Here is a 57,671-nt window from a genome sequence, read left to right on the forward strand (position 1 = left end):
CGGCGGGGGCCGCGGCCGGGTGCTGGGCCCGGGGGAGCTGCCCGCCTCGGGGGTGCGGGTCCTCGACCTCACCCGGGTGATCGCCGGGCCGGTGGCCACCCGGACCCTGGGGCTGCTCGGCGCGGACGTGCTGCGGGTGGATCCGCCCGGGCTCCCCGAGGCCGACGACGCGCACGCGGACACCGGCTTCGGGAAGCGCTCGACCCGGCTGGACCTGGGGCGGCCGGGGGACCGGGAGGTGTTCGAAGGCCTGCTGGCGGCGGCCGACGTGGTGGTCTGCGGCTACCGGCCCGGCACCCTCGACCGCTACGGCCTGGGGGCGCAGCAGCTGCTCGCCCGCCGTCCCGGGCTGGTCGTGGCCCAGCTGTGCGCCTGGGGCTGGAAGGGGCCGTGGGCGGGCCGGCGCGGCTTCGACTCGCTGGTGCAGGCCGGCTACGGGATCGCCGCCCTGGAGGCCGGTCCCGGCGGGGAGCCGGGCGTGCTGCCCGCGCAGGCCCTGGACCACGGCACCGGCTACCTGATCGCGGCCGGGGTGCTGCGCGCCCTCGCGGCGGGCGGCGGCCGGGCCCTGCGCTACTCCCTGGCGGGCACGGCCTCCTGGCTGACCCGGGACATCGTGCCGGAGGCCCCGGCGGGGGAGGAGTACGCGGCCGAGGAGTGGCTCGCCGAGCGGGACGCCCCGTACGGGCGGCTGCGGTACGCCCGGCCGCCGCTGGCCGGGGCCCCGGCGGACTGGGCCCGCGGTCCGTCCCGCTGGGGCGCGGACGAGCCGGTCTGGCTCTGACGGCCGCCCGGCTCTGACGGCCGGTACGGCGGGAGGGAGCGCTCAGACCAGCGGCTTGGCCATGCAGCGGCTGGACTCGTACTCCCGGTAGAGGCCGAACTTGGGGCAGAAGTCGTAGCCGGAGGACAGGTAGAGGGCTATCGCCTCCGGCTGCTGGTCGCCGGTCTCCAGGGCCATGCGGGTGCGGCCCGCCGCGCGGGCGTCGGCCTCCAGCTCGGCGAGGATGCGGCGGGCCAGGCCCATCCCGCGGGCCTCGGGGACCACGTACATGCGCTTGATCTCGGCGTCGCCGTCCGAGTAGCCCTCGTCGTTCGCCTCCTGGGAGCGCCAGGCCCCGCTGGCCAGCGGGGTGCCGTCGGCGTCGTACGCGAGCAGGTAGGTGCCGTGCGGCGGCAGGAACATCGAGGGGTCGAGCGGGGTCTCGTCCCCCTCGCCGTCGTAGCGCTCCCGGTATTCGAGCTGCACCTGGTCGTTGAGCTTCACCGCGTCAGGGTGGTCGTACGTGGTGACGCGGAGCTGGATCCCGTTCGGCATGTGAACATCGTACGAGCATGCGAATTGGCGGGGGGTATGGTGCCGGGATGCTCAGTGTGACCTCCGTGAACGTGAACGGTATCCGCGCCGCCGCCAAGAAGGGCTTCGTGCCCTGGCTGGCCGGCACCCAGTCGGACGTGGTGTGCCTCCAGGAGGTCCGCGCCGAGGAGGGCCAGATCCCGGACGAGGTGCGGGCGCCGGAGGGCTGGCACACGGTCTTCGCCCCGGCCGCCGCCAAGGGCCGGGCCGGTGTGGCGTTGTTCACGCGCCGCGCCCCCGAACGGGTGCAGGTGGGATTCGGCAGCGAGGAGTTCGACGCCTCCGGCCGCTACCTGGAGATCGACCTGCCGGGCGTGACCGTGGCCAGCCTGTACCTGCCGTCCGGCGAGGCGGGCACCGAGAAGCAGGACGAGAAGTACCGCTTCATGGCGGAGTTCCTGGAGTACCTCGGCGCCCTCAGGGTGCGGGCCGCCGCGGACGGCCGCGAGGTCCTGGTCTGCGGTGACTGGAACATCTGCCACCGCGAGGCCGACCTCAAGAACTGGAAGACCAACCGGAAGAACGCCGGCTTCCTGCCCGAGGAGCGCGAGTGGCTCGGGAAGGTCTACGACGAGGCCGGTGCGGGCTACGTGGACGTGGTGCGCTCCCTCACCCCGGACGCCGAGGGCCCGTACACCTGGTGGTCGTACCGCGGCCGGGCCTTCGACAACGACGCCGGCTGGCGCATCGACCTGCACGTGGCCACGCCGGGGCTGGCCGCGCGGGCCGTCAAGGCCGTGGTGGAGCGGGCCGAGACGCACCCCGAGCGGTGGTCCGACCACGCGCCGGTGACGGTGGTCTACGGCGCCGCCGCCGTCTGATCCGGGGCCCGCGGGCCCCGGCGCCGGGGTCAGCTGCGCAGTCTGCGGTCCATCGCCATGGACAGCTCGGCCTCGACCACGCTCTTGGCCAGCGGCCGGAGCCGGTCCATGGCCCCGGGGAGGTCCTCGGCGCCGCCGGGCAGGTGGGCCGCGATCAGCTCCGCGAACAGGTCCGCCATGGCGTCCGCGTGCGCGCGGACCCGGCGGCCGGCCTCCAGCACGGCGGCCAGCGGCACTCCTTCGCGGACCAGCGCCGAGGAGACGTCGAGCAGGCGGCGGCTGACGTGCACGATCTCGTCCCCGTCCACCGCGAGGTAGCCGAGGTCCAGGGAGGCGGCGAGGTTCTCGGGGGTGACCTCCCCTTCGAAGTGGTCGGCGAGGGCCTCCGGGGTCAGCCGGACCGGGGTCTCCTCGGACCAGACCAGCCCGCTGCCCTCGCCGAGGCCGAGCAGCTCGCCGAGCTGGCCGACGTCCCGGCCGTTCTCGAAAGCGGCCGTGAGCTCGGCGATGCCGCCCAGCGTGTGCCCGCGTTCCAGGAGGGCGGAGATCGTGCGCAGCCGGGCGAGGTGGTGCTCGTCGTACCAGGCGATCCGGCCCTCGCGGCGCGGGGGCGGCAGCAGCTTGCGCTCGCGGTAGAACCGCACCGTGCGCACCGGCAGGCCGGCCGCCTCGGCCAGCTCCTCCATCCGGTACTCGCGTACGGTGCCCTCTGCGGGCGCTTCCGGCTGCCTGTCTTCCTCCACGGGCGCAGCCTATGGGGTGACGGGCACTTTCGGGTGAGCCGCATACCGCCGGTAACTTTCCGCGCGCGACCCCTACCCATGGGTACGGCGCTGCTCTACGCTCCCCATCGTGCCAGTGATTGCTGGCAAGGTCGTGGTACTGGGACAGGGACTGCGGGAGGGCGGCGGCATGGCCGAGCATGACGGCGGGCACGTACGCGAACACGTGCGCGTGGCGGTGATCGGATCCGGGTTCGGCGGGCTGGGGGCCGCGGTGCGGCTCCGGCGCGAGGGCATCACGGACTTCGTGGTCCTGGAGCGGGCCGACTCGGTCGGCGGCACCTGGCGGGACAACAGCTACCCGGGGTGCGCCTGCGACGTCCCCTCGCACCTCTACTCCTTCTCCTTCGCCCCCAACCCCGACTGGCCGCGCACCTTCTCCGGCCAGCGGCACATCCGGGCCTACCTGGAGCAGGTCGCCGACACCTTCGGACTGCGCCGGCACATCCGGCTGAACTCCGAGGTCCGGATGATGCGCTGGAACGCCGAGGAGCTCCACTGGGAGATCGAGACCTCCGCCGGCGGCATCCTCGCCGACGTGGTCGTCTCCGCCACCGGACCGCTGTCCGACCCGAAGACGCCCGAGATCCCCGGGCTCGCCGACTTCCCCGGCAAGGTCTTCCACTCGGCCCGCTGGGACCACGACTACGACCTGCGCGGCAAGCGGGTCGCGATGATCGGCACCGGCGCCTCGGCCATCCAGATCGTGCCCGCCATCGCCGGGGAGACCGCCCGGCTCACCCTCTTCCAGCGGACCCCGCCCTGGGTGCTGCCGCGCACCGACCGGGCCATCTCCGGCATCGAGCGCTGGCTGCACCGCCAGCTGCCCGCCACCCGCGCCGCCCGCCGCGGACTGCTCTGGGGGCTGCGGGAGCTCCAGGTCAGCGCCTTCACCAAGCACCCCGAACGGCTCGGGCTCATCGAGTCCCTGGCCAAGGCCAACATGGCCCGCTCCATCAAGGACCCCGCGCTCCGGGCCAAGCTGACCCCCGACTACCGGATCGGCTGCAAGCGGATCCTGCTGTCCAGCGAGTACTACCCGGCGCTGGCCCGGCCCGACGTCGACCTCGTCGCCTCCGGGCTCGCCGAGGTGCGGGGCAGCACCCTGATCGCGGCCGACGGGACCGAGACCGAGGTCGACGCGATCATCTTCGGCACCGGCTTCCACGTCACCGACCTGCCGATCGCCGACCGGGTCGTCGGTGCCGAGGGCAAGACCCTCGCCGACACCTGGAAGGACGGCATGCAGGCGCTGCGCGGCGCCACCGCGGCCGGCTTCCCCAACTGGATGACGATCATCGGCCCCAACACCGGGCTCGGGAACAGTTCGATGATCCTCATGATCGAGTCCCAGCTGAACTACATGGCCGACTACCTGCGCCAGCTGGGCGTCCTCGGCGGGCGCGCGGCCCTCGCGGCGCGGCCCTCGGCGGTGCACGCATGGAACCGGCGGGTGCAGGACCGCATGGCCCGCACGGTGTGGAGCAGCGGCGGCTGCGCCAGCTGGTACCTGGACGCGAACGGGCGCAACACCACGCTCTGGCCGGGCACCACCGGGGAGTTCCGGCGCGAGACGCGGACCGTGGACCTCACCGAGTACGAGGTCATCCGGCACCGGGACCGGGCGCGGGGCCGGGCGCGCGCCGCCGTGGCCGGCGTACCGGCCCCGGCCGCGGCTGCCGACGGGGCCCGCGCCGCGGCCCCGGCCGCCGCCCCCGGCACCGCCGTTCCGGCCGCCGGCGGGGCCGCCGCGGAGGGGGCCGCATGAGCCCCCGCGCCGCCGCCGGGCACGTGACCGCGGGCCCCTACGCCCCGCCCGCGCCGCGCCGCGAGCTCGTGGCCGTCTCCGCCGACGGCTCCCGACTGCACGTGGAGGAGCACGGTCCGCAGGACGCCCCCGCCGTCGTGCTCTCCCACGGCTGGACCTGCTCCACCGCCTTCTGGGCGGCGCAGATCCGGGCCCTCGTGGCCGACGGGCACCGGGTCGTCGCGTACGACCAGCGCGGGCACGGCCGCAGTCCCGCCGCGACCGCCCACGACACCACCGTCCTCGCCGACGACCTGGTGGCCGTGCTGGGCGCCACCCTGGCCCCCGGTGAACGCGCCGTGCTCGCCGGGCACTCCATGGGCGGCATGACCCTCATGGCCGCCGCCGGGCGCCCCGAGTTCGCCGAGCACGCCGCCGCCGTCCTGCTGTGCAGCACCGGCAGCGCCCGGCTGACCGAGGAGGCGCTCGTGCTGCCGCTGCCCGCGGGCGGCCTGCGCACCCGGCTCACCCGCGCCGTCCTGGGCTCCCGGGCCCCGCTCGGCCCCGTCACGCCGGTGGCCCGCGCGGTGCTCAAGTACGCCACCATGGGCCCCGGTTCGGCACCCGAGCGGGTCGAGGCCTGCGCCCGGATCGTGCACGCCTGCCCCACCCGGGTCCGGCACGCCTGGTCCCGGGTGCTGGCCGGGCTGGACCTGGACGCGGGGGTGCGCGCCCTCGCGGTGCCCACCGCCGTGATCGGCGGCACCGCGGACCGGCTGACCCCGGTGGTGCACGCCCGCGGGCTGGCCGCCGCGCTGCCGCACTGCGTGGGGCTCACGGAGCTGGCCGGGATGGGGCACATGACCCCGGTCGAGGCCCCCGAGGCCGTCACCGCGCAGATCGCCGAGCTCGTACGCACCTATCTGACCGACCCGTCCGCCCGGCCCGGTCCGGCCGGCCCGTCCGCCCGGTCCGCGAAGGTTCCCGCCCAGGAGGAGACGCCGTGAGTGCACGCAACAGTCTGGAAGGCCAGGTCGCCGTCGTCACCGGCGCCGCCCGCGGGGTCGGCGAGCTGCTCGCCCGCAAGCTCTCGGCGCGCGGGGCGAAGATCGCCCTCGTGGGCCTGGAGCCCGCGGCCCTCAAGGAGGTCTCCGAGCGGCTGCACACCGACAGCGACCACTGGCACGCCGACGTCACCGACCACGAGGCCATGGCCCGCGTGGCCCAGGAGGTCAAGCAGCGCTTCGGCAAGGTGGACATCGTCGTCGCCAACGCGGGCGTGGCCGGCGGCGGCCCCTTCGCGGACTCCGACCCCGACACCTGGCGCCGGGTCATCGAGGTCAACCTGATCGGCGGGGCGGTCACCGCCCGCGCCTTCCTGCCCGTCCTCACCGAGAGCCGCGGCTACTTCCTCCAGATCGCCTCGCTCGCCGCGATCACCCCCGCCCCGATGATGTCCGCGTACTGCGCCTCCAAGTCCGGGGTCGAGGCCTTCGCGCACTGCCTGCGCGCCGAGGTCGCGCACAAGGGGGTCCGGATCGGGGTGGGCTACCTGTCCTGGACCGACACCGACATGGTCCGCGGGGCCGACCAGCACGAGGTCATGCGGGAGCTGCGGCAGCGGCTGCCCTGGCCCGCGAACCGCACCTACCCCCTCGGCCCCGCCGTGGACCGGATCGTGGCCGGCATCGAGAGGCGCTCGGCGCACGTGTACGCACAGTGGTGGCTGCGCGGCATGCAGGGCGTGCGCGGGTACCTGCCGGCGGTGATCGCCGTCGGCGGCCGGCGCGAGATGCAGCGCTTCGAGCCGCGGCTCGCCGGGGCCCCGACCGGGCTGGTCGGAGCGGGCGGGGCCGCCGACGAGCGCGAGCGCACGGCGAGCTCGGACACAGCGCGTAACTGACCGAAATGCGGCTTCTGTCCCCCCGTGCCAGGCTGGTCGCAGCCCAGTCCCCTACACCCCACCGGGAGTGACCAGCATGGGCATGAAGGACCAGTTCCAGGACAAGGCGGACCAGCTCAAGCAGCGGGCGCAGCAGTCCATGGGCGAGGCCAGGGAAAAGGCGTCGCAGGCCAAGGGCAAGGCCCAGGAGGCCCGGCAGAAGCCGGAAGAGCGGACGGACGACCTCCGCGACGAGCTCGACGACAGGTGGGACGACTGAACCGTCCCCCAGGTCTGACCGGGGTCTGACTGCTACCAGGCCCCCAGCACACAGCGCCGAGGGGCGCGCCCGTTCCGGAACGGGCGCGCCCCTCTCCTGCGCGTCGGGGTCGGGTCCTGCGGATCCTGCGTATCGGGTCCTGCGCGATCAGGGCCGCGGCGGCAGCTTCGGGCGCCGGCGGTCCGGTACGTCGGTGTAGCCGGGCGGCACGGCCGCCTGGTTGCGCTCCAGCAGTTCCAGGGCCAGGACCACGGCGTCGTCCAGCTGCGCGTGCCGTCCCTCGGCCCAGTCGAGCGGCGTGCGCAGGATGGCGAGGTCCGGTTCCACGCCGTGGTTCTCCACGGACCAGCCGTACTCGGGGAACCAGGCCGCGTTCATCGGGACCGTGATGACGGTGCCGTCGCCCAGGGTGTGCCGGCCGGTCATGCCGACCACCCCGCCCCAGGTGCGCTGGCCCACCACCGGGCCGAGCCCGAGCAGCTTGAAGGCCGCAGTGATCATGTCCCCGTCGGACGAGGTGGCCTCGTCGGCGAGGGCCACGACCGGCCCGCGCGGGGCGTTGGACGCGTACGACACCGCCTGGGCGTTGCGGGTCAGGTCCCAGCCCAGGATCCGCCGGGTCAGCTTCTCGACGACCAGCTCGCTGATGTGCCCGCCCGCGTTGCCGCGCACGTCCACGATCAGCGCGGGCCGGGAGACCTCCAGGCGCAGGTCGCGGTTGAACTGCGCCCAGCCGGAGCCGCCCATGTCGGGGATGTGCAGGTAGCCGCACTTGCCGCCGCTGACCTGCCGGACCACGGCCCGGCGTTTGGCCACCCAGTCCTGGTAGCGCAGCGGGCGCTCGTCGATCAGGGGGACCACCGCGACCCGGCGGGCCCGGCCCTCCCCCTCGGCGGGCTCGAAGGTGAGCTCGACCGTGGTGCCCCCGGCCGCTGCGAGCAGCGGGTACGGGCCGGCGACGGGGTCCACCGGCCGGCCGTCGACGTGGGTGAGGACGGCGCCCTCGCGGATGCCGGTGCCGGCCAGCGGGGAGCGGGCCTTGGAGTCGGAGGAGTCGCCGGGCAGGATCCGGCGGACCATCCACTGCCCGTCGCGCGGCACGAAGTTGGCGCCGAGCAGGCCCATGGCCCGCTGGTAGTGCGGCGGGCCCTCGTTGCGGCGGGCCGGGGCCACGTACGCGTGCGAGGTGCCGAGTTCGCCGAGCACCTCCCGCAGCAGGTCGGCGAATTCGTCGGGGGAGGCGACCCGTTCGACCAGCGGCCGGTACTGGGCCAGCACCCCGTCCCAGTCGATGCCGCACATGTCCGGCTCCCAGAAGTAGGCGCGGATGATCCGCCCCGCCTCGTCGAAGGCCTGGCGCCACTCGGCCGCGGGGTCCACCTCGTGCAGGATCCGCCGCATGTCCAGGTAGACGGTGGAGTCCCCGTCGCCCGACTCGGTGGCCGGCACCGCGCGCAGGTCCCCGTCGTCGTTCAGCACCAGCCGGGAGCCGTCGCCGCTGACCGCGAACCAGTCCAGCCCGGAGGCCAGTTCGCTCCGGCGGGCCTTGGTGATGTCGAAGTGCTCCAGGGTGGGCTTGCCCGAGGTGTCGGCCGGGTTGGCGAAGGTCTCGCCGAGCGCGCCCGAGATGGGCCAGCGCAGCCACACCAGGCCGCCGCCGCTGACCGGGTGCAGGGCCGAGTACTTGGAGGCGGTCACGGGGAACGGGGTCACCCGGCTCTCCAGCCCCTCCGCCTCGACGGTCACGGCGCCCCCGTCGGAATCCCCGGAGCCCGGGTCCAGCCCGCCCGCCGCGGGCCGGCCGTCGGGGGAGAGGGCGAAGGGGGAGGGGGTGGCCGAGGAGAGCGGCACCAGGTACGGGCGGCAGCCCAGGGGGAAGGACAGGTCCCCGGTGTGCACGTCGTACACCGGGTCGAAGCCGCGCCAGGAGAGGAAGGCCAGGTAGCGGCCGTCCCGGGTGAACACCGGGTTCTCGTCCTCGAAGCGGCCGTTGGTGACGTCCACGATGGTGCGGCCGCCGGGGCCGGCGATGCGGGCCATCTTGATCTGCCGCAGGGAGCGGCCCACGCCGGGGTGCGACCAGGTCAGCCAGGCTCCGTCGGGGGAGAAGGCGAGGTCGGTGACGGGGCCGTTGGTGGACCGGATCAGCTCGGTGACCCGGTCGTCCCCGTGGCCGGAGGCGGCTTCGGGCGTGGTGCCGGAGCCCTCGGGGCCCTCGGGGCCCTCGGGGTCGCCGGGCTCCCCGGTCCCCGCGGATCCTCCGGTCCCCGTGTGCTCGCCGGATTCCCCGGCCCCGGCCCCGGCCCCGGCGGATTCCGCGGCTTCCCCGGCCCCGGCCTCCGGTGCCCCGAGCCCGCCGAGCTCGTCCGCGTCGATCTCCTCCGTCGCGTCCACGAGGAGCAGCCGGCCGTCGTGCGAGGCGATCGCGAGCCGTTCGCCGTCGGGGTCGGAGACCATCTCCAGGACCCGGCCCAGCTGCCCGGACGCCAGCCGCCGGGGCGCCCGGTCCCCGCTCGCGCGGGGCAGGTAGGCGATCTCGATCGCGTCCTCGCCCTCCGCGTCCGTCACGTACGCGACCTGGCCCCCGCTGCCGAGCATCTCGGGCATCCGCACCCGCACGCCCGGGGTGTCCGCGATGGCCCGGGCCGGTCCGTCCCGGTGGGTCAGCCAGTACAGGCTGCCGCGCACGGTGACCGCGCTGGCCCGCCCGGTGGCGTCCACCGACAGCCCGTCCACGTGGCTGGCCGCGGGCACCGAGTAGGTCCGGCGGCCGGCGCGCGGGCCGCCGAGCCGGACCTCCAGCCGGCGCGGTACGGCATCGGCGTCGAGCGAGTCCACGAGCCAGACCTCCCCCGCGCACTGGTACACCACGCGGGTGCCGTCGCTGGAGGCGTGCCGGGCGTAGAACTCGTCGTGGTCGGTGTGGCGCCGCAGACCGGTGCCGTCCGGGAGGCAGGAGTACAGGTTCCCGATGCCCTCGTGGTCCGAGAGGAAGGCGATCCGGCCGCCGACGAACATCGGCGCGTCCAGGTGGCCGTCCAGATCGGGCAGCAGCCGTTCCCCGTGCAGCCACAGCCGGCCGGTGGCCCCGCCGCGGTAGCGCTTCCACGCGGCGGGCTCGTGCGGGGGCTTGCCGGTCAGCAGCAGGGTCCGCCGCTCGCCGTCCTGGTCGTGGACGGCGATGTCGCTGACCGGGCCCCAGGGCAGCCGGCCGCCGGGGCTGCCGTCGGTGGGCAGGCTGTAGGCCCAGGAGTAGTACGAGAAGGGCTGGCCGTGCGAGGACACGGCCAGGATGTCGCTGCGGCCGTCCTCGGCGGGCGGGGTCCAGCCGCAGACCCGGGTGTCGGTGGACCCCCAGTAGCTGAGCCGGCGGGCGGGTCCGCCGTCCACGGGTGCGAGGTGGATCTCGGGGTCGAGGCTGCGCCAGGTCGTGAAGGCGATGTGGCTGCCGTCGGGCGAGAAGCGCGGGTGGCCGACCCGGGTGCGGTCGACGGTGATGCGCCAGGCCCGGCCGGGGGTCACGCCCGCGGGAACGAGCGGAGCCACCCACAGGTCGTCTTCGGCGGCGAAACACAGCAGGTCTTCGTGCAGGTGCGGAAACCGGAGGTACGCGACGTCGTGACTCACCCCCCAATGCTTTCCGCGCCAGGGGGGCCCGGCAACTCGTACAGGTGATCCAGGTCACCCGCCCCAGCTGCCAAAGTCGAAACGAAACGGTTTCGTTTCGCGGCCCTCCCGCGGTATGGTCTCATCGGTACGAAACGGTTTCGTTCGGATGGGAGTCCCGGAGATGGCCGAAGCGGTCGCGCACCGGCGCAGCCGGATCACCCCGGAGCGCGAGGCCGAGCTGCACGAGGCGGTCCTCGAACTCCTCCGCGAGGTCGGCTACGAGGCGCTGACGATGGATGCGGTCGCCGCCCGTACGAAGTCCAGCAAGGCCACCCTCTACCGCCAGTGGGGGAGCAAGCCCGAGCTGGTCGCGAGGGCCCTGAGGTGCACCCAGCCGATCTCCCTGCGGGAGATCGACACGGGCAGCCTCCGCGGGGACTTCGCGCGGATGATCGACCTCTCCGACGACGCGCAGATGGCGAAGGACACCGCGCTCATGCGGGGTCTGACCCACGCCGTGCACGGGAGCCCGGAACTCCACCGGGCGCTCAGGGACCTGCTGGTCGACCCGGAGATCACCGGTCTCCAGGCGATGCTCCAGCGGGCCGTGGACCGGGGCGAGGTGGCCCCGGACTGTCCGGCCCTGCGCTTCGTGCCGCACGTGCTCATCGGGACGTTCATCTCCCTCCCGCTGATCGAGGACCGGCCGGTCGACCGGGCCTTCCTGGCGGACTTCATCGATTCCGTGGTCTTCCCCGCCCTCGGAATCTGACCCTCCCCAGCTGCACCGAAGCTCCACCTGCACCGAAGCTCCACCTGCACGACGCTCCACCCGAAGCTCCACACCTGCACCGAGCTCGCATCCGTGCAGCACGAACTCCCCGCAGGACCACCTGACAGCGCCGCTCTCGTCGTCGGGCCGGCTTCCGCACGCCCTGATTTCACCCACGACCTGAACGGGAGTACGACCCCGTGGCTACGTTCCTCTACCGACTCGGCAGGGGTGCCTTCCGGCGCCGCCGCCTCGTCGCCCTCGTATGGGTGGCCCTGCTGGTGCTCGCCGGTGTCGGCGCGTCATCCGCAGGCACGCCCAAGTCCGGCTCCTTCTCGATACCCGGCACGGAGGCCCAGCGGGCCTTCGACCTGATGGAAGCGCGCTTCCCCGGCCAGCGTGCCGACGGCGCCACCGCCCGCGTCGTGTTCAAGGCGCCGGCGGGCAAGAAGGTCACCGACCCCGCCGTCAAGGCCGAGGTCGAGAAGACCGTCGCCGACCTGCGCGGCGGCTCGGACCAGGTGGCCAACGTCGTCGACCCCTACCAGGGCAAGGCGATCAGCCAGGACGGCGACACCGCCTACGCCTCCGTCTCGTACAAGGTCAGCTCGATGGAGCTGCGGGAGGAGACGCGCGAGGCCCTCAAGGACTCCGGCGAGAAGGCCCGGAAGGCGGGGCTGACCGTCGAGATCGGCGGCGACGCCCTGATGACCATGCCGGAGCAGGGCTCCGGCGAGATCATCGGCGTGCTGATCGCGGCGATCGTCCTCGTCATCACCTTCGGCTCGCTGGTGGCCGCGGGCCTGCCGCTGCTGACCGCGCTGATCGGCGTGGGCATCGGCATCTCCTCGATCACCGCGCTGGCCAACGTCCTGGACCTCGGCTCCACCACCTCCACCCTCGCGATGATGATCGGCCTCGCGGTCGGCATCGACTACGCGCTCTTCATCGTCTCCCGCTACCGGGCCGAGCTGGCCGAGGGCCGGGAGCGCGACGAGGCCGCGGGCCGGGCCGTCGGAACTGCCGGTTCCGCCGTGGTGTTCGCCGGTCTGACCGTGGTCATCGCCCTGGTGGGCCTGGCCGTCGTCAACATCCCGATGCTCAGCAAGATGGGCTTCGCGGCCGCGGGCACCGTGGTCATCGCCGTGCTCGTGGCGCTGACCCTGGTCCCGGCGATGATCGGCTTCGCCGGCAAGCGGGTCCTGCCCGCCGGCACCAAGTCCCGCCTCTTCGGCAAGGGCAAGCCGGCCGGTGCGGCCGACAAGCCCAACGGCGGCACCCGCTGGGCCCGCTTCGTGCTGCGCCGCCCGCTGGTGGTCCTGCTGGTCGGAGTCATCGGCCTCGGCGCGATGGCGGTCCCGGTCTCCAAGCTGGAGATGGGCCTGCCGGACGAGGGCTCCCAGCCGGTGTCCACCACCCAGCGCAGGGCGTACGACCTGCTCTCGGACGGGTTCGGCCCGGGCTTCAACGGCCCGCTGCTGATGATCGTCGACGGCAAGGACGCCAAGGACCTCGACCAGGCGGTCAAGAAGGTCACCGACACCGTGAAGGGCCTCGACGGGGTCGCGGCGGTGGTCCCCGGCATGCCGAACAAGGCGGGCGACACCTCCACCGTCACCGTGATCCCCAAGGACCGGCCGTCCTCGGAGAAGACCGAGGCGCTGGTCCACGAGATCCGCGACGCGGGCCCCGGCATCAAGAAGGAGACCGGCGCCCAGGTGCTGGTCACCGGCCAGACCGCGATGAACATCGACTTCTCGCAGAAGATGAACGACGCGCTGCTGCCCTACCTGGCGCTCGTCGTCGGCCTCGCCTTCCTGCTGCTGATGCTCGTCTTCCGCTCGGTGCTGGTCCCGCTGAAGGCGGCCCTCGGCTTCCTCCTCTCGGTGGTCGCCGCCCTCGGCGCCGTCGTCGCGGTCTTCCAGTGGGGCTGGCTGGGCTCGGTCTTCGGCGTGGAGCAGACCGGTCCGATCATGAGCATGATGCCGATCTTCATGGTGGGCGTGGTCTTCGGCCTGGCGATGGACTACGAGGTCTTCCTCGTCACCCGGATGCGCGAGGCGTACGTCCACGGGGAGCGCCCCGGCCAGGCGATCGTCACGGGCTTCCAGCACGGCGCCCGGGTGGTCACGGCCGCGGCGGTCATCATGATCGCGGTGTTCTCCGGGTTCATCGGCTCCAGTGAGCAGATGGTCAAGATGATCGGCTTCGGCCTCGCGATCGCCGTCTTCTTCGACGCCTTCGTGGTCCGCATGGCGATCGTGCCCGCGGTGCTGGCGCTGCTCGGCCACCGGGCCTGGTGGCTGCCGCGCTGGCTGGACAAGCTCCTGCCGAATGTGGACGTCGAGGGCGAGGGGCTGCGCAAGCACCTCGAAGGCGCCGAGGGCGGCCGCGGCGGCAAGGGCGGTCAGGACGACCCCGACGCCGACCGCCAGCTGGTCAGCGCCTGACCTCCATCCCCTTCGCGGGAACCGGCCCGCCCGTACCCCCCTCGGGGTGCGGGCGGGCTTCCGCGTACGTACGGCGCAGGAAGCGCCGCAGTGCCGCGCTGTCGAACTGGAGGACGGCGACTCCCTCGGGCGAGTGAAGTTCGACCACGGTCTGCACCCGTCCGGCGGGCCAGACCCGCACGTCCCCGCTGCCGGTCGGCGACTGGATCCCGGTCTCCAGGAGGGTCAGGGCGAAGACCCATTCGTTCTCGGTGCCCTCCGGGGAGAGGCCCGGGGGGAAGACGATCCGCACGGCCAGGGGCTCGGCTGCGGCGAAGCGGAGGGCGACCGGTACCGCGCGGTGGAGCGGGTCGTCGGTGATCACCCGTGCGCGCACGCGTTCTTCGATCGACGCAGAAGTCACGGCCCGCTCCTCTGTTTTGAACGTCTTTACCGACCAATGTCCCATATGTACGGAGATTTGACCTCCGCCTTTTCGTGATGTGGACGCTCTTGCATGTCATTTGCAGGTGAGCACTATTCTTGAGCGGTTAACGGTCCCGTCAGGGGTCCCGCCGCACGCCGCCGGGACCGCCCAAGACCGCAGGAAGCGGAGCCCTCCCCATGCATGTGCCCGACGGATTCATCAACACGCCCGTCTCCGTCGCCGCCGGAGCCGTCGCCGCCGGCGCCGTCGCCCTCAGCCTGCGCGGCGCCCGCCGCGAACTCGCCGGCACCGGGACCGGCCTGGCCGGCTCCGACCGCACCGCGCCGCTCGCCGGCCTGGTCGCCGCCTTCATCTTCGCCGTGCAGATGCTCAACTTCCCGGTCGCGGCGGGCACCAGCGGACACCTCCTCGGCGGGGCCCTCGCCGCGATACTCGTCGGCCCGTACACCGGAGTGCTCTGCGTCTCCGTGGTCCTGCTGATGCAGGGGATCCTCTTCGCCGACGGCGGGCTCACCGCCCTCGGCGTCAACATCACCGTCATGGGCGTGGTCACCGTCCTGACCGCCTACGCCGTCTTCCGCGGCCTGGTCGCGGTGCTGCCCCGCACCCGCCGCTCGGTGACCGTCGCCTCCTTCGCGGGCGCGCTGGTCTCCGTACCGGCCGCCGCCACCGCGTTCACCGGCCTGTACGCCATCGGGGGGACCACCGACGTGCCCGTCGGCAAGGTCCTCACCGCCATGGTCGGCGTCCACACCCTCATCGGCCTCGGCGAGGCCGCCATCACCGCCGCCACCGTCGGCGCCGTGATCGCCGTCCGCCCCGACCTGGTGTACGGGGCCCGCGGACTGACCGCCCCGCTCAAGCTCCGCGTGGCCGGCGAGCTCGTCGACGCCCCCGCCGCCGCCCCGGCCCCGGCCGCCGCCCGCTCCACCCGCAAGGTCTGGGCCACCGGCCTGCTCACCGCCCTCGTCCTGGCCGGGTTCGTCTCCTTCTATGCCTCCGCCAGCCCCGACGGCCTGGAGAAGGTCGCCGCCGACAAGGGCATCGACGCCAAGGTGGAGGAGCACGCGGCCAAGGACTCCCCGCTCGCCGACTACGGGGTCAAGGACATCACCGACGCCCGCCTCTCCGGCGGCCTCGCCGGGGTCATCGGGGTCGGCGCGACCGTCGTCGCCGGCACCGGGGTCTTCTGGGTCCTGCGCCGCCGCTCGGGCGGCACCGAGCCGGCCGCGCCCGCCGCCGCCCCGGCCGGCACCGCGGGCGGAGCCGCCTGACATGGGCGCCGGCCACGCACACCGGCTCTACCGGCACGGGCACTCGCCCGTCCACGCCCTGCCCCCGCACTGCAAGCTCGCCGCGGTCTTCGCCTTCGTGGTGGTCGTCGTCTCCACCCCCCGCGAGGCGATGTGGGCCTTCGGGCTCTACGCCCTGCTGCTCGCGGGCGTGGCCGCGGCCGCCCGGATCCCGGCCGGGTTCGTCCTGCGCCGGCTGCTGATCGAGATCCCGTTCGTGGCCTTCGCCGTGCTCATGCCCTTCGTCGCCCAGGGCGAGCGGACCGAGGTCCTCGGGCTCTCCCTCAGCGTCTCCGGCCTGTGGGGCGCCTGGAACGTCCTGGCCAAGGGCACCCTCGGGGTCGCCGCCTCCGTGCTCCTCGCCGGCACCACCGAGCTGCGCGAACTGCTCCTGGGCCTCCAGCGGCTGCGGCTGCCCGCCCAGCTGGTCCAGATCGCCTCGTTCATGATCCGCTACGGGGACGTGATCACCGACGAGATGCGCCGGATGTCCGTGGCCCGCCGCTCCCGCGGCTTCGAAGCGCGCGGCGTCCGGCACTGGGGAGTCCTGGCCAAGACCGCGGGCGCCCTCTTCATCCGCTCGTACGAACGCGGCGAGCGGGTCCACCTGGCCATGGTCAGCCGCGGCTACACCGGGACCATGCCGGTGATCGACGAAGTGACCGCCTCGCGCGCCCAGTGGGCGTACGCGGCAGCCCTGCCCGCGGCCGCCCTGGCCGTCTGCCTTTCGGGATGGACCCTGTGACCACCACGCCCCCGCCGCCCTCGCTCGACGTGACCGGGCTCGCCTTCGCCTACCCCGACGGCCACCAGGCCCTCTTCGGGGTGGACCTGACCGTCGGCCGCGGCGAGCGGGTCGCCCTGCTCGGCCCCAACGGCGCCGGGAAGACCACCCTCGTCCTGCACCTGAACGGCATCCTCGGCGGCGGCGTGGGCACCGTACGCGTCGCCGGCCTGCCCGTCGAGAAGCGCAACCTCGCCGAGATCCGGCGCCGGGTCGGCATCGTCTTCCAGGACCCCGACGACCAGCTCTTCATGCCCACCGTGCGCGAGGACGTCGCCTTCGGACCGGCCGCCGCGGGCCTGCGCGGGGCCGAGCTGGAGGCGCGGGTGCGCACCGCGCTGGAGCGGGTCGGCATGGCCGCCTTCGCCGACCGGCCCCCGCACCACCTGTCCTTCGGGCAGCGCCGCCGGGTGGCCGTCGCGACCGTCCTCGCGATGGAGCCGGAGATCCTCGTCCTCGACGAGCCCTCCTCCAACCTCGACCCGGCCTCCCGGCGCGAGCTGGCCGACATCCTGCGCTCGCTGGACGTGACCGTGCTGATGGTCACCCACGACCTGCCGTACGCGCTGGAGCTGTGCCCCCGCTCCGTCGTGCTGAGCGAGGGGGTCATCGCCGCCGACGGGCCGACCCGCGAGCTCCTGTGCGACGAGGAGCAGATGCGCGCCCACCGGCTGGAGCTGCCCTTCGGCTTCGACCCGCGGACGGTCCCGGCCTCCTGAGAGCACGGGCCGGAGACCTCGCACCACCCCGGAAGCACGGCGGTTCGCTCCACGTTGCACCATGTGGGACGGCGCCGCAGGGGCGCCGCAGCAGTACTCCGAGGAGCACGACGTGGACGTCCAGGGCAGCGTGGCGGCCGGATACGAGCCGGTCAGGGACGCCTTCGTCCGCAACTTCGCCGAGCGCGGCGACCGGGGGGCGGCCGTCGCCGTCTACCGGGACGGCCGCAAGGTCGTCGACCTGTGGGGCGGGGTCCGCGACGCCGACGCGGGCGAGGACGCCGCCCCCTGGGCCGAGGACACCGCCCAGATAGTGCGCTCCGCCACCAAGGGCGTGGCGGCCGCCGTGCCCCTGCTCCTGCACGAGCGCGGACTGCTCGACCTGGACGCGCCCGTCGGCGCGTACTGGCCGGAGTTCAAGGCCGGCGGCAAGGACCGCGCGCTGGTCCGCCACCTGCTGTCCCACCGGGCCGGGGTGCCCGCGCTCGACACCGGCCTGACCCCCGCCGAGGCCGCCGACGGCCGGACCGGACCGCAGGCCGTGGCCGCCCAGCAGGCCCACTGGGAGCCCGGCACGGACCACGGCTACCACGCCCAGACCTACAGCTGGCTGCTCGGCGAGCTGGTCCTGCGGGTCACCGGCCGCTCCCTCGGCCGCTGGCTCGCCGACGAGGTCACCGGCCCGCTCGGCCTCGACCTGTGGGTGGGGCTGCCCGCCGACCGGGCCCGGCAGGTCGGCCGGGTCGCCTCCGTCACCCCGCCCCCGGCCGCCGCGGGCGCCCTCAAGACCCGGCCCCGGCGCAACGTCACCGCCGCCTACGACGATCCCGCCTCCCTCACCCGGCGGGCCTTCGCCGCGATCGACCCGCTGCCCGACGAGAACGAACCCGGCTACCGGGCCGCCGAACTCCCCGCCTCCAACGGCATCGCCACCGCCCGAGCCCTCGCCCGCTTCTACGCCGCCACCTTCGGCGAGGTCGAAGGCGGACGCCGGCTCTTCGCCCCGGCCACCACCGCCCTCGCCGCCGCAGAGGAATCGGCCGGCCCCGACCGGGTGCTCGTGGTCAACACCCGCTTCGGCCCCGGCTTCATGCTGCACGGCCCGGCCTCCCCGCTGCTCTCCCCCGCCTCGTACGGGCACCCCGGCCGCGGCGGCTCCCTCGGCTTCGCCGACCCCGACTCGGGCCTCGCCTTCGGCTACGTCACCAATGCCCTGGCCAAGTCCGTCACCGCCGACCCCCGCGCCCAGGCCCTGATCCGCGCCCTCGCGTCGGTCCCCGCCTGACGCCGCCGGCCGGCCCCGCCCCCGGGGCCGGCCCGCCGTCCGCCTCAGCCGGCCTTCAGGACCGCGGCCACCACCGGCCCGGCCGCCTCGGCGCCGTGCCCGCCGCCCGCGACGAACGCGGCCGCGGCCAGGTCCCCGCTGTAGCCGGTGAACCAGCTGTCGGGGTTCACGGCCCCGTCCACCTCCGCCGAGCCGGTCTTCGCACCCTTCGGCTCCGGCACCCCGGCCATCACCCCGGCCGCCGTCCCGCTCACCGCCGTCCGGTGCAGCATCTGCCGCAGCTGAGCCGCCACCTGGGGCTTCATCGACCGCGGGGCGGAGGCCACCGGGCGGCCGTCCAGTCCGGCCGGCACCAGCAGCGGCTGGCGGAACACGCCCGCCCGGGCGGTGGCCAGGACCGAGGCGACCGTGAGCGGATTCATCCGGACCCGGCCCTGGCCGATGTACGCGGCGGCCGCCTCGGCCCCCTCGGCCTCCGGCACGTCGCCGTCGAAGGTGGGCACCCCGGTCTGCCAGTCCAGGCCGAGTCCGAACACCTCGCGGGCCTCCCGGGAAAGCGCCCCCTCGTCGTCCACCCGCTTGATCTGCTTGATGAAGGCCGTGTTGCAGGAGCGCGCGAACGAGGCCGCGAACGTCGCCGACGCGGGCAGCGAGAAGCCGCCCTGGTTGCGGAAGGACCTGCCGTACCAGCTCACCGTCTCCGGGCAGGGGGCCGGCCGGTCGGCGGCCACCAGACCCCGGTCCAGCAGCATCGCCGCCGTCACGATCTTCAGGGTGGAGCCGGACGGGGTGGTGCCGAGCAGCGCCGCGTCGAACCCGTCCGCCCGGTGGTTGGCCACCGCGAGCACATCGCCCGTACTGGGCTGCAGGGCCACCACCGAGGCGTTCTCGTGCCGGGCGACCGCCCGCTCCGCGGCCGCCTGCACCCCGGCGTCCAGCCGGGTCCGGATCCGGCCCGGCCGGCCCGCGTCCAGCGTCAGCAGGGTCCGCCTCGGCGCGTCCGGGGCGGCCGGCTCGATCCACAGCTCCGCCCCGCCCCGGCCGCCCGCCTTCGCCCCGTACCGCTCGCGCAGGGCGTCCAGCACCCGGCGCAGCGAGGGGAACTCCTGCGCGGTGAGCACCTTCCCGTGCCGGTCCACCGCCTCCACCGGCGGGGTGGCGGGGCTGCCCGCCCGCAGTTCCTCGCCCTTGCGCAGCTGCGGGTGCAGCACCGCCGGCTGCCAGTCCACCAGCGGCTCCCCCGTGGTCACCCCGCGCACCACGGTCAGCGAGGAGGCGTAGCCGAGCGGCTTGGTCCGGCCCTCGTACGAGACCTGCGCCCGCACCGTGAACGGCACCCGGGTGCCCGCGGGCTTCCCCGGGGTGATCACGGCCCCGGTGATGCGGGCCGCCTCCGCGTAGTCCGCGACGGCCTCCCGGGCGGCCGCCGGATGGTTGGTCAGGCGCGCGGCCGCGGGCGCGTCCCCGGCCGCCCACGCGGCCAGGAAGGCCCCGGCGGTGCGCCGGGTCTCCTCCGCGTCCGGCGGCCCCGACTCCTTCCGGGCCGTGACCCGGGCCGTCCCGAGGGGCTCGTCCCAGACGCTGTACAGCCCGAACCCGGCCCCGCCGGCCATCGCGAGGAACACCCCGCCGACGACGGCCCCCTTCGCCACACCTCGCACCGCAGTCCCTCCCCCTGTTTTGAACACGCTCAAAGTAGGGAACCCCGGGGCGGGTGTCCTGAGTACCCCTACTCAGAAGACCCGCAATGGCCGAAAACGCACCTCTGCCGGCCGCGCTGGATCCAGGTGTCCAGCCACATGGTGCGTGGAGCCGCAGCTCAGGTCTGCTTCTTCTGCCCTCCACAGGTGAGGTTCGCGTTGCGCTCGACTGCGTACCGACCCACCTCCGTCGCGCCCTCCACAGGTCCCTTGAGCCCCGGTGCAGGCCCCGCATTGAGGTTCGACAGCGCGCTGTCGGCAGAGGCGGGGAGCAGGAACACGTAGATCCAAAAGCGCTTGCCGTCATCGCGCTTGTCCGCCCCCACCCCGAAGGTGCCGGTCTGCCAAGCCGTCTCCCCCGTGACCTGCAGCGCTCGTTGAAGATTGGAGAGTCCGTTCATGCCGGGTGCGCCATCGGCATCGTAGGTGTTGGTCACCCAGAGTCCGTATCCGCTCGGGATCTTCCCGGTTCCCGAAACCGTGATGCAGCTGTCGATCTCGACCGCGGCGCCGGGGCTGACAGGTTGCCCTCCGATTTTGGTGACTTTGATTTGTCCTGCCGGCGCCTTCGGGTCGTCGGCACTGCCGGCGGAATTCCTTGAAGCGTTGCCCGTCTCGGTGGGCCAAACGCCCGGCCACACCAAGATGGCAACGGCGGCGAATATCGCGCCCACGGTCACGGCCAGCAACACGCGTGCCCGCGTCGGGTGCGTCGTCGGGTCGACCCACACCCAAGTGAAGAAGACGGTTGCTCCGCCCAAGACCAGAGCGGCCGCCGTTCCGAGCCAGGCGGGGATGTCCCCGTAGACGTTCGCCAACAAGGTGGCTGCGGCGAACAAGGCCGCTGCCACCTGAGCGCCGGCGCTGACCTTGTCGGTTGTCGATGTGCTCACAGTCGTGGTTCTAGCGGTCGGCGACCGTGCGTCGCTGGGAAATCAAGGACCTGTGGCGCTTACGTGACAAAAATGCCAATGATCATCTTGAGTGCGCGCGAAAGTCCTATTAATTGCGCTTCAGGTGCGCCCTTCGCTGCTCGGCAGCTAGATCCAGGTGTCCAGCCACATCCGGTTGCGCCAGGACTCCATGGGGAGGGTGCCGCCCGTGTAGATCGGATAGAAGTAGATGAAGTTCCAGACGATCAGCAGGACCAGGACGCCGGCCCCGATCGCCCCCACCGCGCGGCGGCGTTCCGAGGAACCCGCCGGGCCCAGCAGGGCGCCGATCATCATGGCCACCGCCAGGCACAGGTACGGGACGAACACGACCGCGTAGAAGTAGAAGATCGTGCGCTCCTGGTAGTTGAACCAGGGCAGGTAGCCGGCGGCCAGGGCGCACACCACCGCGCCCGCCCGCCAGTCGCGGCGGAACACCCAGCGCCACAGCACGTACAGCACGGCGAAGCAGCCCGCCCACCACAGCAACGGGGTGCCGAGGGCGAGCACCTCGCGCGCGCACTTGGCCGATTCCGTCGCCGGGCAGCCGTCCGTGCCCGGGGCCGGGGACTCGTAGAAGTAGGAGACGGGACGGCCCAGGACCAGCCAGCTCCACGGGTTCGACTCGTACGTGTGGCCGGAGGTCAGGCCCACGTGGAACCGGTAGACCTCGGTCTCGTAGTGCCACAGGCTGGTCAGCCAGTCCGGCAGCCAGGACACCCCGCCCTGCTGGGCCGACCAGTCCCGGAAGTAGCCGCCCTTGCCGTTGTCCGGGCTCAGGATCCAGCCCGTCCACGAGGCCAGGTACACGCCGATCGCGACCGGCACGGTGGAGAGGAAGGCGTACACGGCGTCGCGTACGAACGTCCAGCCGTACGGCGACCCCGACCCGGCCACCCGCCGGGCCGACGCGTCCCAGAGCACCGTCAGCACCCCGAAGAAGGCCAGGACCACCAGGCCGTTCCACTTCGTGCCGAAGGCCAGGCCCAGGCAGACCCCGGCCACCAGCCGCCACGGCCGCCACCCCAGGCCCAGGTTCTCCGCGATCCGCGCGTCCGGCCGCAACCTTCCGTCGGAGTCGACCGGGAGGGCCGCCGCCAGCCGCGCCCGCGCGCGGTCCCGGTCGATCAGCAGCGCCCCGAAGGCCGCGAGCACGAAGAACATCAGGACCAGGTCGAGCAGCGCGGTCCGGCTCATGACCAGGTGCAGGCCGTCCACCGCCAGCAGTGCGCCCGCCAGACAGCCCAGGAAGGTCGAGCGGAACAGGCGGCGGCCGATCCGGCACAGCATCAGCACCGACAGGGTGCCCAGCAGGGCGGTCATGAACCGCCAGCCGAAGGGGGTGAAGCCGAACATCCACTCGCCGAGGCCGATGACCCACTTGCCGACCGGCGGGTGCACCACGTAACCCGGGTCCACCGGGAGGGCGACCCCGTCCGGATTGGCGATGATCGACTTGTCGATGTCCTTGGGCCAGCTCGCCTCGTAGCCCTGCTTGATGGTGGCCCAGGCGTCCTTGGCGTAGTACGTCTCGTCGAATATCACCGCCTTCGGGCTGCCCAGGTTCACGAACCGCAGCACGCCCGCGACCAGCGCGATCAGCAGCGGACCCGCCCAGGCCAGCACCCGCAGCAGCGGGCCGGCCGCGTCCGGGGAGGCCCCGATCGCCCGCCACAGGTGTGCCGAGGGCTTCGCGTACGGAGGCACCAGGCGATCGCGCAGGTCGGCGCGGCCCGCGGCGGACGGGGTGTAGCCGAAGCGGCGCAGCCGCTCCTGCCACGAGGACGGCTCGCCGGCGCCCGGAGCGCCGGGCGGAGCACCGGCGGGGCCGGTCGGGGGAGTCGCGGTACTGGTCACCGGGTCATCGTAGGGAACGCATCTGTGGGAGACAGGTGATCGGGGCTGCGAGGATGGACGGGTGACAGATCAGCAGCCTTCCCCCGTCCCCGCCGCGGCCTCCGCGGGCGTGCTCGTCCTGGCCGGGACGCCCATCGGCGAGATCTCCGACGCGCCGCCCCGGCTGGCCGCCGAACTGGAGACCGCCGACGTCGTCGCCGCCGAGGACACCCGGCGGCTGCGCGGCCTGACCCGGGCGCTGGGCATCCACACCTCGGGCCGGGTCGTCTCGTACTTCGAGGGCAACGAGTCCGCCCGCACGCCCGAACTGGTCGAGGCCCTGGAGAACGGGCAGCGGGTGCTGCTGGTCACCGACGCCGGCATGCCGTCCGTCTCCGATCCGGGCTACCGGCTGGTGGCCGCCGCGGTCGAGAGGGACATCAAGGTCACCGCCGTGCCCGGGCCCTCGGCCGTGCTGACCGCGCTGGCCCTGTCCGGGCTGCCCGTGGACCGGTTCTGCTTCGAGGGCTTCCTGCCGCGCAAGGCCGGGGAGCGGCTCGGCCGGCTCCGCGAGGTCGCCGGCGAGCGGCGCACCCTCGTCTACTTCGAGGCACCGCACCGGCTCGACGACACCCTGGCCGCCATGGCCGAGGTCTTCGGCCCCGACCGGCGGGCCGCGGTCTGCCGCGAGCTGACCAAGACGTACGAGGAGGTCAAGCGGGGCGGGCTCGGCGAGCTGGCGGCCTGGGCCGCCGAGGGCGTGCGCGGCGAGATCACGGTGGTCGTCGAGGGAGCCCCCGAGGCCGCACCGGAGGAGCTGGACGCGTCGGAACTGGTGCGCCGGGTACGGGTGCGCGAGGAGGCCGGGGAGCGCCGCAAGGAGGCCATCGCGGCCGTGGCTGCGGAAGCAGGCCTACCCAAGCGCGAGGTCTTCGACGCCGTGGTGGCGGCAAAGAACGCGGAGCAAAAGGTGCCATAGGTCGGTAAAGAGCTAATCTGAAGAGCAAAGATTAGGCCGCGCACCGGGCGCTTTGGGCATGAACTGTCCAAAGGCGGCTCAATACTCGACAGGGCCTGATGCGCTCCCGCCGGAACAGGCGTCCACTGGCAATGACACCAGCGGACCGAAGGAGCTGGCATGAGTGAGATCGCAGACACCCCCGTCCCCGCGCCGGCCGCCCCGCTCGATGGTGTGCGCACGGTGCGCGAGGCCTACGCCTTTGCGTGCATGAAGTGCGGCTACGGCTGGGAGCAGTCGTACGAGATCGAGCACCACGTCGACGGCAAGGGCCAGCCGTTCATCGTCTACACGGTCAAGGGCGAACGGGTGCCCTCGCCGCTGTCCAACCCGACCTGCCACAACTGCGGCGGGCACGTGGTGCGGATCATGCGGGAGGGCCAGGTCTCCTCGGTGCTCGGCGTGGTGGACCAGCTGTTCCACCACCGGATCGCCCCGGGCATAGCGGGGCCGGTGCCCTCCACCGGCGACGACCGCGAGCGCCGGCACCGGACGCCGAAGCACGCCGCTGCCGCCGGGCCCGCGCACGATGCGCCCGGGCCGGTGTCCGTGGCCCAGGCGCCGCGCGAGGGGCTGTTCGCCCGGCTGCGGAGGCGGCTGAGCGGGCGCTGAGCGGGCGCCGGTCCGGCGTCGGCGGGGCCGCGGAAACCCGGGGGACCGGGTCCCGCCGGTCCTCATAAGATCGGATCCATGAGCGCTTCCAAGGACGCCCCGCCGCCGCTGCCCGAGCCCCTGCGGGTGGCGGTGGCCGATTCCCACACCCACCTGGACATGCAGGGCGGCACCGTCGAGGAGGGCCTGCGCAAGGCCGCCTCGGTGGGTGTCGCCACCGTCGTCCAGGTGGGCTGTGACGTGAAGGGCTCGCTCTGGGCCGCCGAGACGGCCGCGCAGTACGAGAACGTCCACGCGGCGGTCGCGCTGCACCCGAACGAGGCGCCGCGGATCGTGCACGGGGACCCATGGGGCACCTCCCAGACCCCTGGGGCCGGGGGCGGACGGTCCCGGCACGGGGCGCGGGTGCCCGGCGGACAGGCCGCGCTGGACGAGGCCCTCGGCGAGATCGAGCGGCTCGCCGCCCTCCCGCACGTCAAGGCCGTCGGCGAGACCGGGCTCGACTACTTCCGCACCGGTGCCGAGGGCATCGCCGCCCAGGAGCTCTCCTTCCGCGCCCACATCGAGATCGCCAAGCGGCAGGGCAAGGCGCTCGTCATCCACGACCGCGACGCGCACGCGGACGTGCTGCGCATCCTGCGCGAGGAGGGCGCGCCCGAGCGGACCGTGTTCCACTGCTACTCCGGCGACGCCGACATGGCCCGGGAATGCGCGGCCGCGGGCTACTACATGTCCTTCGCGGGGACCGTCACCTTCAAGAACGCGCAGGGCCTGCGCGACGCGCTCGCGGTGGCCCCGCTGGAACTCGTCCTGGTCGAGACGGACGCGCCCTACCTGACCCCGGCGCCGTACCGCGGACGGCCCAACGCCCCGTATCTCATTCCGATCACGGTCCGGGCGATGGCGGCCACCCGCGGCATCGACGAGGACGCGATGGCGACCGCGCTGGCGGCGAACACGGCCCGGGCGTTCGACTACTGACCCGGCTGAAGGCCGCCTGTTCGACACGCTGGGTAGTCGTCCGGCTTTGGTGGGTGACGGAAGCTCCGCTAGTCTCCCCTGCCCGAAACCAGGCTGCCGGGTGGCGGCCGGAGCAGGGAGCACCGTCGTGAGCGAGAAGCAGGGCAGTCACCGGGCGTCCGGTCGGCGTCGCGCCGCCCCGCCGGCCGTCCCCAACCAGTCCGGCGCCCCGTCCCCGGCCCTCCCGGGCACGGGCCGCCGCCGGGCCGCCGCCCCGCCCGACCCGAGCCGACCTCCCCGGGGCCCCGCCCCGGACCCCGCGCCTCAGGCGCCGGAGGGGCTGGATTTCGCCCCGGCGGGGTGGGACGGCGGGTCGGCGGGGCTGGATTTCGCCCCGGCGGGGTGGGACGGCGGGTCGGCGGGGCTGGATTTCGCCCCGGCCGGGTGGGACGGCAGGCCGGAGGGGCTGGATTTCACTCCCGCGGGCTGGGACGGCGGGCCGTCCGGGCTGGAGTTTGCCCCCGCAGGCTGGGACGGCGCGCAGGTGGAGGCCCATCCGGCTGCGGACGCCGAGCCAGTCGGGGTCGGCCCGGGCCGGCAGTCGCCGGGCGGGGGCGGGCGGGTTGCGGCCGGGCGGCGGGGGCGGCGGAAGGCGGCGGGCGGGGACTGGCGGCGGATCGTGCCGCAGGCGCTCGTCGTGGCCTTCCTCGCCGGCGGCACGTCCGCCTTCGTGGCCAGTGACAAGGCCGTCCGCCTCACCGTGGACGGCACCCCCCGCACCCTGCACACCTTCGCCGACGACGTCGGCGAGCTCCTTGCCGCCGAGAGCCTCGGCACCGGCAGCCACGACCTGATCGCCCCCGCCCCCGGCACCGCCCTGGAGGACGGCGACGAGATCGTCGTCCGCTACGGCCGGCCCGTCATGCTCACCCTCGACGGCCAGCGCCGCCAGGTGTGGACCACCGCCCGCACCGTGGACGGCGCCCTGCGCCAGCTCGGCGTGCGGGCGGAGGGCGCGTACCTCTCCACCTCCCGGTCCGCCCCCATCTCCCGCGAGGGCCTGACCCTCAGCGTCCGCACCGAGCGCACCGTCACCTTCATGGCCGACGGCCGCGAGCAGACCATCCGCACCAACTCCGCCACCATCCGCGAGGCCCTCGAACAGGCCGGGATCACCCTCCACGGCCAGGACACCACCTCCGTGCCGCCCGAGTCCTTCCCCCGCGACGGCCAGACCGTCACCGTCCTGCGCATCACCGGCACCCGCGAGGTCCGCGAGGAGCAGATCCCGTACGCCGTCGAACGCATCAAGGACCCCGGGCTGTTCGCCGGCACCGAGGTCGTGGAGCGGGCCGGCCGGCCCGGCGCCCGCCGGGTCACGTACGCCCTGCGCACCGTCAACGGCGTACGCCAGAAGCCCCGCCGCATCACCGAGGAGACCGTCCGCGACCCCGTCACCCAGGTGGTCAAGGTCGGCACCAGGCCGCTGCCCACCTCCGTCGCCGGTGCCGACGGCCTCGACTGGGGCGCCCTCGCCCAGTGCGAGTCCGGCGGGCGCCCCGGCGCCGTGGACCCCTCCGGCACGTACGGCGGCCTCTACCAGTTCGACGTGGGCACCTGGCGCAGCCTCGGCGGCAGCGGCCGGGCGCAGGACGCGAGCGCGAGCGAGCAGACGTACCGGGCCAAGAAGCTGTACGTGCAGCGGGGGGCGAGTCCGTGGCCGCACTGCGGCCGTAGGCTTTACCGGTGAGCACCGCAGAGCAGCACGACGCCCCCGACGCCCTTCTCGGCCCCGCCGACATCCGAGAACTGGCGGCCGCCCTCGGCGTACGCCCGACGAAGCAGAAGGGCCAGAACTTCGTCATCGACGCCAACACGGTGCGCCGCATCGTGCGCACCGCCGAGGTGCGGCCCGAGGACGTGGTCGTCGAGGTCGGGCCCGGCCTCGGCTCCCTGACCCTGGCGCTGCTGGAGGCCGCCGACCACGTCACCGCCGTCGAGATCGACGACATCCTGGCCGCCGCGCTGCCCGCCACCATCGAGGCCCGGCTGCCCGCGAAGAAGGACCGCTTCGCGCTCGTGCACTCCGACGCCATGCTCGTCCAGGAGCTGCCGGGCCCGGCCCCGACCGCCCTGGTGGCCAACCTCCCGTACAACGTGGCCGTGCCCGTGCTCCTGCACATGCTCGACCGCTTCCCGACCATCGAGCGGACCCTCGTCATGGTGCAGGCCGAGGTCGCCGACCGGCTCGCCGCCCGCCCCGGCAACAAGGTCTACGGAGTGCCCTCGGTCAAGGCCAACTGGTACGCGGACGTGAAGCGGGCCGGGGCCATCGGCCGCAACGTGTTCTGGCCCGCCCCCAACGTGGACTCCGGCCTGGTCTCCCTGGTCCGCCGCGCCGAGCCGGTCAAGACCACCGCCACCAAGGCCGAGGTCTTCGCCGTCGTCGACGCCGCCTTCGCCCAGCGCCGCAAGACCCTGCGCGCGGCGCTCGCCGGCTGGGCCGGCTCCGCTGCCGGCGCCGAGGCCGCGCTCGTGGCCGCCGGGATCTCCCCGCAGGCCCGCGGCGAGGCGCTGACCGTCGAGGAGTTCGCCCGCATCGCCGAGCACAAGCCCGCCGCCGAGAGGCCCGCCCTGTGAGCGTCACCGTCCGCGTCCCCGCCAAGGTCAACGTCCAGCTCGCGGTGGGCGCCGCCCGGCCCGACGGGTTCCACGACCTCGCGAACGTCTTCCTCGCCGTCTCCCTCCACGACGAGGTGACCGCCACCCCCGCCGAGGAGCTGCGCATCACGTGCAGCGGCCCCGACGCCGCGCAGGTGCCGCTCGACCGGACCAACCTGGCCGCGCGCGCCGCCGAACTCCTCGCCGCCCGGTACGGCATCGAACCGGCCGTCCACCTCCACATCGCCAAGGACATCCCCGTCGCCGGGGGCATGGCGGGCGGCAGCGCGGACGGAGCGGCCGCCCTGCTCGCCTGCGACGCGCTGTGGGGCACCGGTGCGAGCCGCGAGGAGCTGCTGGAGATCTGCGCCGAGCTGGGCAGCGACGTGCCGTTCAGCCTGGTCGGCGGGGCCGCGCTCGGGACCGGGCGGGGCGAGCTGCTGACCCCGCTGGAGACCGGCGGGACCTTCCACTGGGTGTTCGCCATGGCCGACGGCGGGCTGTCCACGCCGGCCGTGTTCCGCGAGTTCGACCGGCTGGCCGAGGGCCGCGAGGTGCCGGCGCCGGAGGCCTCCGCGGAACTCCTCGCGGCGCTCGCGGCGGGCGACGCGCAGGCGCTGGGCGCGGCCCTCGCCAACGACCTCCAGCCGGCGGCCCTCTCCCTGCGGCCGCAGCTGGCGGCCACGCTCGAGGCGGGGCTGGGGGCGGGAGCGCTGGCCGCGCTCGTCTCCGGGTCCGGGCCCACCACGGCCTTCCTCGCCGCCGATGCGGAGTCCGCGGACAAGGTGGCCGCCGCGCTGCTCGCCTCCGGCACCTGCCGTGCGGCCCGCCCCGCGACCTCCCCCGCCCCGGGCGCAACCGTCCTCTGACGGGAAGCCCCCGACGGCGCCGGGGCTCCGCCCCCGGAGGCGGAGCCCCCGGGCCGGGCAGGGTTAGGCTGAGGGGCTGGTCGAAACCCCCAACCTGGAGCGCGTCTGATGGCCGTCAATCTGGTCAATGTCGAGGCAGTCAGCAAGGTGTACGGCACCCGTACCCTGCTCGACGGCATCTCCCTCGGCGTTTCGGAGGGCGACCGCATCGGCGTCGTCGGCCGCAACGGCGACGGGAAGACCACCCTCATCCGCATGCTCGCCAGGCTGGAGGAGCCCGACACCGGCCGGGTCACCCACACCGGCGGCGCCCGCATCGGCATCCTGACCCAGCACGACTCGCTCGACCCCGCGGCCACCATCCGCCACGAGATCATCGGCGACATGGCCGACCACGAGTGGGCCGGCAACGCCAAGATCCGCGACGTGCTCACCGGCCTCTTCGGCGGCCTGGACCTGCCCGGCTTCGAGAAGGGCCTCGACACCGTCATCGGGCCGCTCTCCGGCGGCGAGCGCCGCCGGATCGCGCTCGCCCGGCTGCTCATCGCCGAGCAGGACCTCCTCGTCCTCGACGAGCCCACCAACCACCTCGACGTCGAGGGCATCTCCTGGCTGGCCGGCCACCTCCAGGTCCGCCGCTCGGCCCTGGTCTGCGTCACGCACGACCGCTGGTTCCTCGACCAGGTCTGCACCCGCATGTGGGACGTGCAGCGCGGCGACGTGCACGAGTACGAGGGCGGCTACAGCGACTACGTGTTCGCCCGCGCCGAGCGCGAGCGGATCGCCGCCACCGAGGAGGCCAAGCGCCAGAACCTCATCCGCAAGGAGCTGGCCTGGCTGCGCCGCGGTGCCCCCGCCCGCACCTCCAAGCCCCGCTTCCGCATCGAGGCCGCCAACGCCCTGATCGCGGACGTGCCGCCGCCCCGCGACACCTCCGAGCTGATGCGCTTCGCCAACTCCCGCCTGGGCAAGACGGTGTTCGAGCTGGCGGACGTGAGCATCCAGGCCGGCCCGAAGAGCCTGCTCAAGCACCTCACCTGGCAGCTCGGCCCGGGCGACCGCATCGGCCTGGTCGGCGTCAACGGCGCGGGCAAGACCTCCCTGCTGCGCGCCCTCGCCGAGGCCGCCCGCACCCAGGGCGAGTCCCAGCCGGCGGCCGGCACCATCACCGTCGGCAAGACGGTCAAGCTGGCCTACCTGTCCCAGGAGGTCGGCGAGCTCGACCCGTCGCTGCGCGTGCTGGAGGCCGTACAGCGGGTCCGCGACCGGGTGGACCTCGGCAAGGGCCGCGAGATGACGGCGGGCCAGCTGTGCGAGCAGTTCGGCTTCACCAAGGAGAAGCAGTGGACGCCGGTGGGCGACCTCTCCGGCGGTGAGCGCCGCCGGCTCCAGATCCTGCGCCTGCTCATGGACGAGCCCAACGTGCTCTTCCTCGACGAGCCCACCAACGACCTCGACATCGAGACCCTCACCCAGCTGGAGGACCTCCTCGACGGCTGGCCCGGCTCGATGATCGTCATCAGCCACGACCGCTTCTTCATCGAGCGCACCACCGACACGGTGATGGCCCTGCTCGGCGACCAGACGCTGCGGATGCTGCCGCGCGGCCTGGACGAGTACCTGGAGCGCCGCCGCCGGATGGTCGAGACGGCCGCCCCGGCGCCCGCGCCGGCCGCCGCCGCGCCCGCCAAGGAGAAGTCCGCGGGCGACGCGCGCGCCCAGAAGAAGGAACTCCAGAAGATCGAGCGGCAGCTCAACAAGATCGCCGACCGCGAGACCCACCTGCACGCGCAGATCGCCGACCACGCCACCGACTTCGCCAAGGTGGCCACCCTCGACGCAGAGCTCCGGGAACTCATCTCCGAGCGCGACGAGTTGGAGATGCGCTGGCTGGAACTGGCGGAAGACGTGTAGCCGTCCCGCCCGCCCCGCCGCCAACTGGCCGGATCACAGCGGTGTCACGGGCCGGTCCACCCTTGGGAACAGGGGCTGGACCGGCCCGTTCTGCGTCGGTCCCGAGTGATAGAAAGAACGTCCTTGCCGTCCCGACAGGGGCAGCGCGCGCCCGAATCGCCGACGAAGCAGAAGGTACCGAGCTGTGACTCAGCCGCCGAACGAGCCGACGAACCAGCCCCCCGTACCTCCCGGCTACGGGCACCTGCCCGGCCCGCCCCAGCCCGGCTACGGAGGCCCGCAGCAGGGCCCGAACCCGTACGCGCAGCCGCAGGCCCCGGTCCCGGGCTTCAACCCGTACGCCCAGCAGCAGCCGCCGCAGCAGCCCCCGCACCCGCAGCAGCAGTACCCGCAGGGCCCCGGCTTCCCGCCGCCCCCGCAGGGCGCCCCGCGGCCGCCGAAGCAGGGCCGCCGGCCGCTCGCCCTCGCCGCGGCCGCGGTGGCCGGGGTCCTCGTGCTCGGCACCGGCGGCTGGTTCGCGTACGCCGCCCTCACCGAGGAGGAGTCGGGGAAGCCGGTCGCGCAGCAGAGCACCCCCGCCGACCCGAAGCCCGCCGGCAGCCCGACCGTGGACGACGGCGACGGCAGCGGTGACGGCCGCAAGGAGCCGGGCCTCAACGAGGGCCGCAAGCCCGGCGAGGACAAGGTCCTCTGGCTCAAGATGAACGAGACCGACGTGCCCGGCAGCGGCGCGACCATCAACGGCATGTGGGTCACCGGCGACACCGTCGCCAAGGTCGGCTACCGCAGCCTCACCGGCTACGCCGTCGCCGACGGCAAGCAGAAGTGGACCGTCCCGCTCGGCGGCGACCTCTGCGGGGTGCCCCGCAAGCCCAGCGCCGACGACAAGATCGTCCTGGCGTGGAAGAAGGGCCAGGGCTCCAACGCCGACTGCAACCAGCTCAAGCAGGTGGACCTGAAGACCGGCGCCGTGGGCTGGGAGAAGGAAGTGGCCAAGGAGGGCCTCTTCGACATCATGACCGACCTCCGGCTCGCCATCAGCGGGGACGTCCTCGTCATCGCGCGCACCGGCCCCACCACGGCCGTGAAGATGAGCGACGGCAGCAAGGTCTGGAAGCAGGAGGGCACGCCGCAGTGCAGCCCGTACGAGTACGCGGGCGGCAGCCGGCTGCTCGCCGTCACCACCTGCTTCAAGGCCGAGACCGAGCAGCTGGAGGGCATCGACCCGAAGACCGGCAAGGCGCAGTGGTCGTACAAGTTCGACAAGACCTGGAAGATCAACAAGGTCTACTCGGTGGACCCGATCATCATCGACGCGTCCAGTGAGGAGAAGGCCAAGCGGGCCGTCGTGGTGCTGAACCCGAACGGCACCGAGCGCCTGCGCCTGCACGGCCAGGGCAAGTTCGCCGCCTGGTGCAGCTGGGACGCCTTCGGCCGCGGCATCCAGGGCTGCGACGGGGCCTTCGTGGACGGGGACACCTTCCACTTCATGACCGAGGGCAAGACCGCGATGCGCAACAACGAGGTCGTCGACTTCAGCCTGAAGACCGGCAAGATCATCCGCCGGATCCCCGCGCCCAAGGACCGGTTCGTCGTCCCGATGAAGGCCGAGGGCGGCCGGGTGTACGCGTACCTGGACGCGAGCGTCGACGGCAAGCCCGGCGGGGTCGTCTCCTGGCCCTCGGGCGGCGGCCCGATGAAGGACGTGCTGCGCCACCCGACGCCCGCCGCGCCGGTGGAGCGCACCTTCTACTCCTCCACGGTGGCGTACGAGGGCGGCCGGTTCTTCATGGGCTCCTCCTCGCTGTTCGGCAAGGACGGGGTCAAGGAGAAGCTCCTGATGGTCTTCGGCAAGTAGCCCCGACCCGCCCCCGACCCGCGCCCCGCCCCCGGGCAGCCGCCCGCGCCGCCCGCACCGCCCGCACCGATCGACCCACGCGCCCCACGCGTCCCGAGAGGCAGAGAACACCGCATGAGCACCCCGCCGCCACCCCCGCCGAACCAGCCCCCGCAGGGCTTCGGCGCCCCCCAGGACCCCCGGGCCGCAGGCTTCGGCGCCCCGCAGCAGCCCCCGGCCGGCGGCTTCGGCGCCCCCCAGGAGCCCGCGGCGGGCGGCTTCGGCGCCCCGCAGCAGCCTCCGGCGGGCGGCTACGGCTACCCGCAGCAGGCGCCCCCGCAGGGCTACGGCTACCCGCAGGCCCCGCAGGCCCAGCCCGGCTACGCCTACCCGCAGCCGGCCACCACGCCCATGTACGGGCCCGGCGCCCCCGCCCCGCAGCCCCAGGGCGGCGGCAAGGAGAAGCGCAACCAGCTGCTCATCCTGGTGAGCGCAGTCCTGGCCATCGCGCTGATCGTCGTGGGCGGCTTCTGGTACGCCTCGCGCTCCGAGGACCCGGACGCCGTCAAGAAGCCGGTGGCCGACGGCAAGAGCACCGGCGGCAGCACGGGCGGCGGCGGTGGCGCCACCGGACCCGACCCGGTCCCCGTGGCCGTCGAGAAGGCCCCCTCGAACCCGAAGTCCAAGGAGCTGCTGAGCCTCCAGCAGCCCAAGATCGAGGCCCTGCACAACGTGGCGGGCTCCTGGCTGACCGACTCCGTCTACGCCAAGAGCGACATCCGCAAGGTCGTCGGCTACGACCTGGCCACCGCCAAGCCCAAGTGGTCCGTCCCGCTCCCCGGCCAGGTGTGCGCCGCCTCCCGGCGCACCAGCGAGGACAAGGCCGCGATCGCCTACGAGCCCGCCCCGCGCACCGGCAAGTACAGCCACCAGCCGTGCAGCGAGGTGGCCGTGATCGACCTCAACGCCGGAAGGCTGCTGTGGCAGGGGTCCGTCAAGAGCAGCGCGAGCGGTGACGAGAAGGTCGAGTTCAAGGAGATCACGATCTCCGGCCGGACCGTGGCCGCGGCCGGCCTCCAGGGCGGCGCCGCCTGGGAGCTCACCACCGGCAAGTCCCGCTGGGTCCCGAAGATCGACTCCGAGTCCTGCTACGACGCGGGCTACGGCGGCGGCGCCGGCCTCGCCGTCATCCGCAAGTGCGGCGAGTACCAGGACCGCTACCTGGTCGCCCAGTACCTCGACCCGGTCACCGGCGCCCCGCTGTCCACGTACAAGCTGCCCGCGGGCATCCAGTACGCGAGCATCCTGTCGGCCAAGCCGCTCGTGATCAGCACCGACCTGAACAACGGCGGCGGGATCAGCGACATCTTCTCCGTGGACGAGAAGACCGGTGTCCTGAAGACCCGCATCGGCCTCCCCAAGGACATGTACGCGCCCAACTGCTCCAGCAGCACCGGCGTGGAGGTCTGCGACAAGGTGGTGGTCGGCAACGGCCGCGTCTACCTGCCGTCCAAGGAGCACGAGGACACCGCCGGCGAGAAGTACGACGAGACCAACGAGATCGTCTCCTTCGACCTCACCACCGGCAAGCAGACGACCGACCGCATGGACGCGGGCAGCAAGTACACGATGTTCCCGCTGCGCATGGACGGGCCGGACATCATCGCGTACAAGTGGCCCCCGTACGACCGCGGCGGCCAGATCGTCAGCATCGACACCAAGACGATGAAGCAGACCCTGCTCATGGAGAACCCCTCCACCGAGCCCAGCCGCAGCCGGGAGCGGAGCTTCTCCACGAACTTCGCGGAGATCCGGTACCACAACGGGTACCTGTTCACCTCCGAGGTGCTGATCGACAAGCCGTTCCGCGCCGAGGACGCGAAGAAGGACTTCCTCTTCGTCGGCTTCGCCGCCAAGTGACCGCCACCGCCGCCGACTGACCCGGCGGACACGGCATATGCCCGAAGGGGGCGCCATCCGGCAACGGAAGGCGCCCCCTTCGGCCTTACGAGGGGCTTCTCGCCGGTAACCCGCCCGCGGCGTCGAACAAGCGTGTAGCTTGCCGGGGCAGTAGGGACCGGCGTTGGGGGCCTGATGGGCGTACGGGTCATGGTGGTCGACGAGCACCGGCTGCTGGCCGAAGCGCTCGCATCGGCGCTGAAGCTGCGCGGGCACCGGGTGCTCGCCGCCGCGGCGCCGGCTGCGGGAGCGGCCGAGCTGGTGATCAGCCGCGCCCCCGAGGTGTGCCTCCTGGGCACGGCCGCCCCGGCCGAGCCGGGGGTCTTCGACCCGGTGGTCCGCATCAAGCGCGAGCGCCCGCAGATCGCCGTGGTGGTGCTCGGGCCGGTGCCCAGCCCCCGCGGGATCGCCGCCGCCTTCGCCGCCGGCGCCTCGGGCTACGTACGGCACGACGAGCGCATCGAGGGCGTGGAGCGGGCCCTGGCCAAGGCCCGGGCGGGGGAGGCCGCGATCGCCCCGCAGCTGCTCCAGGGCGCCTTCGCCGAGCTGCTCAACCCGGCCGCCCAGCCCGACGACGAGGGCACCCGGCTGCTCCAGCTGCTCACCCCGCGCGAGGTCGAGGTGCTGGTGCGGGTGGCCGAGGGCGAGGACACCCGGCTCATCGCGGCCGGCATGAGCATCGCCCCGAGCACAGCGCGCACACATGTGCAGCGGGTACTCATGAAGCTGGGCGTCGGCTCCCGGCTGGAGGCCGCCGCCCTGGCGGCCCGGACCGGGCTGCTGGACCGCGCGGTGATCCCGGCGCAGCCGGGGCCGCGGGAGTAGCGTCCCGCGTGGACCGGCGCCCGCGTGGACGGATGCCTGCGTGGACGGATGCCCGCGTGGACGGGCGCCCGTGTCCGCGGGCTCTTCACCGGGGCGTGGAATTCCGGCAGGGTGCCGTTACCCGGGGCCTCCGGAACCGGTAAGAGCGTGTGTCACCGGCGGACCGCGGACACGGGCGGATCCGCGAAACCCCTGAACAAGGCGAGCGAGGCGGCAAGTGAACAAGTACCTGGTCACCGGCGGAGCCGGTTACGTCGGCAGTGTCGTGGCGGCACACCTCCTGGAGGCCGGGCACGAGGTGACCGTCCTCGACGACCTCTCCACCGGCTTCCGCAAGGGCGTGCCGGCCGGCGCCACCCTGATCGACGGCCGGATCCAGGACGCGGCCCGCCACCTGGACCCCTCGTACGACGCGGTCCTGCACTTCGCCGCCTCCTCGCAGGTCGGCGAGTCGGTGGCCGACCCGGGCAAGTACTGGACGAACAACGTGGGCGGCACCATGGAGCTGCTCGCCGCGATGCGCACGGCGGGCGTGCGCACGCTGGTGTTCTCCTCCACCGCCGCCACCTACGGGGAGCCCGCGGAGGGCCGGCTGACCGAGCGCTCCGTGACCGCGCCGACCAACCCGTACGGGGCCTCGAAGCTGGCCGTGGACCACATGATCGCCGGGGAGTGCACGGCGCACGGGCTCGCAGCGGTCTCGCTGCGCTACTTCAACGTGGCGGGGGCCTACGGGGAGTACGGCGAGCGCCACGACCCCGAGACCCACCTGATCCCGCTGGTGCTGCAAGTGGCCCTCGGCCGGCGGGAGTCCATCTCCGTCTTCGGCGACGACTACCCGACCCCGGACGGCACCTGCGTGCGCGACTACATCCACGTGGCCGACCTCGCCGAGGCCCACCTGGCCGCCCTCGGCGCGGCCGCCCCCGGCGAGCACCTGATCTGCAACCTCGGCAACGGCAACGGCTTCTCGGTCCGCGAGGTCGTCGAGACGGTCCGCAAGGTCACCGGGCGGGAGATCCCCGAGGTCGTCGCCCCCCGCCGGCCGGGCGACCCGGCGGTCCTGGTGGCCTCCGCCGAGACCGCCCGCGAGCGGCTGGGCTGGCACCCCAGCCGCTCGGACCTCACCGGGATCGTCACCGACGCCTGGGAGTTCGCGCTGCGGTGCGAGGCCGAGCGGCAGGACGGGAACTGAGCAAGCGCGCCGGGCGGGACCGGGGGCGCGCCCGGCGGGTGCTTTCAGGCCACCGCCGGGCCCGTCCCGTGCCGGCTTTCCGTCCACATACGGTGCGGTACGCGGGAGTTGCCGAGGTCGCGGGAGAAATCCGCGGCGAGAACTTCTGAGATTCGGCCAACTGCCGTGCGCCATCCGCCGTACGCTGATGCTCGACACCGGTGGGGGCCGGTGTTGTTTCAGGGGTCGAGACAGTCGGATACGACGTCCGGACCGGGGTAGCAGTCCAGTTGCGGCGGCGGCCGCGGCCGCTGCTGATCCCGCTCCGATCCGGACGCCGTATCGCGGCCGTCCGTTCCCCGACCCTTGGGGGTGTCTGTGGTTCGTATCCGGGTGCTCGTGGTCGACGACCACCGCATTTTCGCCGAGTCGCTGGCTGCGGCGCTCGCCGCCGAGCCCGATGTGGACGTGTCCGCGGCGGGCAGCGGTCCGGCGGCCCTGCGCTGTCTGGAGCGGGGCGCGTCGGAAGGCCGCAAGTACGACGTCCTGCTGGTGGACGCCGATCTGGGCGCGGCGGCCGGTGCCGTACGGGTGCCCGAGCAGCCCTTCGGCGGGGCCGGCGGGCCGGGGGCGCACGCGGTGCCGGCCGACGGGATCGCGCTGGTCGCCGGGGTGCGGGCGGGCCAGTACCCGGTCCGCACGGTGGTGCTGGCCGAGCGCGACGATCCGCGCCGGGCCGCGCTGGCCCTCCAGGCGGGGGCCTCCGGCTGGGTGGCCAAGGACTGTTCGCTGTCCCGGCTGCTGGCGGTCATCCGCGGGGTGCTGCGTGAGGAGACCCATCTGCCGCCGGCGCTGCTCACCGGTGTGCTGCGGGAGTTGACGGCGGCCCGCAAGAACCGCACCGACAGCGAGCGCCTCGTCGAGTCCCTGACCCCGCGCGAGCACGAGGTGCTGCGCTGCATGGTGGCCGGGCTCAACCGCAAGGACGTGGCGGCGCGCCTGTTCCTGTCCCCGCACACCGTCCGCACGCACATGCAGAACGTGCTGGGCAAGCTGGGCGTGCACTCCACGCTGGCCGCGGTGGCACTGGCCCGGCGGGCCGGGGTGCGGCCGGTGGACCTACCCGGGGACGTTGTCGAACGGAGCGGTCAGCTGGCGTAGCAGCTGGGCCAGCTCCATCCGCTGGGCGCGCGGCAGCCGGCCGAGAATGGCCCGCTCCTGGTCGAGCAGGCCGGCGAGCGCCTGGTCGGCCCGGTCACGCCCCTCGGCGGTGAGGCGCACCAGCACCCCGCGGCGGTCGCTGGGGTCCGGCAGCCGCTCGACCAGGCCCTTCTTGGCCAGCCGGTCGATGCGGTTGGTCATGGTGCCGGAGGTGACGAGCGTCTGCGTCAGCAGCTGGCCGGGGGAGAGCTGGTACGGGTCGCCCGCCCGGCGCAGCGACGTGAGGACGTCGAACTCCCAGGGCTCCAGGCTGTGCTCGGAGAAGGCAAGCCGACGGGCCCGGTCGAGGTGGCGCGCGAGCCTGCTGACCCGGCTGAGCACTTCGAGCGGTTCCACGTCGAGGTCAGGGCGCTCCCGCCGCCATGCCGCGACCAGTCGGTCGACCTCGTCCTCCATGCCGATCAGTGTAAGGGGTCTGTCGATGTGAAGTCTCTTGACGTCAAGATACTTCGCGGGTGATCATGCAGGAAGAGCACGGAAAGAGTGCCGGGCCGGCCCCTTCGCCGTGCCCGCACACGCCGCAGAGAGGCTCGGCCATGCACGCGACACCCCGATGGGACCCGCAGCAGTACCTCCGCCACGCGGGCCACCGCACCCGCCCCTTCCTGGAACTCCTGTCCCGCATCCCGGAACCGGTCGGGCCGGCGGGACCCGAGGCGGGCGGCCCCGGCCCCCGCATCGCCGACCTCGGCTGCGGCGCCGGCAACGTGACGGCGCTCCTCGCCGAGCGCTGGCCCACCGCGCGGATCACCGGCTTCGACCTCTCCGAGGCGATGCTCGACCGCGCCCGCAAGGAGTTCGAAGGCCCCACCCCCGGCGGCGGCAGCCTGGACTTCCGGCCCGCGGACCTCGCCGACTGGCGCCCCGACGAGCCGTACGACCTGATCGTCTCGAACGCCGCCTTCCAGTGGGTCCCCGGGCACTCCGGCTCCTTCGCCGCCTGGACCGCGACCCTGCGCCCCGGCGGCGCCTTCGCCTTCCAGGTCCCCGGCAACTTCGACGCCCCCAGCCACCGCCTGCTCGCCGCCCTGTGCGAGGCCCCCCGCTGGCGCGGCCGCCTCGCCGGGCACGGCAGCCGCCCCGCACCCGTCCTGGAGCCCGCCGGCTACCTGGAGCGCCTCGGGGCCCTCGGCTTCGCCGCCGACGTCTGGGAGACCACGTACCAGCAGCTGCTGCCCGGCCCCGACCCCGTACTCGACTGGGTGAAGGGCACCGCCCTGCGGCCCGTGCTGACCGCCCTGGAAGGGGACCCGGAGGCCGCCAAGGCCTTCCTGGCCGAGTACCGCGAGCTGCTGCGCGAGGCCTACCCGCCGGGCCCGCACGGCACCGTCTTCCCGTTCCGCCGCATCTTCGCCGTAGCCGTCAAGGAGTCCTGACCATGCTCGTATCCGTCGACCACGTCCAGCTCGCCGCCCCCGCAGGCTCCGAGGACCTGCTGCGCGGCTACTACACGGAGGTCCTCGGCATGACCGAGATCCCCAAGCCGCCGGTCCTCGCGGCCCGCGGCGGCTGCTGGTTCCAGGCCGGGCCGGTCCAGCTCCACCTGGGCATCGAAGCGGACTTCCGCCCCGCGGAGAAGGCCCACCCCGGGCTGCGCGTCAGCGGCATCGAGGCGTACGCGGCCCGCCTGGAGTCCCACGGCGCGAAGGTCGTCTGGGACGACAACCTCCCCGGCCACCGCCGCTTCTACTCCCAGGACCCGGTGGGCAACCGCCTGGAGTTCCTGGAACCCTCGTCCTGACCGGGGGGCAGGACGAAAACGGCGCCCCCGCCACCGGCAATCCGGTGACGGGGGCGCCGCTCGCGCCACGGGGTCAGTGCAGCGAGATGTACGCGTTCCAGCCCGAGCCGAGCAGCACGCGGGAGGACAGGGTCTTGGCCCCGCCCAGACCGGTGGCCGCGTAGCGGTACGCGTTGCCGCTGCGGTCCACGCCGATGAGGTCGGCGCGGCCGTCGCCCGTCATGTCGCCCGCGGAGGCGAGCTTGTTGTACGCGCCCCAGCCGGTGCCGATCTTCACGCGGGACTTGAACGGCGCCTTCGCGTTGCCGGTGCCCGCGTACAGGTACAGGCTGCCCGAGCCGGTGCGCGCGATCAGGTCGGCGCGGCCGTCGCCGGTGTAGTCGCCCGCCCCGACGAGGGCGTTGTAGCCGCCCCAGCCGGCGCCGACCTTGATGCGGCTCAGGAAGCCGGTGCCGCCGGTGCCGCGGTACAGGTACAGGTTGCCGGACTTGTCGCGGGCGAGGAGGTCGCCGATGCCGTCACCGCTGAGGTCGCCGGTGCCGGCCAGGGTGTTGAACGCGTCCCAGCCGCGGCCGATGAACTGGTCCCCGCGCCACAGCTGGCCCTCGTAGCGCCACAGGAAGCTGGCGTAGCCCTGGGTGCCGAGCGAGCTCGGGAAGTGGATCGACACCGGGCCGGACCAGCCGTTGGTGTCGCTGACCTGCTCGCGCTTGCCCAGCTTGCCGTTGGCGGCCGCCGCGTACTCGAACAGGGTGCCGCCGCCGGTGCGGCCGAGGATCTGGTACTTGCCGTGGGCGGGGATGCCGCCCTGGCCCGCGTACAGGCCGGTCCACTCCCAGCCGGTTCCCGACTTCTGGCGCGGGGCGAAGGTGCCGTTGCCCAGGGCCGCGTAGTAGTAGACCGAGCCGGACAGGTCGCGCGCGAGCAGGTCCACGGCGCCGTCGCCGTCGCGGTCGCCGGCGGCCAGGATCTGGTTGTAGATCCCCCAGCCGAAGCCCGCCTTGACGGCGGCGCGGAACGGGGCGGACCCGCGGCCCGTGCCCTTGTAGAAGAAGAGGTTGCCGTTCGGCGTGCGGGCCAGGAGGTCGGCGCGACCGTCCCGGTCGAGGTCGCCGGTGCCGACCAGCTGGTCGTACGCACCCCAGCCCGCGCCCACCTTCACGGGGGAGCGGAACGGCGCGTAGATGTTGCCGGTGCCCGCGTAGAGGTACAGCTCGCCGCTGTACTTCCGGGCCAGCAGGTCCGGACGGCCGTCGCCGGTCAGGTCGCCGGTCGCGGCCACCTTGTTGTAGATCTGCCAGCCGCCGCCGGACCAGGAGGCGTAGCCCGAGCTGGTGGGGTTGACGTCCTGGTAGAGCGACAGCTTGCCGGTGACGCTCAGGGTGAGCAGCTCCGGGCGGGTGCTGGCGTCGAGGTCGCCGAGCGGGATCACGTCCTTGAACGTCTCCTGCTCGTTGTCGCGGGTGAGCTCGAACTCCTGGTCCTCGCCCGTGCGCGTCTTCATCCAGTACGAGTTGCCGATCTGCCGGTACAGCAGGTCTTCCTGGCCGTCGCCGTTGACGTCGAACCGCGGCGCGGCGGCGGCGTTCGCGGCCAGGCCGTGGCGCTGCACGGGCAGCGACTCCACGGGGCGGGGCGCGGACGGCTCGGAGTGCTTGATCTCCGGCCGGGACGGCACGCCGGAGTCGGCCGCCGCGGTACCCGCGAGGGCCATGCCGGCGGTCAGGGCGAGGGCGGTGCAGGCCGCGATGCGGCCGAGGCGCTTGTGGCGCACGATGTTCAAGGTCCCCCCTGGGACGGAAGAAGTGCTGCGCGGGGACACGGGTTCGCGGGCTCGGGCGCGCGGAACCAAGGCGCGCGGAGCGGCGTCATCCCCCCCGGGATTTGTCCGTGCAGCGTACATCTGCAAAGTGGAGCGGCGGAAGTGGATAACCGTCAGTTCCTGTCACGATCCGGTCGCGCGCCCCGGCCTCGGCCACTGCGGCCCGGTCGGCCGGTGTGATCTTCCGTCCCCTCATGTCCCTGTTGCGTTGCTTCAGCACATCTGAGGGGGTGTCTGGGGGCTTGGGTGCGCCGGGTGCCCCGCCCCCTCCGGGGGAGGGAGCGGGGCACCCGGCCGCGTCCGGTCAGTACAGGTCCGGGTAGACCTGCCAGCCCGTGCCGATCTTGGCGCGGGCGGTGAGGCGGCCCGAGCCGTACGAGGTGTAGCGCCAGAGGGTGCCCGCGGAGTCCGAGGCCACCAGGTCGGCGCGGCTGTCGCCGGTCAGGTCGCCGGTGGCGACGAGGTTGCGGTAGATGCCGTAGCCGGTGCCGATCTTCACACGGGACGTGAAGGGGGCCGTGGCGCTGCCCGTGCCGGCGTACAGGTACAGCCCGCCGGAGCGGTCGCGCGCGATCAGGTCCGCCCGGCCGTCGCCGGTGAAGTCCCCCGCGCCGGTGAGCTTGTCGTACGCACCCCAGCCCGCGCCCACCTTGACCCGCGGGGCGAAGCCGGTGGCGGCGCCGTTGCCCCGGTACAGGTAGAGGACGCCGGAGCCGTCGCGGGCCAGCAGGTCGCCCTTGCCGTCGCCGGACAGGTCCCCGGGGCCGACGAGGGAGTTGTAGACGCCCCAGCCCGCGCCGATGTCCCGGCCGCGCAGGAACAGGTGGTTCTGGAAGACCTCCATGCTCTCCGCGTAGCTGTTCGCGTCGAGGGAGGAGGAGCGGATGTAGCGGAAGCCCTTCCAGTCGCCCACCGGGCTGATCCGGTTGCGGGCGCTCAGCGTGCCGTCGTTCTTCGACCAGTACCACCACAGGGTGCCCGGGGCGTCCCGGCCCACCAGGTCGCTGCGGTCGTACGCCGGCAGGCCGCCCTGCGCCCCCATCAGCAGGGCGTAGTTCCAGCCGGGGGAGGAGGTCACGCGCGGCTTGAAGCCGCCCGCGCCGTCCGCCTTGTAGAGGTACAGCCGGCCCGGCACGTCCCGGGCGATCAGATCCCCCCGGCCGTCGCCGTCGATGTCGTCCACACCGGCCAGCTGGTTGTAGACCTGGTAGCCGAAGCCGATCTGCCGGCGCTCCTTGAACGGGGCCGCGGCCACGCCCGTACCCGCGTACGAGAAGAGCCGGCCCGAGCCGTCCCGGGCCGCCAGGTCCGCCTTCCCGTCACCGTTCGTGTCGTTCAGCCCGACCAGCTGGTCGTACGCCTGCCAGCCCGCGCCGATCCGCACGCGGGCCCCGAACGGGTCCGCGGCCGAGCCCGTGCCCGGATACAGGTACAGCACCCCCTCCGGGGTGCGCGCCAGCAGGTCGGTCCGCCCGTCGCCGGTGAGGTCGCCCGGCGCGAGCACCTTGTTGTACGTCTGCCAGCCGCGCCCGGACCAGCTCGGCGTGTACGAAGTGCCGCTCCGGCCCGCCCCGTTGAAGAGGGCGAGGGTGCCGTCGGCGGTCAGGGCCAGCAGGTTGCTGCTGCCGTCCCGGTCGAGGTCGCCGACCGGGACCACGTCCTTGTACGCGAAGCTGCCGTCCGCGGTGGCCTGCCCGACGGCGTACTCGAAGTGCTCGTCCGCACCGCCCGGGTTCACGAAGTACTTGCCGTTGATGGCCTGGTAGAGCATGTCGGCGACCCCGTCGCCGTCCCCGTCGAAGCGCGGCGCGAGGGCGGCCGCCGCGGCGAGCCCGCTGCGGGCGCCGGCCGGCAGCACCGGGCCGGGGCGCCCGTCGGGCTGCGCGGTGGGCTGCTCGGGCCGCACCACCGGCCGCTCGGCCGCCGCGGCCGGCCCGGCCAACAGGGTTCCGGCGGCGAGGGCGGCGACGACGGTGCAGGCGGCGAGACGGACGGGGCGCTCGTGGCGCGCGTGGCGCGAACTGTTCAAGGTCCCCCCTGGGACGGAGAGCTGCACGGGGGCGACACGGAAGCGCGCGGGCCCGAAAACCCGCGCCGACGGCACAACTCGGCGTCATCCCCCCGGGACGTGTGTGTGCAGCGTATATCTGCTCCGCGAGGGGCAGAAGTGCTTCTCCGCCAGTTCCCGCGGAGCGCCCGCGGCAGGCGGTGCCCCCCCCGCGGGCACGGCGATGCCCCCGGCCCGCTGGGTGCGGGCCGGGGGCATTGTCGCGTGGTGACGGGAACGCGTGGGGGCTAGAAGAGGTTGCCGTAGATCTGGTAGCCGGTGCCGATCTTCGTGCGGGCGGTGAGCTTGCCGCTGCCGTACGAGGTGTAGCGCCAGAGGTTGCCGGAGCCGTCGGTGGCGACCAGGTCGGCACGGCTGTCGCCGTTCAGGTCGCCGGTCACGACGAGCTGGCGGTAGCCGCCGTAGCCGGTGCCGATCTTCACGCGGCCCGCGAACGGGGACTTCGCGTTGCCGGTGCCCGGGTACAGGTACAGGTTGCCGCGGCCGTCGCGGGCCACGAGGTCGGCGCGGCCGTCGCCGGTCATGTCCCCGGCACCGGTCAGCTTGTTGTAGCCGCCCCAGCCGGCGCCCACCTTGATGCGGCCCGAGAGCTTGTTCCCGAGCACCCGGTACAGGTAGAGGTTGCCCCCGCGGTCGCGGGCCAGCAGGTCGCCGCGGCCGTCGCCGTCCAGGTCCCCGGCGCCCGCGAGCGCGTTGTAGACGCCCCAGCCGGCACCCATGTCGTTGCGCTCCATGAACAGGTGGCCGTTCCAGACCTCCACCAGGTCACCGTCGCTGTCGTTGTCCAGCGAGGAGACGTAGGTGACGTTGGCGCCGAGCCAGCCGCCGGTCTTGCTGAGCTGCTGCCGCGCGCTCAGCGTGCCGTTGTTCTTGGAGTAGTACCACCACAGCGTGCCCGCGCCGTCCCGGCCGACCAGGTCGTTGCGCCCGAAGCCCGGGACCGCGCCCTGGGCCGCGAAGTTGGTGGAAACGTTCCAGCGGGCGCCCGCGTAGGTGCGCGCCTTGAAACCGCCCTGGCCGTCCGCGTGGTACAGGTACGCCGAGCCGCCGACCGTGCGGGCCATCAGGTCGCCCAGGCCGTCGCCGTTGCGGTCGTCCACGCCGACGAGCTGGTTGTACGCCTGGTAGCCGTAGCCGACCTTCTTGCGGTTCCCGAAGGGCGCGTTGGCGTTGCCCGTGCCCGGGTACCGGTACAGGTCCCCGCCGGGGGTGCGGACCACGAGGTCGGCCTTGCCGTCCCCGTTGGTGTCGCCCGCGCCCACGAGCTGGTCGAAGGCCTGCCAGCCGGCGCCGACCTTGACCCGGAACGGGAACGGCTTCGAGGCGTTGCCGGTGCCCTTGTACAGGTACAGCACGCCGGAGTGGGTGCGCGCCAGCAGGTCGGTCCTGCCGTCGCCGGTCAGGTCGCCGGGCGCGATGATCTTGTTGTACATCGTCCAGCCGCGGCCCGACCAGCGGGCCGAGGTGGAGGTGCCGGTGCGGCTGGCGCCCGGGTAGAGCGTGAGGGCGCCGTCCGGGCTCAGCGTCAGCAGCTCGGTGTACTTGTCCGAGGTCAGGTTGCCGACCGGGATGACGTCCTTGTACTCGAAGTTCGCGGCCGGACGGCCCACCGAGTACGTGAACGGCGCGTTGCCGTTGCCCGGGTTGACGAAGTACTTGCCGTTGATGGCGCGGTAGAGCACGTCCGCCTTGCCGTCGCCGTCCGCGTCGAAGCGCGGGGCGGTACGGGAGGCGGCGGCGGCCGCGAAGGTGCCGCGCGGGGCGGAGACCTCCGGCAGCGGGCCGGGCAGCTCGACGGACCGCGGAGCGGCCTGCTCCGACGGCCCGCGGTCGTGCGGGGTGCCCGCGGCGGCCGCGGGGCCCGCGAGCAGGGTGCCGGCGGCCAGCGCCACGGCGGTGCAGGCCGCGATGCGGCCCAGCGTCTTGTGGTGCGTCTTCTGTGACACGAATATCCCCCTGAGGCTTCCCCCGAGAACACGAAGAGGTGCCCCTTCCCGGTTCCGGGTCGGGGCACCTCCGAAAAATTAGTACAGGTTCGCGTAGATCTGGTAACCCGTTCCGATCTTCACGCGCGCCTTCAGCTTGGCGTTGCCGTACGAGTCGTAGCGCCACAGGTTGCCCGCGGAGTCGGTCGCGAGCAGGTCCGCGCGGCCGTCCCCGGTGAGGTCGCCGGCCACCACGAGCTGCTTGTAGATGCCGTAGCCGGTGCCGACCTTGATGCGCGACTTGAAGGCGTAGCCGGCCTGCCCGGTGCCCGGGTAGACGTACAGGTCGCCGTTGGCGGCGCGGGCGATCAGGTCGCCGCGGCCGTCGCCGGTGAGGTCGCCGGCACCCGCGATCTTGTTGTAGCCGCCCCAGCCGGAGCCGACCTTGACGCGGGAGGAGAAGCCGGTGCCCGCGCCGTTGCCCTGGTACAGGTAGAGGACCCCGTACTTGTCGCGGGCCAGCAGGTCGCCCTTGCCGTCACCGGACACGTCGCCCGGGCCGACGAGGTGGTTGTAGATGTTCCAGCCGGAGCTCAGCGCCTTGCCGTTGACGTACAGCTTGCTGTTGTAGACCTCCACCAGGTCGCCGGCGTGCTTCTGGCCGAGGGCGGAGGCCAGGTAGAGGTTCGCGCCCTTCCAGCCGCCCACCTCGCTGATCCGCTTCCGGGCGCTCAGGGTGCCGTTGTTGTTGGAGTAGTACCAGTACAGCGTGCCCGCGGTGTCCCGGCCGATGAGGTCGGTGCGGCCGAAGTCCGGAACCCCGCCCTGCGCGGCGAACTGGGTGGCGGCGTTCCAGCCGGTCCCGCCCGCGATGCGGGCCTTGAACCCGCCCGTGCCGTCGGCCTTGTACAGGTAGACCTGGCCGGAGACGGTGCGCGCCAGCACGTCGCCGTTGCCGTCGCCGTCGGCGTCGTCGATGCCGACCAGCTGGTTGTAGATCCCGTAGCCGGTGCCGATCTGCTTGGCGGGCTTGAACGGCGCGGCCGCCTGGCCGGTGCCCAGGTAGGAGAAGAGGTTGCCGGTGGTGTCGCGGGTCACCAGGTCGGCGATCTTGTCGCCGTTGATGTCGTTGGTGCCGACCAGCTGGTCGTAGTACTGCCAGCCGCCGCCGATCTTCACCGCGGAGGTGAAGGGGGCGTTCAGGCGCCCGGTGCCCTGGTAGAGGTAGAGCACGCCCTCGGGGGTGCGCGCCAGCAGGTCCGTCCAGCCGTCACCGGTCAGGTCGCCGGGGGCGAGCACCTTGTTGTAGATCTGCCAGCCGCCACCGGACCAGGTCGGGTAGATGCCGGTGCCCAGGGTGCCCGAGCCCTCGAAGACCGACAGCCGTCCGTCGTTGGTCAGCGTCGCGAGGTCGGTGTAGCTCTGGGGATCGGTGCCGATCTTCCCCAGGGTGAGGACGTCCTTGTAGTCCACGTCGGCATTGCTGCCGATGGACACCGCGTACTCGGCGGCGCCGCTGCCGGGCTGGACGAAGTACTTGCCGCTGATCGCCCGGTAGAGCTGGTCCGCCTTGCCGTCGAAGTCGGGGTCGTAGCGCGGCGGCGCCGTCTCGCCCTGGGCCGCGAACGTGCCTCGGTGCAGCTGCTGCGGCAGCCCCAGGTCAGGGTGCGGGGCGTCCGGCGCCGTGCGCTCGAAGGCGCGGTGCGGCCGGTCTGCCGATCCGGTCGCCGAAGCCGGGCCGGCCAGCAGGGTGCCGGCGGCGAGGACGACGGCGGTGCAGGCCGCGATGCGGCCGAGGTGCGCGGGGCGCGAGGCGTTCAAGGTTCCCCCTGGGACAGAGACTGGAGCAGCGAACGGAGTGGAGCGAAAAACGGCAGCGCGGCGGTACGGCAGGTACGGGTCGAGTACGGGTCCGGGACGGGGCCCGGCCGGGGCAGGCCGGCGGGCCCCGTCCGCGGGATGCCGGTTACTTCACGCCCGGCTTCGGCCAGCTGCCGGTCAGCTTGACCGGGGCGGAGAGCAGGGCGGTGCCCGGCTTGCCCGTGGAGGTGACGCGGTACACGTCGGCGCCCTTCGCGGTCACGAGGTCCGCGCGGCCGTCGCCGTTGATGTCGCCCGGGGCCGCCAGGTGGCCGGTCCAGTTCGAGGCGATCTGCACGCGCGCGGCGAACGGCGCTTCGGCCTTGCCGGTGCCCGCGTACAGGAAGAGGCGGTTGGAGGTGTCCACCGCGACCAGGTCGGGGCGCCCGTCCCCGGTGAGGTCGCCGGAGCCGGCGATGGACCGGTAGATCTGCCAGCCCTTGCCCACGGTCACGATCTTCGTCATGTGGGCGCCGGTGCCGTCGCCCTGGAACAGGGTCAGTGCGCCCTCCCAGACCTGGAGCAGGTCGCCCTTGCCGTCGCCGGTCAGGTCGCCCACGCCGAGGTCGCGGCCGCTGGCGAACATCTCGCCGCCCTCGCCGGGGTGCGAGATGGACCCGTTGCCCAGGGTGGCGTTCACGAGGAAGTCGTTGTCGATGAGCGCGTGCGGGCGGTTGGCGTCGTCGAGGCCGGTGACGAGGGCGGTGAAGCCCATGCCGTCCGCGTGCCCGCCGATGTCCGAGGCCTCGGCCGGCAGGAACTCGCCGTTGGCCAGCGCCCGGTACGTGTACAGCGTGGTGTTGCGGTAGTCCTCCTCGACGGTGTCGACCGCGTACGCCACCGCGCCCTTGCCGTAGTCCGGCACCCCGCCCTGGCCCGCGAACAGGTTCAGGTACTCGGTCCCGTTCGCCAGCTCGCTGCGGGCGCCGAAGAGGCCGCCGCCCTTGGACGGGTACAGGTACATCTGCCCGGAGTGGGTGCGGCCCGCGATGTCGGCGCGGCCGTCGCCGGTCACGTCGTCGAGCGCGGTGACCTGGTTGTAGATGTTCCAGCCGGCGCCGACCTTGAGCCGCGGCTTGTACGGGGTGGCGGCGACGCCCGAGCCCTTGTACGAGTAGAGGTAGCCGGCCAGGTCCTTGGCCACCAGGTCGCCGAGGCCGTCCCCGTCCATGTCGCCCGTGCCGACGATCTGGTCGTAGATGTTCCAGCCGGTGCCGACCTTCACGCGCGGCTCGAACGGCTTCACCGACAGCTGGCCCGTGCCCTTGTACAGGTACAGGTCGCCGGACGGGGTGCGCGCCAGCAGGTCGGGGCGGCCGTCCTTGGTGAGGTCGCCGGGGGAGACCACCTTGTTGTAGATCTGCCAGCCGTTGCCGGACCAGGTGGCCGCGCCGGTGCCGGAGGGACCGTTGCCGGAGACCAGCGAGAGGCGGCCCGAGGCGGTCAGGGTCAGCAGCTCCGGGTTGGCGTCCCCGCCGAGCTGGCCCACCGGGATGACGTCCTTGTACCCGGGAGCGGCGGAGCCTGCGATCTGGAACTCGCGCTCCTCGCTGTCGTCGCCCGGCAGCACGGCCAGCGAGCCGTCCACGTACCGGTACAGCATCTCGTTCTTGCCGTCGGCGTCGAAGTCCAACCGCGGCTTGGCCTTGACGAGGGCGTACGAGGAGGGCTGGGCGCCCTGCTGCGGCCGCGTGAACTCGGGCTGCGGCAGGCTGCGGCCCGCGGTGGGGGCGGCGGCGGCCGGAACCGCCGACAGCAGGGTGCCGGCGGCGAGGGCGACGGCGGTGCAGGCGGCGACACGGCCCAGGCCGCGGCGCGTGGCACGGGTGGAGTGCAAGATCCCCCCAGGGAAATCGGTTCTCGGTGGGGGAGTGCCGTGTGTCGGCAGGTTTCCGCGCGTGGCGTCAGCGCGAAAGAGGAGTCCCCCGGAATGTAAGGGGAGGCTATCCGGCCGCCTCCGAAAAAAAGAAGATCAGCCCCGTACAACCTTTCGGCAGCTCGGGCATCGGGGAAGCGGAGCCAGCCCCGGCGGCGCCCGGCACCCGCCCCGGCGGCGCCCGGCACCCGCCTCGGCAGCGCCCGGCACCCGCCTCGGCGGCGCACGGAAACCGCCGGAGGCCCGGACGGGCACCCCGTCCGGGCCTCCGGCCGCACCCCCTGCGCAGGGAGCACGGCCGTCCTCAGTTCTTGCGGTGCCCCACCAGCCGCGGCTTCGCCTCCAGGCCGTCCAGCCCGTGCCAGGCCAGGTTCACCAGGTGCGCCGCCACCTCGGCCTTCTTCGGGCGCCGCGTCTCCAGCCACCACTGGCCGGTCAGCGCGACCATCCCCACCAGCGCCTGCGCGTACAGCGGGGCCAGCTTCGGGTCGAAGCCCCGGGCCTTGAACTCCAGCCCCAGGATGTCCTCGACCTGCGTGGCGATATCGCTGATCAGGGAGGCGAAAGTGCCCGTGGACTGGGCCACCGGGGAATCCCGTACGAGGATCCGGAACCCGTCCGTGTAGTTCTCGATGTAGTCCAGCAGCGCGAACGCAGCCTGCTCCAGGAGCTCGCGGGGATGCCCCGCGGTCAGCGCCCCCGTCACCCCGTCCAGCAGCTGGCGCATCTCCCGGTCGACCACGACCGCGTAGAGCCCCTCCTTGCCGCCGAAGTGCTCGTACACCACCGGCTTCGAGACCCCGGCCTTCGCCGCGATCTCCTCCACCGACGTGCCCTCGAAGCCCTTCTCCGCGAACAGCGTGCGACCGATGTCGAGCAACTGCTGGCGCCGCTCCGCGCCCGTCATGCGGACCCGGCGGCCGCGCCGGGGCTTGTCACTGCCGATATTGCTGCTGCCGTCGATCGCCACGTCACCCATCATGCCGCGTTCGCGGCTTTCTCCTTGCGCCGGGCGTCGATCCGCGCGCCCGAGGGCCACCGCACGTCCGAGGCCCAGCCCGCCAGCTCGAACCAGCGGATCAGCCGGGCGCTCGAATCGATCTGGCCGCGCAGCACCCCGTGCCGGGCCGAGGTGGGGTCCGCGTGGTGCAGGTTGTGCCAGGACTCGCCGCAGGAGAGCACGGCCAGCCACCACACGTTGCCCGAGCGGTCGCGCGACTTGAACGGGCGCTTGCCCACCGCGTGGCAGATCGAGTTGATCGACCAGGTCACGTGGTGCAGCAGCGCCACGCGCACCAGCGAACCCCAGAAGAACGCCGTGAACGCGCCCCACCAGGACATCGTCACCAGACCGCCCACCAGCGGCGGGATCGCCAGCGACAGCATGGTCCAGAAGATGAAGTCGCGGCTGATCCGCCGGATCGCCGGGTCCTTGATCAGGTCCGGGGCGTACTTCTGCTGGTTCGTCTGCTCCTCGTCGAACAGCCAGCCGATGTGCGCCCACCACAGGCCCTTCAGCAGCGCGGGCAGGGTTTCCCCGAACCGCCACGGCGAATGCGGGTCGCCCTCGGCGTCCGAGAACTTGTGGTGCTTGCGGTGGTCCGCCACCCAGCGCACCAGCGGCCCCTCCACCGCCATCGACCCCGCGATCGCCAGGGCGATCCGCAGCGGCCGCTTCGCCTTGAAGGAGCCGTGCGTGAAGTAGCGGTGGAAGCCGATCGTGATCCCGTGGCAGGCCAGGAAGTACATGAACACCATCAGGCCCAGGTCCAGCCAGCTCACCCCCCAGCCCCACGCCAGCGGGACCGCCGCCAGCAGCGCCAGGAAGGGCACCGTGATGAAGAGCAGCAGCGCGATCTGTTCGACGGACCGCTTGCTCTCACCTCCCAGGGTGGCGGACACCGGCGCATTGCCGGCCCCGTCCGGGGTGTCTTCGAGCACGTCCGGGCTGATCGTCATGAGGTCCCCTGAGGGTGAGGGAATCGGCAGGCGCCGAGGCTACGGATCCGTAACCTACGGCATCGTAAGTATCTCAGCGGCGCCCCCTCCGGCAAAGGGACCCGTCCGCACCCCGAGACGTGCGACCGGTCCCCGAGCGGCGACACCTATCCTTGGACCCGTCGGACAGCGCGGTCCGCACGGGCAGCCCGGGGCTGCGCGCACACGGGGGCACCCCGGACACCCGTCCGGAGGGCCGCCGCAGCACGCCCGCACCGGACCCCACCTCCCAGTAGCGCTCGAAACACTGCAAGGAGCCGCACCTGTGAGCAGTGCCGACCAGACTCCCGCCAACCAGGGCACCGCCGCCCCGGCCCAGGCCGCGAACGCAGAGCTGCGCGCGGACATCCGCCGGCTCGGCGACCTCCTCGGCGAGACCCTCGTCCGCCAGGAGGGCCAGCACCTCCTCGACCTCGTCGAACAAGTGCGCGCCCTGACGCGCACCGATGGCGAGGCCGCCGCCGAACTGCTCGGCAACACCGACCTGGAGACCGCCGCCAAGCTGGTCCGCGCGTTCTCCACGTACTTCCACCTCGCCAACGTCACCGAGCAGGTGCACCGCGGCCGCGAGCTGCGCGCCCACCGCGCCGCCGAGGGCGGCCTGCTGGCCCGCACCGCCGACATGCTCAAGGACGCCGACCCCGAGCACCTGCGCGAGACGGTCAAGAACCTCAACGTCCGGCCGGTCTTCACCGCCCACCCCACCGAGGCGGCCCGCCGCAGCGTCCTCAACAAGCTGCGCCGCATCGCGGCCCTGCTGGAGGAGCCCGTCACCGGCGCCGGCGACCGCCGCCGGCACGACCTGCGCCTCGCCGAGAACATCGACCTCGTCTGGCAGACCGACGAACTGCGCGTGGCCCGCCCCGAGCCCGCCGACGAGGCCCGCAACGCCATCTACTACCTCGACGAGCTCCACGCCGGAGCCGTCGGCGACGTCCTGGAGGACCTCGCCGCCGAACTCCAGCGCGTCGGCGTGGAACTGCCGCCCGGCACCCGCCCGCTCACCTTCGGCACCTGGATCGGCGGCGACCGCGACGGCAACCCCAACGTCACCCCCGCCGTCACGCGCGAGGTCCTGATCCTCCAGCACGAGCACGGCATCACCGACGCCCTCGAACTCGTCGACTTCCTGCGCAGCCTGCTCTCCAACTCCATCCGCATCGCGGGCGCCACCGAGGAGCTCCTCGCCTCCCTCCAGGCCGACCTGGAGCGCCTCCCGGAGATCAGCCCCCGCTACAAGCGCCTCAACGCGGAAGAGCCGTACCGCCTGAAGGCCACCTGCATCCGGCAGAAGCTGCTCAACACCCGCGAGCGCCTCGCCAAGGGCACCCCCCACGAGGAGGGCCGCGACTACCTCGGCACCGCCGAGCTGCTCGCCGACCTCACCCTCATCCAGAGCTCCCTGCGCGAGCACCGCGGCGCCCTCTTCGCCGACGGCCGGATGGACCGCACCATCCGCACCCTCGCCGCCTTCGGCCTCCAGCTGGCCACCATGGACGTCCGCGAGCACGCCGACGCCCACCACCACGCCCTCGGCCAGCTGTTCGACCGCCTCGGCGAGGAGTCCTGGCGCTACGCCGACATGCCCCGCGAGTACCGGCAGAAGCTCCTCGCCAAGGAGCTCCGCTCCCGCCGCCCCCTCGCCCCCACCCCGCCGCCGCTCGACGCGGCCGGGCTCAAGACCCTCGGCGTCTTCGACACCATCAAGGACGCCTTCGAGAAGTTCGGCCCCGAGGTCATCGAGTCGTACATCATCTCGATGTGCCAGGGCGCCGACGACGTCTTCGCCGCCGCCCTCCTGGCCCGCGAGGCCGGACTCGTCGACCTCCACGCCGGCTGGGCCAAGATCGGCATCGTCCCGCTCCTGGAGACCACCGACGAGCTGCGCGCCGCCGACGTCATCCTCGACGACATGCTCGCCGACCCCTCCTACCGCCGCCTGGTCTCCCTGCGCGGCGACGTGCAGGAGGTCATGCTCGGCTACTCGGACTCCAGCAAGTTCGGCGGCATCACCACCAGCCAGTGGGAGATCCACCGCGCCCAGCGCCGGCTGCGCGACGTGGCCCACCGCTACGGGGTCCGGCTCCGCCTGTTCCACGGCCGCGGCGGCACCGTCGGCCGCGGCGGCGGCCCCTCCCACGACGCGATCCTCGCCCAGCCCTGGGGCACCCTCGAAGGCGAGATCAAGGTCACCGAGCAGGGCGAGGTCATCTCCGACAAGTACCTCGTCCCCTCGCTGGCCCGCGAGAACCTCGAACTGACCGTCGCGGCCACCCTGCAGGCCTCCGCCCTGCACACCGCGCCCCGCCAGTCCGACGAGTCCCTGGCCCGCTGGGACGCGGCCATGGACATCGTGTCCGACGCCGCGCACGCCGCCTACCGCCGCCTGGTCGAGGACCCGGACCTGCCCGCGTACTTCTTCGCGGCCACGCCCGTGGACCAGCTCGCCGAGCTGCACCTCGGCTCCCGGCCCTCCCGCCGCCCCGACTCGGGCGCCGGCCTCGACGGGCTCCGCGCCATCCCGTGGGTGTTCGGCTGGACCCAGTCCCGGCAGATCGTCCCCGGCTGGTTCGGCGTCGGCTCCGGCCTCAAGGCCCTGCGCGAGGCCGGCCAGGACGAGGTCCTCGCCGAGATGGGCGGCCGCTGGCACTTCTTCCGCAACTTCCTCTCCAACGTCGAGATGACGCTGGCCAAGACGGACCTGCGGATCGCCCGCCACTACGTGGACACCCTCGTACCCGAAGAGCTCAAGCACGTCTTCGCGACCATCGAGGCCGAGCACGCGCTCACCGTCCGCGAGGTCCTGCGCATCACCGGCGGCGAGAAGCTCCTCGACTCGCAGCCCGTGCTCCAGCAGACCTTCGCCGTCCGCGACGCCTACCTGGACCCGATCTCCTACCTCCAGGTCTCCCTGCTGGCCCGCCAGCGCGCGGCCGCCGCCCGCGGGGAGGAACCCGACCCGCTGCTCTCCCGCGCCCTGCTGCTCACCGTCAACGGTGTCGCCGCGGGCCTGCGCAACACCGGCTGACCCTCCGGAAGCACGCGAAGGGCCCCCGCACCGGCACGGTGCGGGGGCCCTTCGGCGTACTCGTGAGCCGCCTGCGCCCTCGGGATCAGGAGTTGTACGAGGACTGCGCCCGCTCCAGGCCCTCCAGGACCAGGCACTCCACCGCGTCCGCGGACCGGTCCACGAACCAGTCCAGCTCCTTGCGCTCCGTGGACGAGAAGTCCTTCAGCACGAAGTCCGCGACCTGCATCCGGCCCGGCGGACGCCCGATCCCGCACCGCACCCGGTGGTAGTCCGCGCCCATCGACTTCGTCATCGACTTCAGGCCGTTGTGCCCGTTGTCCCCGCCGCCCAGCTTCAGCCGCAGGGTCGCGTAGTCGATGTCCAGCTCGTCGTGGACCGCGATGATCCGCTCGACCGGCACCTTGTAGAAGTCCCGCAGCGCCGTCACCGGACCGCCCGACAGGTTCATGTACGACATCGGCTTCGCCAGCACCACGCGGCGGTTCGCCGGTCCCGGCGGGCCGATCCGGCCCTCCAGCACCTGCGCCCGCGCCTTGTGCGCCTTGAACTTGCCGCCCATCCGCTCGGCCAGCAGGTCCACCACCATGAAGCCGATGTTGTGGCGATTGCCCGCGTACTCGCCGCCCGGATTGCCCAGGCCCACGACCAGCCAGGGAGTCGTCGCGTCGTCCGCCATCTGAAAAGCTCCTTCAATGAGACGACCGCCGTGCCGCTCCGGAGAGCTGCACGGCGGTCGGTCGGCTCAGGCCGGTGGGGCAGAGGCTCAGGCCTCCGCGCCCTCCTCGGCCTCGGCGGCCGGCTCCTCGGCCTGCGCGGCCAGGACCTGCAGGACGACGGCGTCGGCGTCGGTCACCAGGGAGACGCCGGCGGGCAGGGTGATGTCCTTGGCGTGGACGGAGGCACCGGCCTCCAGGCCCTCGACCGAGACGGTGATGTTCTCGGGCAGGTGGGTGGCCTCGGCCTCGACCGCGACGGTGCTGAGGACGTGCTCCAGCAGGTTGCCGCCGGCGGCCAGGTCGCCCTCGGCGACGACCGGAACCTCGACGGTGACCTTCTCGCCCTTCTTGACGATCAGGAAGTCGACGTGGTTGATGACCGGCTTCAGCGGGTGGCGCTGGACGGCCTTCGGGAGGACCAGCTCGGTGCCCTCGCCCGCGATGTCCAGGGAGATCAGGACGTTCGGGGTCTTCAGGGCCATCATCAGGCCGTGGGCCTCGACGTTGACGTGGCGCGGCTCCTGGCCGTGGCCGTAGATGACCGCGGGGGTCTGGGCGGCGCGACGGGCCTGGCGGGCGGAGCCCTTGCCGAAGGTGGTGCGGGTCTCGGCGGAAAGCTTGACCTCGGACATGCTCACTCCTCGTGGGGTGACGGAACGGACAGGGTCACCCGGCCACCAAACGGCCTGCTACGAAGAGCGCGTCGATAACGGAGCCCCGCACATGAGTGCGGCCTCCCTCGCCGAGCAACTTCATGAGTCTACCCGGCGGGGAGGCCGCACCTCAAAACGATCTAGCGGACCGTTTCCGCGACTACTGCTGCTCCTCGAACAGCGAGGTCACGGAGCCGTCCTCGAACACCTCGCGGACCGCGCGGGCGATCGTCGGCGCGATCGACAGCACCGTGATCTTGTCCAGCTCCAGGTCCGAGGGGTCCGGCAGCGTGTTCGTGAACACGAACTCGCTCACCTTCGAGTTCTTCAGGCGGTCCGCGGCGGGGCCCGACAGGATGCCGTGCGTCGCCGTCACGATCACGTCCTCCGCGCCGTGCGCGAACAGGGCCTCGGCCGCGGCGCAGATCGTGCCACCGGTGTCGATCATGTCGTCGACCAGGACGCAGACCCGGCCCTCGACCTCGCCGACGACCTCGTGGACGGTCACCTGGTTGGCGACGTCCTTGTCGCGGCGCTTGTGCACGATCGCCAGCGGCGCGTCCAGGCGGTCGCACCAGCGGTCGGCCACGCGCACGCGGCCGGCGTCCGGGGAGACGATGGTCAGCTTGGTGCGGTCCACCTTCGCGCCCACGTAGTCCGCGAGGACCGGCAGGGCCGACAGGTGGTCCACCGGGCCGTCGAAGAAGCCCTGGATCTGGTCCGTGTGCAGGTCCACCGTCAGGATGCGGTCCGCGCCCGCGGTCTTCAGCAGGTCGGCCACCAGGCGGGCCGAGATCGGCTCGCGGCCCTTGTGCTTCTTGTCCTGGCGGGCGTAGCCGTAGGACGGGATGATCACGGTGATCGAGCGGGCCGACGCGCGCTTCAGCGCGTCGATCATGATGAGCTGCTCCATGATCCACTTGTTGATCGGAGCCGTGTGGCTCTGGATCAGGAAGCAGTCCGCGCCGCGCGCCGACTCCTGGAAGCGGACGTAGATCTCACCGTTGGCGAAGTCGAAAGCCTTGGTCGGCACGAGGCCGACACCCAGCTGGTGCGCGACCTCCTCGGCCAGCTCGGGGTGGGCGCGGCCGGAGAAGAGCATCAGCTTCTTCTCGCCGGTCGTCTTGATCCCGGTCACAGCACTGTCTCCTCAGACGTGTTGATTGCTGCTGCGCCCCCGTGCGCGTCCGTCCCGCGCACGGTGAGCCAGCCGAATTGCGTGCACCTATCACGGTACGCCGTCCACGGCGTACCTGTTTCCGGTCAGACTTCGCCGGCGGCAGGCTGGACCGCCGACTGGGCCGCCTGTGCGGCGGCGCTTCCCGGACGCTTGCGGGCCACCCAGCCCTCGATATTCCGCTGCTGGCCGCGGGCCACGGCCAGGGCGCCCGCCGGGACGTCCTTCGTGATCACGGAGCCGGCGGCCGTGTAGGCGCCGTCCCCGATGGTGACGGGTGCCACAAACATGTTGTCCGAACCGGTGCGGCAGTGCGAGCCGACGGTGGTGTGGTGCTTGTGCTCGCCGTCGTAGTTCACGAAGACGCTGGCGGCGCCGATGTTCGAGTACTCGCCGATCGTGGCGTCGCCCACGTACGACAGGTGGGGGACCTTCGAGCCCTCGCCGACCGTCGCGTTCTTCATCTCCACGTACGCGCCGGCCTTGGACTTCGCGCCGAGGTTCGTGCCCGGGCGCAGGTAGGCGAAGGGGCCCACGTTCGCGGCCTCGCCGATCACGGCGCGGTCCGCGACCGTGTTGTCCACGCGCGCCCGCGGGCCCACCGCGGTGTCCGTGAGCCGGGTGTTCGGGCCGACCTCGGCCCCCTCGGCGATGCTCGTCGCGCCCAGCAGCTGGGTCCCCGGGTGGACGACGGCGTCCTGCCCGAAGACCACCGTCACGTCCACGAAGGTGGAGGCCGGGTCCACGACGGTCACGCCGGCCAGCATCGCCTGCTCCAGCAGCCGCGCGTTCAGCAGGGCGCGGGCCTCGGCGAGCTGCACGCGGTTGTTGATGCCCAGGATCTCCCGGTGGTCCCCGCCGACCGAGGCGCCCACCCGGTGGCCGGCCTCGCGCAGGATGCCGAGCACGTCCGTCAAGTACTCCTCGCCCTGGCTGTTGTCCGTACGGACCTTGCCCAGGGCGTCGGCCAGCAGGGCCCCGTCGAAGGCGAAGACGCCCGAGTTGATCTCCCGGACGGCGCGCTGCGCCTCGGTGGCGTCCTTGTGCTCGACGATCGCGGTGACGGCGCCGGTGGCCTC

Annotated in this window: 46 protein-coding genes (2 of these 46 only partly in view); 27 read left to right on the plus strand and 19 right to left on the minus strand. The window is 73.1% G+C overall.

All coding sequences use genetic code 11. The features are described 5' to 3' along the window. On the plus strand, window positions 1-784 hold the 3' portion of the coding sequence (locus ACZ407_RS12230; protein ID WP_468127804.1) for a CoA transferase. The gene continues 548 nt to the left of window position 1, outside the view; 784 of the gene's 1,332 nt are visible here — the last part of the coding sequence; its start codon lies beyond the left edge, outside the window; it ends in the stop codon at window positions 782-784. Between the two features lie 42 nt (window positions 785-826). On the opposite strand, the gene ACZ407_RS12235 is transcribed toward ACZ407_RS12230, so the two are convergent. Next, on the minus strand, window positions 827-1,318 hold the full coding sequence (locus tag ACZ407_RS12235; RefSeq protein WP_468127805.1) for a GNAT family N-acetyltransferase: 492 nt from the start codon (window positions 1,316-1,318) through the stop codon (window positions 827-829). Between the two features lie 47 nt (window positions 1,319-1,365). On the opposite strand from ACZ407_RS12235, the gene ACZ407_RS12240 reads away from it, so the two are divergent. Beyond that, window positions 1,366-2,178: an exodeoxyribonuclease III gene (locus ACZ407_RS12240; protein WP_468127807.1), complete on the plus strand. Its 813-nt coding sequence runs from the start codon at window positions 1,366-1,368 to the stop codon at window positions 2,176-2,178. Window positions 2,179-2,207: 29 nt separating this feature from the next. Here the strand turns inward: ACZ407_RS12240 and ACZ407_RS12245 are convergent, their stop codons facing one another. Beyond that, window positions 2,208-2,864, minus strand: a complete 657-nt coding sequence (locus ACZ407_RS12245; protein ID WP_468128041.1) for a MerR family transcriptional regulator — start codon at window positions 2,862-2,864, stop codon at window positions 2,208-2,210. A gap of 226 nt (window positions 2,865-3,090) precedes the next feature. Here ACZ407_RS12245 and ACZ407_RS12250 point away from each other — a divergent pair, with 226 nt between their 5' ends. The 4 genes from ACZ407_RS12250 (at window position 3,091) to ACZ407_RS12265 (ending at window position 6,869) form a co-directional block, all read left to right on the plus strand. Further along, complete coding sequence (locus ACZ407_RS12250; protein WP_468128043.1) at window positions 3,091-4,728, plus strand: flavin-containing monooxygenase; 1,638 nt, start codon at window positions 3,091-3,093, stop codon at window positions 4,726-4,728. Continuing rightward, window positions 4,725-5,714: an alpha/beta fold hydrolase gene (locus ACZ407_RS12255; protein ID WP_468127808.1), complete on the plus strand. Its 990-nt coding sequence runs from the start codon at window positions 4,725-4,727 to the stop codon at window positions 5,712-5,714. The genes ACZ407_RS12250 and ACZ407_RS12255 overlap by 4 nt, the downstream gene beginning before the upstream one ends. After that, window positions 5,711-6,610, plus strand: coding sequence for an SDR family oxidoreductase (locus ACZ407_RS12260; protein WP_468127810.1), 900 nt, complete (start codon window positions 5,711-5,713; stop codon window positions 6,608-6,610). The genes ACZ407_RS12255 and ACZ407_RS12260 overlap by 4 nt, the downstream gene beginning before the upstream one ends. A 76-nt stretch (window positions 6,611-6,686) precedes the next feature. Then, on the plus strand, window positions 6,687-6,869 hold the full coding sequence (locus tag ACZ407_RS12265; protein ID WP_468127812.1) for a hypothetical protein: 183 nt from the start codon (window positions 6,687-6,689) through the stop codon (window positions 6,867-6,869). A gap of 147 nt (window positions 6,870-7,016) precedes the next feature. Here the strand turns inward: ACZ407_RS12265 and ACZ407_RS12270 are convergent, their stop codons facing one another. After that, window positions 7,017-10,496, minus strand: a complete 3,480-nt coding sequence (locus tag ACZ407_RS12270; RefSeq protein ID WP_468127813.1) for a S41 family peptidase — start codon at window positions 10,494-10,496, stop codon at window positions 7,017-7,019. Window positions 10,497-10,659: 163 nt separating this feature from the next. Here ACZ407_RS12270 and ACZ407_RS12275 point away from each other — a divergent pair, with 163 nt between their 5' ends. Both ACZ407_RS12275 and ACZ407_RS12280 read left to right on the plus strand, forming a co-directional pair. Beyond that, complete coding sequence (locus tag ACZ407_RS12275) at window positions 10,660-11,250, plus strand: TetR/AcrR family transcriptional regulator (RefSeq protein WP_468127815.1); 591 nt, start codon at window positions 10,660-10,662, stop codon at window positions 11,248-11,250. 200 nt (window positions 11,251-11,450) lie between these two features. Further along, window positions 11,451-13,700: an MMPL family transporter gene (locus tag ACZ407_RS12280; RefSeq protein ID WP_468127817.1), complete on the plus strand. Its 2,250-nt coding sequence runs from the start codon at window positions 11,451-11,453 to the stop codon at window positions 13,698-13,700. Here the strand turns inward: ACZ407_RS12280 and ACZ407_RS12285 are convergent. Continuing rightward, on the minus strand, window positions 13,690-14,103 hold the full coding sequence (locus ACZ407_RS12285; protein ID WP_468127819.1) for an SsgA family sporulation/cell division regulator: 414 nt from the start codon (window positions 14,101-14,103) through the stop codon (window positions 13,690-13,692). The two genes, ACZ407_RS12280 and ACZ407_RS12285, sit on opposite strands and share 11 nt — an antisense overlap. Before the next feature lie 200 nt (window positions 14,104-14,303). Here ACZ407_RS12285 and ACZ407_RS12290 point away from each other — a divergent pair, with 200 nt between their 5' ends. The 4 genes from ACZ407_RS12290 to ACZ407_RS12305 all read left to right on the plus strand — a co-directional run bounded on the left by ACZ407_RS12290 (window position 14,304) and on the right by ACZ407_RS12305 (window position 18,207). After that, a complete protein-coding gene (locus ACZ407_RS12290; protein ID WP_468127820.1) occupies window positions 14,304-15,401 on the plus strand; it encodes an energy-coupling factor ABC transporter permease in 1,098 nt (365 codons plus the stop codon). Between the two features lies 1 nt (window position 15,402). Beyond that, window positions 15,403-16,164 (plus strand): cobalt ECF transporter T component CbiQ, encoded by a 762-nt coding sequence (gene cbiQ, locus ACZ407_RS12295; protein WP_468127821.1) that lies wholly within the window; start codon window positions 15,403-15,405, stop codon window positions 16,162-16,164. Next, window positions 16,152-16,922 carry an energy-coupling factor ABC transporter ATP-binding protein gene (locus ACZ407_RS12300; protein ID WP_468127823.1) on the plus strand — a complete coding sequence of 257 codons (771 nt, stop codon included), beginning with the start codon at window positions 16,152-16,154 and terminating at the stop codon, window positions 16,920-16,922. Before cbiQ ends, ACZ407_RS12300 begins: the two co-directional genes overlap by 13 nt. A gap of 61 nt (window positions 16,923-16,983) precedes the next feature. Then, on the plus strand, window positions 16,984-18,207 hold the full coding sequence (locus tag ACZ407_RS12305; RefSeq protein ID WP_468127825.1) for a serine hydrolase domain-containing protein: 1,224 nt from the start codon (window positions 16,984-16,986) through the stop codon (window positions 18,205-18,207). 44 nt (window positions 18,208-18,251) lie between these two features. Here ACZ407_RS12305 and ACZ407_RS12310 read toward each other — a convergent pair whose 3' ends face one another. From ACZ407_RS12310 to ACZ407_RS12320, 3 genes are all read right to left on the minus strand, one after another. Beyond that, window positions 18,252-19,868 (minus strand): penicillin-binding transpeptidase domain-containing protein, encoded by a 1,617-nt coding sequence (locus ACZ407_RS12310; RefSeq protein WP_468127827.1) that lies wholly within the window; start codon window positions 19,866-19,868, stop codon window positions 18,252-18,254. Between the two features lie 158 nt (window positions 19,869-20,026). Next, complete coding sequence (locus tag ACZ407_RS12315; protein WP_468127829.1) at window positions 20,027-20,800, minus strand: hypothetical protein; 774 nt, start codon at window positions 20,798-20,800, stop codon at window positions 20,027-20,029. A 147-nt stretch (window positions 20,801-20,947) separates the two neighbouring features. Then, entirely contained in the window at window positions 20,948-22,696 is a 1,749-nt protein-coding gene (locus tag ACZ407_RS12320; protein ID WP_468127830.1) for a dolichyl-phosphate-mannose--protein mannosyltransferase, read from the minus strand. Between the two features lie 61 nt (window positions 22,697-22,757). Between ACZ407_RS12320 and rsmI the strand changes: the two genes are divergently transcribed. The 12 genes from rsmI (at window position 22,758) to ACZ407_RS12380 (ending at window position 37,665) form a co-directional block, all read left to right on the plus strand. Further along, the gene (gene rsmI / locus ACZ407_RS12325; protein WP_468127832.1) at window positions 22,758-23,654 is read left to right on the plus strand and encodes a 16S rRNA (cytidine(1402)-2'-O)-methyltransferase; all 897 of its coding nucleotides are present in this window, start codon (window positions 22,758-22,760) and stop codon (window positions 23,652-23,654) included. A 159-nt stretch (window positions 23,655-23,813) separates the two neighbouring features. Next, a complete protein-coding gene (locus ACZ407_RS12330) occupies window positions 23,814-24,305 on the plus strand; it encodes a hypothetical protein (RefSeq protein ID WP_468127834.1) in 492 nt (163 codons plus the stop codon). A gap of 78 nt (window positions 24,306-24,383) precedes the next feature. Further along, the gene (locus ACZ407_RS12335; RefSeq protein WP_468127836.1) at window positions 24,384-25,286 is read left to right on the plus strand and encodes a TatD family hydrolase; all 903 of its coding nucleotides are present in this window, start codon (window positions 24,384-24,386) and stop codon (window positions 25,284-25,286) included. Window positions 25,287-25,809: 523 nt separating this feature from the next. After that, window positions 25,810-27,015 carry a ubiquitin-like domain-containing protein gene (locus ACZ407_RS12340; RefSeq protein WP_468128045.1) on the plus strand — a complete coding sequence of 402 codons (1,206 nt, stop codon included), beginning with the start codon at window positions 25,810-25,812 and terminating at the stop codon, window positions 27,013-27,015. Beyond that, entirely contained in the window at window positions 27,012-27,905 is an 894-nt protein-coding gene (gene rsmA / locus ACZ407_RS12345) for a 16S rRNA (adenine(1518)-N(6)/adenine(1519)-N(6))-dimethyltransferase RsmA (protein ID WP_468127837.1), read from the plus strand. The genes ACZ407_RS12340 and rsmA overlap by 4 nt, the downstream gene beginning before the upstream one ends. Continuing rightward, entirely contained in the window at window positions 27,902-28,795 is an 894-nt protein-coding gene (locus ACZ407_RS12350; protein ID WP_468127839.1) for a 4-(cytidine 5'-diphospho)-2-C-methyl-D-erythritol kinase, read from the plus strand. The genes rsmA and ACZ407_RS12350 overlap by 4 nt, the downstream gene beginning before the upstream one ends. A 108-nt stretch (window positions 28,796-28,903) precedes the next feature. Continuing rightward, the gene (locus ACZ407_RS12355) at window positions 28,904-30,709 is read left to right on the plus strand and encodes an ABC-F family ATP-binding cassette domain-containing protein (protein ID WP_468127840.1); all 1,806 of its coding nucleotides are present in this window, start codon (window positions 28,904-28,906) and stop codon (window positions 30,707-30,709) included. A gap of 184 nt (window positions 30,710-30,893) precedes the next feature. Further along, on the plus strand, window positions 30,894-32,567 hold the full coding sequence (locus tag ACZ407_RS12360) for an outer membrane protein assembly factor BamB family protein (protein ID WP_468127842.1): 1,674 nt from the start codon (window positions 30,894-30,896) through the stop codon (window positions 32,565-32,567). A gap of 114 nt (window positions 32,568-32,681) precedes the next feature. Next, window positions 32,682-34,466 carry an outer membrane protein assembly factor BamB family protein gene (locus ACZ407_RS12365; protein ID WP_468127844.1) on the plus strand — a complete coding sequence of 595 codons (1,785 nt, stop codon included), beginning with the start codon at window positions 32,682-32,684 and terminating at the stop codon, window positions 34,464-34,466. A 174-nt stretch (window positions 34,467-34,640) separates the two neighbouring features. After that, window positions 34,641-35,330 (plus strand): response regulator transcription factor, encoded by a 690-nt coding sequence (locus tag ACZ407_RS12370; RefSeq protein WP_468127846.1) that lies wholly within the window; start codon window positions 34,641-34,643, stop codon window positions 35,328-35,330. Window positions 35,331-35,547: 217 nt separating this feature from the next. After that, a complete protein-coding gene (galE, locus tag ACZ407_RS12375; RefSeq protein WP_468127847.1) occupies window positions 35,548-36,525 on the plus strand; it encodes a UDP-glucose 4-epimerase GalE in 978 nt (325 codons plus the stop codon). Between the two features lie 357 nt (window positions 36,526-36,882). Further along, a complete protein-coding gene (locus tag ACZ407_RS12380) occupies window positions 36,883-37,665 on the plus strand; it encodes a LuxR C-terminal-related transcriptional regulator (protein ID WP_468128046.1) in 783 nt (260 codons plus the stop codon). Here ACZ407_RS12380 and ACZ407_RS12385 read toward each other — a convergent pair. After that, a complete protein-coding gene (locus ACZ407_RS12385; protein ID WP_468127849.1) occupies window positions 37,624-38,121 on the minus strand; it encodes a MarR family winged helix-turn-helix transcriptional regulator in 498 nt (165 codons plus the stop codon). The genes ACZ407_RS12380 and ACZ407_RS12385 overlap by 42 nt on opposite strands. 140 nt (window positions 38,122-38,261) lie before the next feature. Here ACZ407_RS12385 and ACZ407_RS12390 point away from each other — a divergent pair, with 140 nt between their 5' ends. Both ACZ407_RS12390 and ACZ407_RS12395 read left to right on the plus strand, forming a co-directional pair. Beyond that, on the plus strand, window positions 38,262-39,101 hold the full coding sequence (locus ACZ407_RS12390; protein ID WP_468127851.1) for a trans-aconitate 2-methyltransferase: 840 nt from the start codon (window positions 38,262-38,264) through the stop codon (window positions 39,099-39,101). Window positions 39,102-39,103: 2 nt separating this feature from the next. Next, window positions 39,104-39,466: a VOC family protein gene (locus tag ACZ407_RS12395; RefSeq protein WP_468127853.1), complete on the plus strand. Its 363-nt coding sequence runs from the start codon at window positions 39,104-39,106 to the stop codon at window positions 39,464-39,466. 73 nt (window positions 39,467-39,539) lie between these two features. On the opposite strand, the gene ACZ407_RS12400 is transcribed toward ACZ407_RS12395, so the two are convergent. The 7 genes from ACZ407_RS12400 to ACZ407_RS12430 form a co-directional block, all read right to left on the minus strand. Beyond that, on the minus strand, window positions 39,540-41,240 hold the full coding sequence (locus ACZ407_RS12400; RefSeq protein ID WP_468128048.1) for an FG-GAP repeat domain-containing protein: 1,701 nt from the start codon (window positions 41,238-41,240) through the stop codon (window positions 39,540-39,542). A 352-nt stretch (window positions 41,241-41,592) separates the two neighbouring features. Further along, the gene (locus ACZ407_RS12405) at window positions 41,593-43,317 is read right to left on the minus strand and encodes an FG-GAP repeat domain-containing protein (protein ID WP_468127855.1); all 1,725 of its coding nucleotides are present in this window, start codon (window positions 43,315-43,317) and stop codon (window positions 41,593-41,595) included. Window positions 43,318-43,583: 266 nt separating this feature from the next. Further along, window positions 43,584-45,302 carry an FG-GAP repeat domain-containing protein gene (locus ACZ407_RS12410; RefSeq protein ID WP_468127856.1) on the minus strand — a complete coding sequence of 573 codons (1,719 nt, stop codon included), beginning with the start codon at window positions 45,300-45,302 and terminating at the stop codon, window positions 43,584-43,586. 78 nt (window positions 45,303-45,380) lie between these two features. Next, window positions 45,381-47,102 carry an FG-GAP repeat domain-containing protein gene (locus ACZ407_RS12415; protein ID WP_468127857.1) on the minus strand — a complete coding sequence of 574 codons (1,722 nt, stop codon included), beginning with the start codon at window positions 47,100-47,102 and terminating at the stop codon, window positions 45,381-45,383. Between the two features lie 145 nt (window positions 47,103-47,247). Then, the gene (locus ACZ407_RS12420; RefSeq protein ID WP_468127859.1) at window positions 47,248-48,978 is read right to left on the minus strand and encodes an FG-GAP repeat domain-containing protein; all 1,731 of its coding nucleotides are present in this window, start codon (window positions 48,976-48,978) and stop codon (window positions 47,248-47,250) included. Between the two features lie 343 nt (window positions 48,979-49,321). Beyond that, window positions 49,322-49,999, minus strand: coding sequence for a TetR family transcriptional regulator (locus ACZ407_RS12425; RefSeq protein ID WP_468127860.1), 678 nt, complete (start codon window positions 49,997-49,999; stop codon window positions 49,322-49,324). Further along, window positions 49,996-50,976 (minus strand): acyl-CoA desaturase, encoded by a 981-nt coding sequence (locus ACZ407_RS12430; RefSeq protein ID WP_468127862.1) that lies wholly within the window; start codon window positions 50,974-50,976, stop codon window positions 49,996-49,998. The genes ACZ407_RS12425 and ACZ407_RS12430 overlap by 4 nt, the downstream gene beginning before the upstream one ends. A gap of 304 nt (window positions 50,977-51,280) precedes the next feature. Here ACZ407_RS12430 and ppc point away from each other — a divergent pair, with 304 nt between their 5' ends. Beyond that, window positions 51,281-54,043: a phosphoenolpyruvate carboxylase gene (gene ppc / locus ACZ407_RS12435; protein WP_468127864.1), complete on the plus strand. Its 2,763-nt coding sequence runs from the start codon at window positions 51,281-51,283 to the stop codon at window positions 54,041-54,043. 85 nt (window positions 54,044-54,128) lie between these two features. Here the strand turns inward: ppc and pth are convergent, their stop codons facing one another. From pth to glmU, 4 genes are all read right to left on the minus strand, one after another. Further along, window positions 54,129-54,722 (minus strand): aminoacyl-tRNA hydrolase, encoded by a 594-nt coding sequence (pth, locus tag ACZ407_RS12440; protein WP_468127866.1) that lies wholly within the window; start codon window positions 54,720-54,722, stop codon window positions 54,129-54,131. Window positions 54,723-54,809: 87 nt separating this feature from the next. Next, a complete protein-coding gene (locus ACZ407_RS12445; protein ID WP_468127868.1) occupies window positions 54,810-55,394 on the minus strand; it encodes a 50S ribosomal protein L25/general stress protein Ctc in 585 nt (194 codons plus the stop codon). Window positions 55,395-55,575: 181 nt separating this feature from the next. Continuing rightward, entirely contained in the window at window positions 55,576-56,553 is a 978-nt protein-coding gene (locus ACZ407_RS12450) for a ribose-phosphate diphosphokinase (RefSeq protein ID WP_468127870.1), read from the minus strand. 125 nt (window positions 56,554-56,678) lie between these two features. Next, a protein-coding gene (glmU, locus tag ACZ407_RS12455) for a bifunctional UDP-N-acetylglucosamine diphosphorylase/glucosamine-1-phosphate N-acetyltransferase GlmU (protein ID WP_468127872.1) crosses the window boundary here: on the minus strand, window positions 56,679-57,671 show its 3' portion. The gene runs 456 nt beyond the window's last position; only the last 993 of its 1,449 coding nucleotides appear in the window; the start codon falls outside the window, past its right edge; it ends in the stop codon at window positions 56,679-56,681.

It is taken from the genome of Streptomyces sp. NPDC030809, assembly GCF_055572195.1.

Excerpts from the sequence above, each read along its gene's own strand:
- ACZ407_RS12235 (WP_468127805.1), bottom strand. The coding sequence starts at position 1,318 with ATGCCGAACGGGATCCAGCTCCGCGTCACCACGTACGACCACCCTGAC.
- ACZ407_RS12240 (WP_468127807.1), top strand. The coding sequence starts at position 1,366 with ATGCTCAGTGTGACCTCCGTGAACGTGAACGGTATCCGCGCCGCCGCC.
- ACZ407_RS12245 (WP_468128041.1), bottom strand. The coding sequence starts at position 2,864 with ATGGAGGAGCTGGCCGAGGCGGCCGGCCTGCCGGTGCGCACGGTGCGG.
- ACZ407_RS12250 (WP_468128043.1), top strand. The coding sequence starts at position 3,091 with ATGGCCGAGCATGACGGCGGGCACGTACGCGAACACGTGCGCGTGGCG.
- ACZ407_RS12255 (WP_468127808.1), top strand. The coding sequence starts at position 4,725 with ATGAGCCCCCGCGCCGCCGCCGGGCACGTGACCGCGGGCCCCTACGCC.
- ACZ407_RS12265 (WP_468127812.1), top strand. The coding sequence starts at position 6,687 with ATGGGCATGAAGGACCAGTTCCAGGACAAGGCGGACCAGCTCAAGCAG.
- ACZ407_RS12275 (WP_468127815.1), top strand. The coding sequence starts at position 10,660 with ATGGCCGAAGCGGTCGCGCACCGGCGCAGCCGGATCACCCCGGAGCGC.
- ACZ407_RS12290 (WP_468127820.1), top strand. The coding sequence starts at position 14,304 with ATGCATGTGCCCGACGGATTCATCAACACGCCCGTCTCCGTCGCCGCC.
- cbiQ (WP_468127821.1), top strand. The coding sequence starts at position 15,403 with ATGGGCGCCGGCCACGCACACCGGCTCTACCGGCACGGGCACTCGCCC.
- ACZ407_RS12300 (WP_468127823.1), top strand. The coding sequence starts at position 16,152 with ATGGACCCTGTGACCACCACGCCCCCGCCGCCCTCGCTCGACGTGACC.
- ACZ407_RS12305 (WP_468127825.1), top strand. The coding sequence starts at position 16,984 with ATGTGGGACGGCGCCGCAGGGGCGCCGCAGCAGTACTCCGAGGAGCAC.
- ACZ407_RS12330 (WP_468127834.1), top strand. The coding sequence starts at position 23,814 with ATGAGTGAGATCGCAGACACCCCCGTCCCCGCGCCGGCCGCCCCGCTC.
- ACZ407_RS12335 (WP_468127836.1), top strand. The coding sequence starts at position 24,384 with ATGAGCGCTTCCAAGGACGCCCCGCCGCCGCTGCCCGAGCCCCTGCGG.
- ACZ407_RS12355 (WP_468127840.1), top strand. The coding sequence starts at position 28,904 with ATGGCCGTCAATCTGGTCAATGTCGAGGCAGTCAGCAAGGTGTACGGC.
- ACZ407_RS12365 (WP_468127844.1), top strand. The coding sequence starts at position 32,682 with ATGAGCACCCCGCCGCCACCCCCGCCGAACCAGCCCCCGCAGGGCTTC.
- ACZ407_RS12370 (WP_468127846.1), top strand. The coding sequence starts at position 34,641 with ATGGGCGTACGGGTCATGGTGGTCGACGAGCACCGGCTGCTGGCCGAA.
- ACZ407_RS12385 (WP_468127849.1), bottom strand. The coding sequence starts at position 38,121 with ATGGAGGACGAGGTCGACCGACTGGTCGCGGCATGGCGGCGGGAGCGC.
- ACZ407_RS12390 (WP_468127851.1), top strand. The coding sequence starts at position 38,262 with ATGCACGCGACACCCCGATGGGACCCGCAGCAGTACCTCCGCCACGCG.
- ACZ407_RS12395 (WP_468127853.1), top strand. The coding sequence starts at position 39,104 with ATGCTCGTATCCGTCGACCACGTCCAGCTCGCCGCCCCCGCAGGCTCC.
- ACZ407_RS12425 (WP_468127860.1), bottom strand. The coding sequence starts at position 49,999 with ATGATGGGTGACGTGGCGATCGACGGCAGCAGCAATATCGGCAGTGAC.
- ACZ407_RS12430 (WP_468127862.1), bottom strand. The coding sequence starts at position 50,976 with ATGACGATCAGCCCGGACGTGCTCGAAGACACCCCGGACGGGGCCGGC.
- pth (WP_468127866.1), bottom strand. The coding sequence starts at position 54,722 with ATGGCGGACGACGCGACGACTCCCTGGCTGGTCGTGGGCCTGGGCAAT.
- ACZ407_RS12445 (WP_468127868.1), bottom strand. The coding sequence starts at position 55,394 with ATGTCCGAGGTCAAGCTTTCCGCCGAGACCCGCACCACCTTCGGCAAG.